Below are 56,472 nucleotides of genomic sequence, written 5' to 3'. Positions count from 1 at the left end.
GTTGGCAGCAAAGTCTGGCCACCACCAAGGAATTTGCCATCATCGGCATTGGCCATTAGTGAAGCAGCTTCCGCTACCGATCCGGCCTTGTGATACGTCGTTTCATACATGCTGGGTCTCCCCGGATTTCGAACTGTGCAATGGCGGGCGGGTTGCCCCGCCCGAAAATCCCGTTGTGGCGTTATTCGGCCGCCTGCTTCACACCTGCATGGTAAAGCGCCCAGACCTTTTCAGGAGAGGCCGGCATCGACAGGCTGTTGTCCCCGATCGCATCCGTGATCGCATTGATAACTGCCGGCGGAGATCCGATAGCCCCGGCTTCGCCGCAACCTTTCATGCCAAGCGGGTTGCCTGGGCAGGCCGTGACATGCGTCGACAGATTGTAGGACGGCACATCATCGGCACGCGGCATGCAGTAATCCATGTAGGACGCCGTCAGCAGCTGGCCGTTTTCGTCGTAGGACGCATTTTCCAGAAGTGCCTGGCCAATGCCCTGCGTAATACCGCCATGCACCTGACCTTCCACGATCATCGGGTTGATGATGTTGCCGAAGTCGTCAGCCGCAACGAAGTTGACCACTTCTGTCTTGCCTGTATCCGGATCCACCTCGACTTCGCAGACATAGGTACCTGCCGGGAAGGTGAAATTGGTCGGATCGTAGAAGGCACCTTCCTTCAGACCCGGCTCCATGCCTTCAGGCAGGTTGTGCGCCGTGTAGGCAGCGAGAGCCACCTCGGTGAAGGTCAGCTTCTTGTCGGTACCGGCTACTTTCAATTCGCCACCTTCGATCTGGATGTCTCCTTCGGAGGCTTCCATCAGGTGAGCAGCAATCTTCTTCGCCTTGGCTTCGACCTTGTCGAGCGCCTTGACGATTGCCGACATGCCGACCGCACCGGAGCGCGAGCCGTAGGTTCCCATACCGAACTGAACCTTGTCGGTATCGCCATGAACAATGGACACCGCATTGGTATCCAGACCAAAACGTTCACTGATCAGCTGGGCAAAGGTTGTCTCGTGTCCCTGACCATGGCTGTGCGATCCCGTCAGCACCTCGATCGATCCGACAGGGTTTACCCTCACTTCGGCAGATTCCCAAAGACCGACACCGGCACCAAGTGAACCGACCGCAGCGGACGGTGCAATACCGCAGGCCTCGATGTAGCAGGACAGACCAATACCGCGCAGCTTGCCGCGAGAGGCTGCTTCCGCCTTGCGGGCGGCAAAGCCGTCGTAGTCAGCGGCCTTCAGGGCTGCATCCAGCGTCGCATCATAATCACCTGCGTCGTAGCACATGATCACCGGTGTCTGATGCGGGAACGTGCGGATGAAGTTCTTGCGACGAAACTCTGCCGGCGACAGGCCCACTTCACGGGCTGCCGTTTCCATGATCCGCTCCAGAAGATAGGTCGCCTCCGGCCGGCCTGCGCCCCGATAGGCGTCCACCGGTGTGGTATTGGTGTAGACCGTCTTCACGTTGGCGTGGATAGCCGGAATGTCGTACTGACCCGAAAGAAGCGTAGCGTAGAGATACGTCGGCACGGAAGACGAGAACAACGACATGTAGGCGCCGAGATTGGCGATCGTCTTGACCCTGAGGCCCAGGATCTTGTTGTCCGCGTCAAGCGCGAGTTCCGCTTCAGAGCGATGGTCGCGGCCATGTGCATCCGTCAGGAAGGCCTCGGTCCGGTCAGACACCCACTTGACCGGACGACCGACACGTTTGGACGCCCATAGGCAGACCATTTCTTCCGGGTAGATGTAGATCTTGGAACCAAAGCCACCGCCGACATCAGGCGCAATCACACGCAACTTGTTTTCAGGAGCAACGTTGTAGAAGGCCGACAACACCAGGCGAGCCACATGTGGATTCTGCGAAGTGGTGTAAAGCGTATAGTGCTCCTCGGCCGCATCGTAACCTGCAAGAGCTGCGCGCGGCTCCATCGCGTTCGGAACGAGGCGGTTGTTGTGGATCTCCATGCGCGTGACATGAGCAGCCTTTTCGAAGGCCGCGTTTGTGGCTCCTTCGTCGCCAATTTCCCAATCGTAGATCAGGTTGCCTTCGGCTTCCGGGTGAATCTGCGGGGCACCTGCTTCGAGTGCCGCAAGCGGATCGATAACGGCTGGCAATTCCTCATAATCAACCACAACCGCGTCGGCGGCATCACGTGCCTGAGCCTGCGTATCGGCCACAACCACGGCAACGGCCTGCCCGACATGGCGGACAATTTCCGGTTCCAGTGCGCGCCAACCGCCCATCTTCATCGGCGAACCATCCTTGGAATGGATCATCCATCCACAGATCAGGTTGCCGATACCATCACCCACCAGTTGGTCGCCGGTGAGAACCGCATCCACACCAGGCATTGCCAGAGCAGCGCTCGCGTCAATCCCCTTGACCTTTGCATGCGCGTGCGGCGAGCGAACGAAAGCAGCGTACCCCATGCCCGGCATGGTCATATCGTCGGTGTATTTGCCCTTGCCGGTAATGAAGCGCTTGTCTTCCTTGCGCAAGGCACGGGCGCCAATCCCTTCAACTGCCATTTCTTCTCTCCCGAATATCTGCCGGCTCCGCCAGTACCGGACATCCTCCACTCGCCGGACAATCCGGCTGCTGCCATCAAGGCAACTGTCTCTCAAGACCTGGCGGTCAATACGAAGATGCCTGTTCCTCCCGGCATCTCATTCGATTGATCGGTCTTGCTGTCCTGCTGCGCGAACGTGTTCGCGCATCAATTTTGGGAGTTCAGGCCAACGCCGTTATTCGGCGGCCTGAGCCATACCGGCCATTTGATCGGAGGCGGCTTTGATCGCCTTGACGATATTGTGGTACCCGGTGCAGCGGCAGATATTGCCTTCCAGCTCGTGGCGAATGGTTGCCTCGTCGAGATTTCCAGCACCATGACGCTTGATCATGTCCACGGCGGTCATGATCATGCCGGGGGTACAGAAGCCGCACTGAAGCCCGTGATGTTCACGGAAAGCTGCCTGTACGGGGTGCAGGCTGTCGGCTGTGCCGATCCCCTCAAGTGTTACAACTTCTGCGCCGTCGGCCTGGGCTGCGAGCATGGTGCAAGACTTTACGGCCTTGCCGTCGACATGCACAACGCAGGCACCGCATTGCGAGGTGTCGCAGCCAACGTGCGTACCAGTCAATCCGCGCACGTCCCGGATAAACGATACGAGCAGCGTCCGGTCTTCGACATCAGCCGAAACCGTCTTGCCGTTCAATACCATCGATACTTTCGACATGAATTCCTCTCCCTCATGAAATTCCCTGAACCGGAGCGATCAAACCGGCCACCTGCATGAAATGACAGGCAAGACCTCTGATGTCCGATCCAGACCAGCGTACGAATAAACAATCGAATTCGATTGCGTGTCACTGACCCAATTTCCCGGCTTGTCACCGTGTTTTGTGCTGGGGCCCTGGCGCGTCCTAAATTGTCAGAGCCCGATCATTTCAAGATTTGTCCTACCCGGTCAACTTGCAAGTGCAAGCACGACAATCACGGCGGCGAGCAACACGAGACCCCAGACCATGGGGCCGCCGAACACGTTGCGTCCCGCAGCGGCTTCGATATTTTGTTCCGCCTGGTGGATCTTTTCCTCGACTGCATGCTCCGCATCCTCAATTGCGTGCATGACTTCGCCAGGGGAATCTTCAATCGCGATCCGCTTGGCTTCCTCGGCCACACCGGGATCCAGATCGTCATCGGCACCAGCTGCGGTCGCAGTTTCGTCCTGCCCTGCCGGTGAACCAACCATCTCGGAGAACTTCGTGAAAAAGTCTTCCGCCATTTTCTTGGCGGTAGAATCGATCAGCCGGCTGCCGAGCTGGGCAAGTTTGCCCCCGACCTGCGCCTTGGCTTCGTAGGAAAGTATGGTTTCGTCACCTTCCTCCGTAAGCTTCACATCCGCAGACCCCTTGGCAAACCCGGCGACGCCGCCCTTGCCTTCTCCCGAGATCGTGTAGCTTTCCGGAGGATTGATGTTCTCAAGGGTCACTTCCCCTTTGAACTTGGCTTTGACAGGCCCGATTTTCGATGTGACCGCGGCGGTCATTTCGGTGTCCGAGGTCTTCTCGAGGCTTTCGCAGCCCGGGATGCAGGCCCGCAAGACATCCGGATCGTTCAAGGCTTGCCATACGGTTTCCCGTTTGGCCGGAATCCGGTGGGAGCCGCTCATGTCCATATGTTTTCTCCCCAAGTTGCGCTTTAGCGCATATTTACAAAGGTTCAGTCGACATTCAACGCGATTGACGCGTCCGCCGCAAACACGTTTTCCCGCATGAGAGCGTGTTTCGTACAAATTTTCAATCGCTTATGTGAACAGAATTGCAGAACGCAATCCTTGACAGGCTGTCCGATGTCTTCAATTCAACGTATGACCTAGCTGTCGCAGTATGCGCCAAAAAGGCACTTCTGTCCTGACAGTTCCGGCCAGAATTTGATAAACGGACGGATAAACTGTTTTATCCGAAGGCAACGCCTGGTTCGACAGCCTTCTGGATGAAACCGGACAGGTCATTGGTCGCCAGAGGCTTGGCGTAGAAATATCCTTGCAGGTAGTCGCAATGCAGCTCCTGCATGATGTTTCTCTGGGCGACAGTCTCGACACCTTCTGCTGTAACGTTCAGATCCAGCGCCTGCGCAACGGCGATGATGGACTTCACGACAGCAAGCGCATCCGCATCCTGATCCATATTCATGATAAAGCTTCGGTCGATCTTGATACCGTCAACCGGCAGCTTGCGCAGATAACTGAACGAGGAATACCCGGTGCCGAAATCGTCAATAACGACGCGCGCCCCCTTGTCACGCAGCCACGTCAGGAACGCCAGGGTCACCTGATCGTTGCTGAGGAACAGCCCTTCGGTCACCTCGAAGACCAGGCGATCCAGCGGCAATTCCGCGGCTGTCACAGCATCTTCGATGTCCTTGTAGATCCGGTTTGCCTGAACCTGCCTGGGAGACAGGTTCACATTCAACCGAACGTCATCGGAAATTCCGGTCAAGCTGCTGAACTCGGTAAAGGACGTCTTGAACATCCATGCGCCGATTTCGGTAATAAGACCACTGGCTTCGGCAGCTTCGATCATCCGAGCGGTATTCAGGAACGTTCCACTGGGGGTACGGAACCGCATCAGGGCCTCGAAGGACGCAAGGCTCTCGTCCCGGGCGTGCATGATCGGCTGATAATTCAGCGAAAACTTCGTCTGGTTGGAACTACCGGTAAGCAGCGAAGCAAGCCGCAGGCGCTCAAAGGCTGCCTCCTGCATCAGCGGATGAAAAACCGCGTGGTTGGTCACCCCTTTCTGACGCACATCGTTAAGAGCGATGGAAGCAAAACGCACGAGTTCTTCCGCGCCCTGCGTCTCGGTGCCGGTGGATGCAAACCCCAGCCGCAGTCGAAGGGTGATCTGGTTGTCTTCGAGCGTTATCGGTTGCTGGAAAGCATCTTCGATCCGCGCAACCACATCCTGAATCGTATTCTCTTCACCGCCCTTCAGAAGGATAAGAAATTCATCCTTTTCCTTCCTGGCAATGGTGAGCGCATCGGGGAAGGTCTGCGACAGGCGGTGGCCGGTCCGTTTCAAGACCGCGCCCGCCTTTTCGTCGCCGATCCCGTCGACAATGACACGGAACCTTTGGATGTCGGAATGAACGACCAGCAATTTGGCACCGTTGGCGGCGTGACGCTGAAAGGTTTCGATGAAACCGGAGAATGTCGACAGTCCGGTCACGCGATCGACATAAGCAAGATTGCGAATATGCTCCAAAAGGCCGGTCTTCTCGTAGCCAAGCGCGACGTTGGAAACAAACAACTGCACGACTTCCGACCCGACAAGCTCCTCCAGCAACTCCTCGGAAATACCGAGATAAAGCGCGCCTGTCATGCCGTTACGGGTGACAAGCGGAAGAGCAAGTCCTTTGGGCGACGCGCATGTTGCCTGCGTCTCGACACATCTTGCCACGGCATTGCGGATCGCATCGTCACTGATGACGTCCACCGGCAGGTCAATCTTGTCCTCGAAATTTCCCGTTGCCGCGAGCACACGGACGTTGGACTTGTCGAAGGAACCGTAGTCGGGAAGCGTCTCAAGACCACACAACAGGCTGTCGACAGGTTGCCCGACAAGAACCGTGAAATGCTTCAGGACTGCCGCAGCAAATTCACTCAGGGCGTTCTTTTCGACAATAGCTGCAAAATGCTCGTTTAACTGTTTGAGCTTCTTGCGGTTAGTCTCAAGCGACATGACAAGCTTGTAACCGCGCAGACCTGTAACGATGGCTGTAATCAGCTTGGTCCGCGACAATTCGGCTTTTTCGGTGTAACCGTCGATGTCGAATTTCATGATCACGTCGGTCTGCGGTGCATACCCGGGTTGACCTGTGCGCAGGATCAACCTCGTGAAATGATTGCCGAGTTCGGAACGGATCCAGCTCACAAGCCCGAGACCTGCCGTATCGCTTTCCATGACGACATCGACAAGCGCCACCGCGATATCGGGGTGTTTCAACAGGATCTGACGGGCTTCCTGAGCCGACAGAGCATGCAAAAGTTCAAACGGACGATTTTCGAAGATGCATCCACCAACGGCGATCTTGGTGACTTCATGTACGTCGGGATCGTCATCGACAATCAGGATTTTCCAGGGCGCCTTCGTGATCTTCTTCACTTCCGGCTCGGACGGGGCAAGAAAGTCCATCACCATCTCAATGCACCTTCTGTCCGAGAGGCTTCCTGGTGTCCTGAGCGGCCAAGGCGGGGAATTCGATAATGAATTCCGTTCCCGACCCGACGCTGGAAGTCACCGAGATGGTTCCGTTCAGGGCTTCGGTGACCAGCTGGTAACAAATCGCCATCCCTAAACCGGATCCTCCTTTGCCGAACTTCGTCGTGAAGAACGGCTCGAATACTTTTTTCAGATTCTTCTCCGGAATGCCTACACCGAAATCCTGACATTTGAAGATAATCTTGCGTTCGTTCGAATTGTTTCGGTTCTTGTCCTTCGGATGAACCACCTGGGAAGACAGCTTGATCAGACCTTCGCTGCGCCCCTCGTATCCGTGCTTGATGGCGTTTTCGACAAAATTCGAGACAAGCTGACTGACCGCGCCAGGATAGCTGTCGATGATTTCGTTCGCATGGAGATCAAGCTCGACCTTGAAAGGCGTTTTCTTGAGCGTCGGCTGCAGTGTTGCAAGAGTTTCACGAATGATGTGGTCGAAATTGAAAGACCGCTTCTTCTCGCTCTGCCTGTCGACAGCCACCTGACGAAAGTTCCCGACGAGCTCGCGGGCCCGGCCGAGTGTCTTCTCGATGATATGCGCGGTATCGGAAATACGTTCGACTTCGTTTTCCAGGGCTTCCTTGCTCAGTTTCTGCTCTTCAAGTTCGGTACGCAAGTAACCGGTTGAATCCTTGATGGTCGTGGCCGCCATCAACGCGTTTCCAAGAGGCGTGTTCAGCTCGTGCGAAACCCCGGCAACCAGCGCGCCAAGCGCGGCCAGATTATCTGCCTGGATAAGCTCTTCCTGCACCAACTTAAGCTGCTCCGTCCGGTGGGCGACCAAGTCCTCGAGATTAGTCTGGTATTCTTGAATTTTCTGCAAATCCAGATGCCGGCGCTGAACCATGGACTGGAGACTGGCGGCGAGAATACCGATTTCGTCCACACGGCCAGGCATCAGTTCGGCCTTGGGTGGATCTTCGATCAGGCGCGGCGTGGAAAGGTATTCCACGATTGCCGAAAGCGGCTGACCGATCAGACGGCGAAAGACTGTTCTGATCACGATGGCGAGCAACAGCAGATAGACGATGATCGCGGTGACAATGAACCCGACAGTCGAAACGATTTCATAGGAAATCGTGTTGCGGTCGATGAGAATGAACACCTGCCCGATTGCATCCTTGTGCAGGATGGTGCTGGGCGAATTGAGTGTATAACTGAGAGCTTCGGCAGCGCGCGGCCCGGTAACAGGTTCACCGAAATTGCCTGTGTCAGGTGTTTCAACCCAGACTTTCTCGACAACTTCGAGACTTTCCAACCCGCGGATGAGCTGCAGGGTCGCGTCCGCATTGACTGTCCAGATGGCGCGTTCAAACGGGCGTTTGGTTGCCTGAAAGAAGGCCTCGGTCACACGAATGGCGCGTGCGTGAGAGGCGTCCCACGTGATCTTCGTGAGAATGCCGATGAATATGACGCCAAGAACAGCGAAAAGACCGAGCGTATAGAGAATGAATGTCCGGGACAGGCTGGAACGACCCATCTCCTTGGGAGTATATGGCAACGACGTACTGCCGTTCAGTGTCAAGACGCCCACCTCAATTCACGGTGTCCGTTCCAGCTCATAAAACTCCGGCAGAACGCCGATTTAAATGGCTTCCGGTCAAGGACGAAAACCGAACCGCCTTTGCGGACCGTCTCTTCAATACTTGATTCACAGACACATCTATATTGCCCCTCGCCCCATCAATGCGCCGCGCAGCGGAGATCATGTGATTAGAGCGTCAGTGTGTCGTATATTCTGGGTAGGTTTTCTAAATTTTCCATAAAAATCAATTGTAAATTGAAAGAGCCTTCTTTCCACAGCAAAACAGATAGTCTTGCATCTACAAAAAACCTGAATTCGACGAATTAGAGCGGCATCGCATCATGCAATTATCTCCGGCAAAACTTTCATACCAGTCCGCTCGATCGTTGCCATTGCAAATTATTGTTCCTTGCAAGGTCTTCATATTCTGAGCTTATTCCGATCAGGCATTGACCACTGACAAAAACGGCTTGTTGGTGGTGGTGCGGGTGTCAACCGGAACCTCTACAGCGTGTGCGGTTGCTGGCGAGGCCTGAACCTGACGCCGGGTGTCTGCAACCTTCTGCTTGGTGGCCGTGGCGTCTTTCAGCATGTAGCCGATGTAGCGCGTCGACTCGATTGCATCGTAGCCAAGCTTTTTCCGCAATTTCTTGCGCAGCTTGGAGATGTGGCTTTCCACGACACATTCATCCACGCCGTCGTTCATGACGCCGTAAACAGCATTGAAGATCTGTGTCTTGGTGACACGCCGTCCCTTGTTCTTGACGAGATATTCAAGAATGCGGCGTTCCCGACGCGGCAGTTCCATGACGTCCCCACCGACGACTGGATCACGACCGTCGAAGAAGACTTCGATGGCACCGGTACCGGCAGAATTGTTCCGGGAAGTGATCCGGCGGCGGAAAGCTCCGACGCGGGCAATGATTTCCCGAACATGAACCGGCTTCTTCAGAACATCGTCCATACCTGCGGAAAACAGGTCGAGCGTGCTCTCAAGGTTGGCGGTATCTTCCAGAGCCACGATCTGGGCTTCCGGACACCGGCTTCGGATCGATGCAACGTAGCCGCATCTTTCTTCACACTCTCCCAGAAGGATGGCGTCAACCGAGCCCAGATCCTGGGCACAGGTGATTTCCAGCCAGTCAAGAAGTTCCGATGGATGAAGTTCCAGGGAGGCATAGCCTTCCCGGTCGAATGCCGAGGCATAGCCTGCGGTCACTATCTCTCTTGAGTCTACGATTATGAACATATCAGCCCCTTGGATTTTACCAATGTAGAATCCGTAATTTTGGAGCTTCACAAGGTCAACGTTTCTTCCCTAACTCGACAACTATTTCAGAATTTATAGTGGGGGAAGTTCTTATATCCACATAGAAAACTAAATAAAAAATCACGGACATTACCAATAAACTGAGAGAAAAATTTATTAAAATGCCGGGGACCGCGTTTTTCCGCAATCCTTAATAAGATGTAACACTGATATATACAAAAATCGCCGCCAGACAAGGCGGCAATTTCGTATTTATACTAGAGATGTGGAAAATGGTTTACGTATCGGCAGCTAAAGCCTGGGCCAGGTCTGCAAAGGGATCGGACGGTGCCACCTGGTCTGCGCGCTGTCTCAGCGCTTCGTAAATCTTGGGCACAAGTCTGCAGGCCTTTTCCAGTTTTTCGTCGCCCGCAGTCTGGAAACCGCCCATCAGGCGGAGATCCTTTGTATCTTCATAGTAGGATATCAGCCCCTTGATCCGATGGATAAGTTCCTGCTGATCCTGTGTCCAGGCCCGGTCGGCAAGCCGCGAGGTGGATTTCAATACGCTGACCGGCGGATAGTGGCCGGCCTCGGCAATCTGACGATCCAGTACGATGTGCCCATCCAGAAGACCACGAATTGCATCGGAAACCGGATCGTTGTGGTCGTCACCGTCAACAAGAACGGAAAAGATCCCTGTGATTGAGCCCTCGCCGCTGCTTCCAGGTCCGGCGCGTTCGATGAGGCGGGCAAGATCAGCAAAGACGCTTGGCGGAAACCCGCGGGCGACAGGAGGTTCCCCAGCCGCCAGCGCCACATCCCGTGCGGCATGGGCAAATCGGGTGGCGGAATCCAGAATGAGCAGCACCTTGTGACCTTGCGCACGAAAGTACTCGGCAACGCTCATGGCCGTCTTGGGGGCAAGCCGGCGCTGCATGGCGCTTTCATCGCCAGTCGAGGCGACAACAACGGAATGCGCCAAGGTCTCGCCCAGGATGTCATCAATGAACTCGCGCACTTCGCGGCCGCGTTCACCAACGAGACCGACCACTACCGTGTCAAAGTCCCCAAAGCCGGCCAGCATGCCCAGAAGTGTGGACTTGCCAACGCCGGATCCCGCAAAAACGCCGACACGCTGACCGACGCACAGCGGCGTGAAGAGATCGATCACCCGCACACCGGTTCGAACGCCTTCGGAAATCTTGCTTCGGTTCATCGCCGGTGGCGGTGCGCGGTCAAGAAGAAACGCTTCCACACCATGGGCAAGCGGCCCTGCCCCATCAATCGGTTCACCAAGCGCATTCACGATCCGGCCGCGCCAGCTCATGTCCGGATGTATGGCAAGTCCGCCCATGACCGAAGCAACGCTGCCGATGCCAATGTCGGTCACGCGCTCCAATGGCTTGATTACCACGTCCTTCTGGTCGAGCCGGATGATCTCGCCCTGCCGGATGCCGGCCCGCCCTTCGAACTGCACCAGATCGCCCAGGCAAACCACGCGGGAAAGACCGGAGACGCGAATGGATTCGGAAGAAACCTGGGTCACACGTCCGCTGAGTTTGACGGGCCCGATCTCAGTTTCCAGGGCCGACAAAGACGCGGAGATTTGATCAAGTGCGTTCAGATACGGAGCGTTCGGCATGGCGTTCCTGAAGAGCTTTCAAGACATCGAGAGGCAGATGGTTGGATTTGTGCGAAGCGAGACGGTCAAGACCCTGCTGGTCAGGCATTACCGGCCCCGATGGCGTGGCACTATCCGGCATGTCGAGATAGGAAACGGATGAGGCATTACCCGAAGAAGACTTGTCGGGTGATGTCATTGTTTCCCCATCTGGCCCGGGAGCCGCACCAGTGCTGTTGATGAGATCGACAAGAGCGGTAGGCGGAGCGCCCTTGCGACCAGCCGATGCCACGGTTTCACCAAGTACGGCTGTGCCAGCAGCCTTATCGGCTTCGGTTGCGGTTGGCTCAACATCAGGCTTGCGCACTGGCACAGGAACTTCGCTTGTGGGCGCCGGTTCGCCGGCAGGAGCCACTTCCGCAACTTCGACGGGCTGTGCCGTGACATTTTCTTGACCGCTGTTCAGGCGATCGCCGACTTCGTTATAGGCGAGCATCGCTCCCAATCCGACCGGCCCGCCGAGTGCGAAGCCGTAAAGAGCATTGCCGGCCTTGCGGGCGTTGTCGGAAATCTCGTCGTTCGTTACCGATCGATAGAGTTCCGCAATCCCCGGAATATGCTGCAAGGGATTGATCACGTCGATGAAATCACCGAAACTGAAGGCAGAGTTTTCAGCCTTGGGCGAAACCCCGGGCCGCGCTGCCTTGACGGGCGAACCATCCATGACAGCATTGAGGTCCATCGGCTTGCCCACCGCCTGTGTTGCATCCACCGCCGTCATGAGGTTGCCCCCAGTTCGCGAATGGCCTTCTCCTGGCTTTCGTTACTGGTATCGATCATCTTCGTCGCGCTCTCAAAGGCGCGCGAGATCATGATCATCTTGGTCATTTCCCGGACGGGATTGATATTCGAGCCTTCGACATATCCCTGGCGAACGCCGTTTGTGTCATAGGTCTGCACGGGAATAACCGGCTTGTCGGGAATGACCGCCGAGTTTTCAGCACGCGTGAGCTGGGCATCGTCGGGGATCAGGAACAGACCGACCTGGCCGACAATTCCAACGTCGCCCTGGGAAATCTCGCCCGACTGCGTGATCAAGGGTGTCCCGGCATCCGGATCAAGTGCAATCGGCTGCCCGCCTGCTCCCAGGATCTGTTGTCCGGTCAAGGTACGCAAGGTTCCGTCATTGCCGATCTGCAAGCGCCCGTCCCGTGTATAGGACAAGTTGCCGTTGACATCGCGGATTGCAAACCAGGCTTCGCCTTCCACTGCGAGATCAAGCGGATTGTCGGTCTTGTTCAGACTGCCGTACTGCCTGGAAATGTATTTCTCGCCACCGGTGGAGAAACTGACCTTGTCCTGAGCTGCCTTTGAGACGAGCTCTGCGAACTTGACCTCGTCTGCCCGGTAGCCGGCTGTGTTCATATTGGCAACGTTTCTGGCAACCGTTTCCAGACGGTTCGAAAGTGCAACCTGCGCAGACAGCGCGACATAAAGAGCGGATTCCATGGATCAAAAGCCTCCGAGGCGGAAATTCTGGATGCTTGCCAAAAGTCCCTCGCCCATCTGGATAACCCCTCGGCCGTTGCCATAAAGAGCAAGTGTTGGCGACATGTTGCCGGACGGGCCGTTGGAAAGGTCATAGAGAGCCGAAAACCGGTTGAGGAATTTCGCCAGGTAGTCCGCATCTCCGAACTTGCTGAAATCCAGACGTTCTTCCAGATAGGCTGCCTGCTTGTCGATGTCGGTCATCGCAAATTCTTGCGGCAGGCCAAGGGAAGTATAAACGGCCTCGGCAAGCGCGCGGTCAGCCAGAACATCGTACGCGTTGGTGATATCGGGCGCACGGCGTTCGAAATAGAGTGCCAGACGGACACCCTGATTTTGTTCACCCTCGCGCACTTCCAGTGTCTGCCGATGATACTTCTGTACAATCGCGTCCTGCGTCCGGGCAAAAGAAGTCGTCGTTTCGCCATACCGCTTGAAATTGAAGGTTTCAGCAAAATTCTTGTACTTGGTGTCGGCCAGCTGATTGGCGAAAGCGCCACGTTCGTCCGTGCCTTCTTCCAGCACTTTCCGAATGAACGCCTTCGCGTAGATCATGTCCTCCAGACCCATGGCAGTCATTGCGTAGTTGAAGATTCGATCATCAGCCAGGAATTCGTCGATGGACTTAATGTTGCGGATGTTCTCGCGATAATATTCGGTCTGACGTTCGACCATAGGGTCCGCGGCGACCGTCTTCAGCGAGCGTTCCATATTGGTTCTGACCAGCTGAACCTGGCTCAATGTATTGATCATGGTTCTATCCCCATTGCGGGCCCATGGCGGGCAGGCTTTCGGGGAACACTCACTCGCAAACCTTACGCCAGGCTGACGGCCGGAGATGATTTTCAAAAGGCTTTCACGCGTCAGCTTCAGGCAAGTCTCGGCCGCTAGCGTCCTCCCAATCAGAGTTGCAATCCACACCAGTTGGGAGCTGTTAGGTGACTATTCTTATCGGCCTGATCATAGCAGGCGCGTCCCTTATAGGCGGCTTCGCCGCACTCGGAGGCAAGGTCTCCGTCCTCTGGCAGCCGTGGGAGCTCGTCATTATTCTTGGCGTCGCTATCGGTGCTTTTGTCGTTGCCAATCCAATGAAAGTAATCAGGGGAACCCTGGTTGCCGTGTCGGATGCGCTGCGCAACGCAGTTCCCAACAAGCGGGAATATCTCGACGTTCTGGCACTTCTTTACGGCCTGATGCGTGAGTTGCGCGCCAAGGGCCGCAACCAGGTCGAGCCGCACATTGAAGACCCGAATACTTCTCCGATTTTCCAGAAGTATCCGTCGGTCCTGCGCAATGCCAGCCTGACAACCTTCATCTGCGACTATTTCCGACTGATCATCGTCGGAAATGCCCGCGCTCACGAAATCGAAGCGCTGGTCGACGAAGAACTTCACACGATCCACCGCGACCAGATGAAGCCGTACCATGCCATGAGCAGCATCGCTGATGCATTGCCTGCCATCGGCATCATCGCCGCCGTACTCGGTGTCATCAAGGCCATGGGCGCAATCGACCAGTCTCCTCAGCTATTGGGCAGCCTGATTGGCGCGGCACTCGTGGGCACGTTTGTCGGCATCTTCTTCTCCTACTCGCTGTTCGGCCCGATCGCCTCCAAGATCCGCAACGTCCGCGAGTCCCGCCTTCGTACCTACATCGTCGTCAAGCAGACCCTGCTTGCCTTCATGAACGGCGCCGATCCGCAGATCGCCCTTGAGCATGGCCGCAAGACCATCTCCGACTACGACCGTCCAACCATCGACGAAGTTGAAAACGAGACGATGAGTGCTGGCGGCGCTGGTGCCGATAACGTCCAGGACCTGCAGGGAGCCGCCTAAGCCATGATCGAAGCAGCGACCGCAAGCTCCAATGCTTCCAGCTCCGAACGCGCGATGATCGCCGACAGACTGCTGGATGCCGCCGGAATTTCCGTTGACCGCCTGCCGATGCTTCCGGTGGTGTTCGACCGCATGGCTCGCCTGATGGCCGACGCCATGCGCCAGAAGTCCCCCTCACCGTCCTACATCTCGGTGAGCTACGTTGAAAACAACCGCATCGGCGACGTACTCGACGAGTTCGAATCCAATGCGCTGGTGGCCGTGCTTTATTCTCCGGAATGGGATGCCCGTGTACTCGTCGGCTTCGACCGGGACTTCATCTTCACACTGGTGGATGTCCTCTTCGGTGCTGACGGGACCGAGCCTCCCATCGACGATGAACGCCCCTTCTCGAATATCGAAACGCGGATCGCGCGCACCATGTTCGAGGTAGCCGCCAAGGCACTTGCCGAGAGCTTTGCCCCGATTGCCGAAACAACGCTGAAGATCGAGCGCATCGAAAGCCGCATGGACTTTGCGGTGGTCGGCCGGCGGAACAACCCGGCCGTGGTGGCCCGACTGCTGCAACAGGCAATCGGGCGCGGCGGCGAAGTGTTCATCGTCATGCCGCACTCAACACTGAACCCACTGCGGCAGCGCCTTTCCCAGGTTCTGTCCGGTGAGATGTCGAGCCGCGACAAACAGTGGACCCAGCATTTCCACAACGAGATCCAGCGCACCGAAGTCAAGCTGGAAGCCATTCTCGAAGAACGTGAAATGTCGCTCGGCGACCTTGCAAACCTCCGGGTCGGACAGGTCATCGAACTTCAGGCGACAGCCCGCTCTCCGGTCACACTCGCCTGCAACGACCAGCCCGTCTTCACCTGCCAGCTTGGACAGTTGAACGGATCCTACACGTTGCAGATCGAAGAGCTCATCCATGAGGAAGAAAAGGATCTGTTCGATGATCTCCGCAATCGTTGATGGCGTTCTCCTGCTCGCGCTTGTCGCGACCACGGTCCGGATGCTTTCCATGCACCGGGAGCTGCGCCGACTGGGCAGCTACCACGATGACTACCAGCGTATCTTCGATCAGACCGCCCTCGCACTCGACGGCATCGAGGTCTCGATCCAGGAGATCAACGTCAAGGGTGCCCAGATCCTCAATGCGCTCGGCAACCGGATGGACGATGCTCGGGAGCTGATCGCGGAAATCGACGGTCTGACCCGTGAGGCAAAGCGCCAGCAGTCCGTGCTGCGCGCGGAGCTGAAGGAGCTCTCCAAGGCGACCGCCGTCCTGCATGACCCGAAACGCTTTGCGCCCGTTCGCGACGACATCGACATCTTCGCCGAAGACACGGCAGGCGAGCAGACTGCTGGCGCCGCCGGTTCCGCTCAGTCCGGCGGGCGCAAGGAAACAACCATTCATCGCGGCCAGGTCCATCAACAGGCGCCCACGCGCGTCCACCGTATCGACAATTCGCTGCAAAGCCCGTTCCGCACGGTCTCCATGAACCAGAAGGATAAGATGTAATGTCCGAAACAATCATCGATCACATCGACGCTGAAAAAGGCCCGAAAACCCGCCCGGCCGATGCCGCGAGTTTCGCCAAGGTGGAATCGCCGGAAAAGAACCAGAATGGCGATACCATCGGTGACGACCGAAATCTCGACACCATCCTCGGCATTCCCGTGAACATCCAGGTGGTTCTCGGATCTGCGACCATGCTGGTTTCCAACCTCCTTAAACTCGGTCGCGGCGCAGTCATTCCACTCAATCATCGTGTCGGCGAACCGATCGACATCGTGGTCAACGGCCGCGTCATCGCCCGCGGAGAAGTGGTGGTTGTGGAAGACGACAACTCGCGCTTCGGCGTTTCGCTGACGGAGATCATGAGCGCCCAGGCCGGCGGTATGGACATCTGAGGTCGAAATTCTCCGGCCTCACATTCTCCGGTTTGCCCAAGGCTGTCTCCTTAGGATTGAAGTGACAAAATGATGAATTCCGCCAACGCCGCTGCAGCAACCGCTGCAAACCTGGCCAAGCCGCCAGCTCCGCCTGCCCGCCGAATGAACGGTACACAGCGCGTGGCCGCTCTGCTGCTGTCGCTGGGCAAGACGAGTTCGCAGAAACTGCTCCGGCATTTCGATCAGGAAGAAATCCGGATGATCACCGTCTCCGCAGCTCAGCTCGGCACGGTGGCATCGGAAGAACTTGATCGGCTGGCCGAAGAATTCATCGAGCAGTTCTCTCATGGCACGACGCTTTATGGTTCGGCCAACGAAGTGGAGAAAATGCTGGAAGGTGTCCTGCCGGACGATCAGCTTGCAGACATCATGTCGGACGTGCTCGGCAACTCCAACCGGTCCATCTGGGACCGGTTGACCACGGTTTCCGAAACGGTGTTCGCAAACTATCTCCTTAAGGAACACCCGCAAACCGCCGCGCTGATCCTGACAAAAATAAAGCCGAGTGCAGCAGCAAAGGTTCTCGGCCAGATCAATAACCAGACGCGCAACTCTCTTGTCCGGCGCATGCTGTCGATCAAGGCGGTTGTGCCGGAAATCATGCGCGACGTCGAAAAGACCATGCATGAGGATTTCATGCTCAACCTGTCGGGCACCCTGGAAGCCGACTCCCATGCTCGCATGGCGGACATTCTCAACAAGATGGACCGCGAGCACATGGAAGACGCTCTGGAGAACCTGAACGAGGTGAAACCGAAAACCGCAGAACTTCTGAAGGGGCTACTCTTTACCTTCGACGACATCACCAATCTCAACGCCCGGACCCGCATGGCGATTTTCGATCAGATCCCGACGGACAGGATCGTGCTGGCACTGAAGGGAACCAATGCCCAGTTCCGGGAAGTGATCCTGTCATCGCTGACATCACGCGCACGTCGTATCGCCGAACACGAACTTGCAGCCGGCGAACCGGCCGCTCAGCGCGACGTTCTGGATGCCCGCAGCGCGATCACCAACCTTGCGCTGGAAATGGCGTCGCGTGGTGAAATCGAGCTGAATCCGAAGCAGGACGAAGGCGCATTCTTTGCGTGATCGTCTTTGCAAGCGGTTCGACGTGATCTGAGCCTGAACACCGGGTGGCTGGATGTCGGAAGAAGACAAGGATTCAAAAACAGAGGAACCGACCGAGAAAAAGATCAGCGATGCCATAGAAAAGGGCAACACCCCGGTCTCACGGGAAGCCCCCGTTCTGGCAACATTTATCGCGACGCTCTTGATCGGCAGTTTCGTTGTTACATCGGCATCGAGTCAGCTCGTGCAAACGCTGACGCATCTTCTGGACCTTTCGGGAGGAGTGGATCTTGGAAACAGCGCCGACGCATTGCTGCTCTCCCATGCGGTATCGATCGAGGTCATGGTCTTCCTCGCCCCGATTGTCGCACTGCTTGCCGTGTCCGGTCTTGCGTCCGCCTTTTTGCAGAACACGCCCAGCATCGTTTTTCACCGCATCAAGCCGGATGCCTCCAAGCTCTCGCTGGCGAAGGGCTGGAGCCGCATATTCGGAGCCCAGGGCCTTGTGGAATTCCTCAAGGCAGTCTTCAAGTTCTCCACGGTCAGCGCCATTGTCTATGGCCAGTTCCGGGCGAATGAAGCGGAACTGATCAACGCCATGTTCACAGATCCAAGCGCACTTCCCGAAGCGATCCTTCAGATATCGATGAAGCTGATCGCCGGCGTCTGCATCGTTACCATTCTACTGGTTACAGTCGACATTCTCTGGTCCCGCTCGCACTGGCGCAAGAACCTGCGCATGAGCAAGCAGGAGATCAAGGACGAGCACAAGCAGATGGAAGGCGACCCGATCGTCAAGGCCCGGCAACGCTCGCTCGCACGCGACCGGGCACGAAACCGCATGATGTCAGCCGTGCCGCAAGCAACCCTCATTGTTGCCAATCCGACACACTTCGCCGTTGCCTTGCGCTACGACGGGGACCAAAACCCTGCCCCGGTTGTTGTAGCTAAAGGGCAGGATCTGATTGCGCTGAAGATCAGGGAGATCGCCGAGGCGAACAATATTCCCGTGATCGAGGACCGGCAACTTGCACGGTCCCTCTACGCCGCTACAGAAGTTGAAAGGATGATCCCGCCGGAATTCTACAGAGCAGTTGCGGAAATCATTTGCTACGTGTACTCACGCCAGACCAAAACTGCTGTATAATTTAATGTATTTGGAGGTCCGGGGAATGCACGATATGCCTGAAGGCAACGGCACGAAACCGTCGCCACTGGAATGCGACCGGCAGCGCCAGGAAGCAATTGCCTCTGCTCTGACCGAATTTATCGAAGATCTGAAACTCGTCGATGTGGTCGACTTCGTCGCCTACATACGAACGGACCAGCACGGCAATATCGATGAATTGATCAAGACATCGGCCGAGCTCTTCTTCAAGGAAGGCTCCTTGCGCTATTCCATGGCCGCACAGGCAGATGTCGAGTGGGAAACCACCCCGCGCATTTCCCTGGACCTGGAATTCTTCAACAAGGGTGTCTGGATCTATTTTACCGCCGTCCTCGCCTGGCCGGACAATGCAGTCAACGTTTCCTATGTTGAAGTGCCGGACGCCGGTGGCAACAAGGCGAAAGAAACGGAACTGCTGCTTGAGGCCCTGAAGGACGCCCGGTTGCGGTAGTTGCGTTTCAGGCATCCCAAATAATTTGCAGTTTGTCAGTCAACTCGTCCGCACAGGTGCGCACAGTGTGCCGGCCCGCTATTTCGCCTGATGCATCGGCAACTTACCGAAATTCGCCAACTTGCTTCAATTCTGCCAGCCTAGCACCATATGCTGTTGGCCCTGCCGCGCGTTTCGGGTCTTCCGGACCTGGAAACTACCTGCAACTGAAACCAGAGAAACGGCGCGTATGAAGAAAATCCAGATCCCGGAAGATCCCGCCCACATGGTGACTGCAATCGTCGCCTATGCCGGGATCGCCAAACGCCTGCACGTGGAGCTCTCAAATCGGCCGATGGGTACGCAAGTGGATCTGGAAGCCATCAAGGCCGACTTGATTGCCGAAGCAAAAAGAGCGGTGCCACACGGAGATTTCGCCAAAGACGAAATCGGTGTCTACAAGACCATCTTTCAGGCGATCGACACGATTTTCGATACTGATGGCTGAAATCGGCATTCACTAAATGCCGCGAAACAAGCACCACGAATTTATATTGACCTGCTATCGCTCAAATTCACTCTCCCAGAAGCGTCGACAAGCGCTCCATGATTTCGTGCAGGCTTTTTCCGGTTAGCCGCATTTCCCTCGCCTGCTCACCGTCTTCAACATCGGAATAAAGCAGGATTTCAACTGCGTTTTCCAAAACCTGGATATCATTGGAAGTCAGATCGATTGAGCCACTACTGCTCGATACCGTTATCGTCTTCATGGGCCTATCCTCCAAACCGAACCAGGCAAAGTCACGCACTCTGCGCCCGGTCTATTCCGTAGGTTTTCCGAATAGTACTGTTCCATCAAGCACAACACAGGCCGCGGTGAGGATCAAAAAAAAAGCGCCCAGCCGAAACTGGGCGCCAATTGCCTGGGAGGCGGCAGAAGAAGCTTTTCAGTACAAGACAAGGATCAGCGGCTAGTGCGTGATCACGTCTTCCTTGTCGAAATAGTTGAATTCCTCCACCAGGACGTCGTGCACCACGGGTCGACCGAGACGAGCGTTGGTGGTTTTCTTGAGACGTTCGGTGAAAGCCTCCAGGTCGTAACGTTCCAGGCTACGGAAATCGAGGGTTTCATCCGAATAGAGTACCCGGAAGGCTTCATCCACCAGGAAAGGGTGTGGCGGCACAGGCAGGCGGCGCAATGTATCGCCATCCGCTGTGAAGACCATCTTGATCACCACATATCCCTGCAGCGTGCCATCAAACAGGATCGGCACGTTGACCGGGTTCACTGTCTCATAATCCAGCCCTACAAACGCCGGCTCATCGTCGCCGACCCTTTTCTGGGCTGCCAGATACTGCGTGGTGCCGTAACCGGACGCCAGCATGGTGGCAGACATCCAGAGGCCGGCAACGAGGGTCTTTATCATCGAGCCCTCTCCGGAAACGGTGCCTGATACGTGCCGTCGGATTCATAGTCGATCATGGTTCTGGACATCATGCCGACAACTTCCGTCACCGCATTCATATGCAGTTGCAACAGGCCGACATTCTCATCGAGCACTTCCTTGAATTCGGCGATGTCTTCGCGCAGCTCTTCAGAATAGAACGCCGGCGGCACGAGTGTCCGAGCCCTGGACAGGTCAAGCAAAGCCTGGCTCTTGCCGTATTCGAAGATCTTCAGGTCCGCTGTCGGGTTTGCACGAAGCGCTCGGGTTTCCTCGCGCACAGCGCCTATTGCTCGGCGAACGGCGACAACCAGCGGCATGGATCGCACCGGATCGGGGGTGAATTCCTGAAGTGCGAGATCGGTCACGGCAACGTCCTGAAAGTCAACATCGTTGGCAGCGTCCATCAGGCTTTAACTCCCTTTTCAAGCGTATCTGAAATCAGGCCGGCGATACCGACACCGCCACTGGCGGCAAGCTGGTTTGCGACCTGTTCGGCAAGCATCGATTTCCAGATTTCCCCGGCGGTTCCGGACCCGAAGACCGCTTCGGAGTCATCCGGAAGCATTGTTTCGACGAACTGGCTGAGGATCATCGCCTCGAATTTCTCCGCAGGAGACTTTTGGGACGGTCCTTCGTAATTGGCGGTTCGAAAACTGCCTTCAGTGGCTCCTGCCCGGTTCGTCGCACCGGCATAGGCAAGTGCAAAGCCATCTCCCGAACCACCAGCGGAAATGGACCTGAGACGGTTCGTGGCGTCAGCAAGGTTCACCGGATCGGCAGCCTTGGACACATCCAGGATCAGATCTGAAGGAGGCGAAATCGCCATGCTGGGCTCCTCGAAAAACATAAGGTGCAAACAAGGCCCGGCAGGCGACAGGGCAAGGCAAGCAATACACTTGAACCGAACCTTGTTTGCATCCTCAGGAATAGCCTGCGCAGCTTGCGGGAGGCTTGCGTCTTCTTGCTGGACGGCGACGAATATGCCCCGTTCACGCCAAGCGGCTTTCACCCGTATCTGCGGTCGAGCAGATCCATCAGGTCCCGTTCTTCTTCAGCACGCTGTTCCTCCCCACGCATCCTGGCGAGACGTTCAGTCATGAGTTTCAGCATCAACCGCTGGCGATCATATTCGGAGTTCACCTTTGCGCGTGCTTCGCTGAGCCGTGACATCTCCTCGATGATGCGTCTCAGCCGCTCGGCAGCGTTGGCGATGAACCTGTCGTGCTGTGCCAGGTCGCCATTCGAAAGGGCCAGCAGAATGCGTCTTTCCTTTTCGTTCAGCTGATAGACCTGAGCGTCAAGCTTCTGAAGTAGCCAGGATGAAAACAGGAAAATCTGCTTCTGCATCCGGAACAAACGTTCAATATCCTGACTTTTTCTTGCCATGGAACAGGAACCTTTCACGGTCAGGTTTGCCTAACCTATCTGGAGCCAAGTGAAGTAGCCGTCGAGGAAGATCATGATGGCCTCCGCGATGACGAGATAAAGAAAGTAGAGACCACCCGCGATCACGAACGGCATGGAGATGAAGTAGACCGGGATCTGCGGTGTCAGCTTGTTGACGAGGCCGACGGCAAAGTTCACAACGACCGTGTAGACGATGAACGGGCTGCAAACCCGCAATGCCAGGATGAAGGTTCGGCCCAACTGCTCGGCAAACTGCTCAAGGCTTGTCACGGCGGCCAGCGGCTGCCCGACCGGGATCGCTTCATAGGAGGCTGCCAGTCCGCGCAGAATTTCCCAATGCTGGTTGGTGATGAAGACCATCGCCGTTGCCGTCACCGTGAAAAGGTTTGCGACAGGCGGCAGGGAATCCACGCCATCGATCGGCATGCCCGGCATGTTCGACAGGCCGATTGCCATGGACACCAGCGTCGTCAGCGTCTCCAGGGCCGCCAGAAAGATGCGTCCCAGAAAACCGATGAAGGCTCCGGTCAGCAACTCCGCCCCGATGAAGCCGGCAACAGTGCCGAGCTGCTCATCCGGTAGGGACGCCTGTACGCCTGGCGCCAACAGGGGTGACAAGGCCAACGCCACGGAAAGCGCGATGAACAGGCGAACATGCACCGGCACACGGTTGCTACCGAACCCCGGGATCACCATCAGGCACGCTCCTATTCGGCAAAACAACAGGAAGACCGCCAGAAGCAGCGAGGAGCTGAAGGTGCTGAAAAAGAGGCCGCCGGAAATCACGAGACGCTTCCGAGCGCGGAAACATCCACTCCGCGTGCGATTTCAAGATGCGACAGGACCGGCAAGGTCGGGAACATGCGCTCCACGATCATGCGTACGTATGGCCGGGCATCAGGTGCCGCTACCACCGCGAAGCGGCTGCCGTCCTTCATGTGTTTCTTTACCGCGTCGGACATTTGCGTGCCGAATTCCTCCACCAGTTGCGGCTCGATGTCGAACTCGATGACGTCGCCCTTCCCGTCCCGTTTCAGGGCATTGTGGAAGGCTAGATCCCATCGGTTTCCGAGACGCAGCACTTTCAGAGGGCCGCCTTCTGCAAGGTCGCCGCAAATCTGCTGGGCGATGCGCATTCGAACGTGCTCCACCACCTGCTCCGATCTGCGGACGTGTGGAACGATCTCGGCAACGGCTTCCAGGATCAGGTTGAGATTCCGGATCGAAACCCGTTCCGCCAGCAGAAGTTTGAGCACCGCTTGCAGACCGGAGAAAGACGTGTGCGCCGGACAGATATCGTCGAGAAGCTTCTGGTACTCCGGGTCCAGCCTGTCGAACAGCTTGCGCATATCCTTGTAGGACAAGAGCTGCGGCAGGTTGTTGCGGATCACTTCACTCAGATGCGTGAGGATGACCGTGATGTTCTCGGCCGGCGTCATGCCGCGGCGCTTGAGTTCGTCCTTGTACGCAGGCGGCACCCAGTAGGCTGGCATCCCGAATGCAGGCTCACGCGTCTGGTCAGCCGGTACCGGCAGTGCCTCGTCATTGTTCGGAATGACCAGCAGTTCACCCACTTTCAGATGCTGCGAGGCAATGATGGTGCCGTGGATCTTGATCTGGTAGCTCTTCGGATCAAGCGTCAGACTGTCGGTGACCCGAATATCGGGCACGACAAAACCATACTGCTCGGCAAACTTCCGGCGCATCTTGGCAACGCGGCGAGACAGTTCACCGGTTCGCGTCAGCAGCTCGGCGGAAAGCTGCTTGCCAAGCACCAGTTCGACCTCAGCCGACTTGAGCGTTTCCTTGACGGAGTCCTTTTCCTCAAGCTTTGCCTGTTCCTCCGCTGCGCGTATCTTGTCGTCCTCGACCTTTTTCGCCGCAGCCAAACGCCTCGGAATGGCATAGCCAATAAAGCCCATCAGGATCGCCAGCAGCAGAAACGGCAACATGGGCAGACCAGGCATCAACGCGAAGATGGCCATCAGGATAGCTGCGACGAACAGGGCACGCGGATAGCCGCCAAGCTGGCCGAGAACCGCCTTGTCGGTCGACCCTCTGGTGCCGCCCTTGGACACCAGCAGACCAGCCGCCAGCGAAACGATCAGCGCCGGGATCTGGGAGACGAGGCCATCGCCGACGGAGAGCTTGGTGAAAACGTCTGCCGCGTTGGAAACCGTCATGTCATAGCGGGTCACGCCAATGACGATGCCGCCAAGGATGTTCACAGCCGTGATGATCAGGCCGGCAATCGCGTCGCCGCGAACGAATTTGGAGGCACCATCCATGGCGCCGAAAAAGGAGCTTTCCTCCTCCAGTTCCTTGCGCCGACGCTGTGCTTCCTTGTCATCGATAAGGCCTGCGGAAAGATCCGCATCGATCGCCATCTGCTTGCCCGGGATCGCGTCCAGAGTGAAGCGTGCGCCGACTTCCGCAATACGGGTTGCGCCCTTGGTGATGACCATGAAGTTGACGATGACCAGGATCGCAAAAACAATCAGACCGATGACAAAGTCACCGCTCATCACGAATTGCGAAAAGCCGTTGATCACATAGCCTGCCGCATTCAGCCCCTCGTGGCCATTGGCAAGGATCATGCGCGTTGTCGAGATATTGAGCGACAGCCGCAGCATGGTGGCGATCAGCAGGATCGTCGGGAAAGACGAGAAATCGAGCGGGCGCTGGATCCAGAGCGAAACCATCAGGATCAACACCGACAGTGCGATCGACATGGCCAGGCCGATATCGATCAGGAATGTCGGGATTGGCAGAAAAAGAACGGCCAGGATTAGGACGATGCCTATGGCAAAGCCGACGTCGCGGCGGCTGTCCGGCGCATTGCCGGCAGTCGGCGAAAGGGAGGTGTCTGTCATGCCTTCTCTCTGCTGCAGGTCTGATACCTGGCAACCTCGCCCTTGAAGCTTGCGCGAGGCTTTTTTGAAGAAGGATTTCAGGAGGGAAGTTCGGGAAAGGGTGAGCGCTCTGACCGAAGATGGTCGCTCCAGGCTCTGAAGGGAGCGGCCTTCGCGCTTGAAGCAAGCCGTGGTTCAAGGAGAAATGGATGCAAGAAACGCATCTACCTTGTCATCGCGGCAAAGGCCTGGATCCATTAGCGACATGCGCCAAGGTGAAAGGTTTCGCCGACAACGCAAAGGACCTGATCCTGGCTTACAGCTATCGCTGCAAACCAGGACGACAGATAAATTCAGGAGCACGACGGCACCTGAAACCATGCAAGAATAGTCCTGCAGACCGTCGCTAGAACCCCGTTTCGATCCGATTGTAGATCAGGGTCGTCAACGAGTATATCTGGCCGCCGATGAAAGGTCCGGCGACCACGATCATGACCAGGATCGCCACGATCTTCGGAATGAAGGTAAGAGTGATTTCCTGAACCTGGGTCAGGGCCTGCAGCAATGCAATTCCGATACCGACAATCATCGCCGGTACGATCGCGGGGGCAGATCCGACGAGGATCGTCCAGATTGCAGTCCGGACTAGGTCCAGGGCATCAACTTCATTCATGTCATTCCATCCGCTCAGGAAATGGTTACACCCGGTCCAAGCAGAACACCCTGACCGTTGTCGAGCGCGAGCACGGTGCCGTCGGAATAGACTTCAACCTTTTCCACGACACCCGTCGTGCCGTTGGCGTCGGTCACGGTCCGCCCGATCAGATCATCTACCTGACCGAACGAAAGGTTGGTCAGAAGCGTTTCCAGCTTGGCGTTCGTCTGAATAGACTGCTCAACTTGGCTGAAGCTTGCGAGCTGCGCGAGCTGTTCGGACGCGTCCATGGGATTGGTCGGATCCTGGTTCTGCATCTGAGCCATCATCAGATGCAGGAAGGTGTCGTAGTCGACAGTCAGCTGCTTCTGAGCGGATGCAGTCGAGGCAGCACCCTGGGTGGCGCTGACGCCTTCAACACTGGTCATCTAATCACTCCTTAAACAACGGCCAGCCTGGGGCCGTACTGAAAATTTTCTCTTGGCGCCGGCCGGGGGGCGGTCTGCCGGGTTTCCTGCGCGCGCCGGTTCTTTTCGGCCAGCATCAGGCTTGCCTCCAGCGGATAGAGCGCACGCACAACCTTCATTGCCTCGAACCACCGATCCGTTTTTGCCAGCTCCTCAACCTTGTCGAGATGCATCAGCACCTCCTTGTTCGAGAACGCCGACTTCACGGAACCGAGCACGAGATGGAACATGTCCTGAACCGCACCAGCGGCTGCCGGATCGATGATCATGGTCTGGAGAATGAAGTAGAGCTGGCGAAGCGGCGTCGTCGCCTCTTCTGGCTGAAGCACATGGGCTTCCAGCAGGAAAACGGCATCATTCAGCAGCTCGATGTTGGTTTTCCGTTCGGCCCGGATCACCGCACCGTTGATGAACAGGCGTTCGCCCGCTTTCAAACCGATTTTCATGAGTTTAACCGTCCAGGCTGTCGCGGATGATGGAATTGATCTGGATGATGTCGGAGAAGTCCTCCTGCTCCCACTGGCGCAAGGATTCGACCTCTTTCAGGACCCAGATGCCGACAGAGATCAGATTGGCTCTCGTTTCGATCGGCAGTTCGTTGGCGTCGTCCGCCAGGTGTTCCAGGAAGTAGCTCCACAGGCGCCGTGTGTAGAACAGCGCGTCGACGGCTTCGGGAGACTTGACGCCGCGCTCCTGGGCGACGTTGAGCTTGCCGATCACGATCGACATTGCCTCATGTTCGTTGAGCCGCTGGTCAGAGCAAAGATCGTCCATAACCTCAGCGTAAGACAGATTGTACATGGGCCCTCTCAAGGTTGGGTTTGATACGAAAAATCAGACATTCGGCCACGATCACAGGTAGTTGAGAATGCTCAGACCCTGCATGCGGGCCGTGACCGCATAGGTGGTCTCAAGCTGTGTCAGAGCCGTGTTGAGACGCACCGACGTTTCCTCCAGATTGACGTTTTCAAGGTCGTTGATGCGCCGGTTCAGGATGTCGGTTTGAACCTTCAACCGTTCACTCGCCAGTTTGACCTGCTCCTGCACATTGCCGAGCTTGCCCATCTGGCTGGTGACATCGGCAATACCGGTGCCGAGCTTCTCAATCGCCTTGTTGACCACCACCTTCCAGGTTTCGGGATCAAGGTCTTCGTTACCGAGGTCGGACATCATCGTGTAGGCCGCGGCCAGGTCTCTGAAGGCCTGCTCGTTTGCGCTGACGGAACTGGACACCGTTTCACTCGCCGAAATACGGCTGACCATCACGTTGCTGGACGCACTCGACCAGGACGTGCCCCAGGCCGGGTTCTGGAACATCGTCTCGAAGGCACCGTTCAGATAAGTGGACATGGCCGCAGGTGTGATGCCCGAAACGCCCGGGTTGGATTGCGCCATCCCGAACTCGGTCATGAACGCTGCATCGGCGGCCAATTTGTTCGGAGACGTCGGATCGGAATAATCCGCGAAAGGTTCCTGGTCCGTATTGATGCCGGCAAAGACGAAATTGCCGTTGAGCTGGGTGTTCAGACGGGACGTCAGAAGCTCCAGATTGCCGACGGCATCTGCCTTGACGATGTCCGAACTGCCGTTGTTCTCACGCAGGGCCACGAGAGTCGCCAGAAAGTCCTGCGCATCCGTCAGAATGTCGCCCATTGCCGCCTGGCTGACATCGAGCCGCGACGCGGTGAGCGCGTTGGTATCCATGATGCCATTGAGAAAATGAAACTCGGACCGAAGCGACACGCTTTCGCCGGTCTTGGTCCCGAGATCCAGGCCGACGTCGTATTTGCGGCCGGAGGACAGCTCGATGCTGAGCTTCTGCACGAGGCTGGACTGGTTCTGGATCTGCCGGCGAGACGCATCGGCGAGAGTGATCGTGGAGATATAGGTGGTTTTCATAACTGTTACCTCGCCGCGGCCAGAAGGTCTTCCAGCATGCCGTCGACGGCGCTGATGAGCCGTGTCGCCGCTGAGTAGGATCGCTCGATTTCCAGTAGCAGCGTCATTTCTTCGTCGATGTTGACGCCTGTCTTGTTGTTGAGGTTTTCAGCCGTCCGACTGAGAATGACGGTCTGCACCTCGACATTGCTCGTCATGGTCTTTCGGCCGGCTTCCAGCCAGCTGACGGACGAAGCGGCAAAGCCGGACAACGTGTCGGTCGGATCGAGTTCCACGCCGCTGTCGAAAACGGTGTCCTTGTCAAACGCGGAAACCAGTTCCTGCAGACGGTCGGAGAACCCGGCAGCGCCGGACGGGTTGTAGTTGTAATTGGGATCGAACGGATCGGAGATGCCGCCATCGCGCAACCTGTCCAGGTCGCCGCCCTGATCCGGATCGGCGTTGGCATTGACGACGATTTCCGCAGCAAGCCCGGTGATATGGGTGCCGGATGCCGGCACCGCCGGTGCACCAGACCACGTGAACAGGCCAGCCTGATCCGGGTTGCCGCCACCGCTCTGATCGCTTTCGGCGAAGGCTTCGATCAGACCACGCGCGATTTCGTCGAGCTGGCTCTGGTAGGTCACCGCGACTTCGTCGCGCAGTTCGGCAAGACCTTGCAGCCTGCCGGACTTGATCTCCATGAGAGCGCCCGGTCCTGCCACGGGAACGCCGTCCACCATCACGGAATTACCCGTGGTAGCAGCACCATAAACAATGGTCGGCTCGAAGGTGACCGCTCTGGCCTTGGTTTCAAACAGCGTCACGCCGCTGTCCGTGTAGACCACAATATCGCCATTGCTGCGGTTCAGCGTGGTAATGCCGATTTCCTCGGACAGCTTGAGCAGAACCTGGTCGCGGCTGTCGTGGGCATCGGTGACATCAGCCCCCGATTGCGTTCCCCGCACGATAACCGAGTTGAGATCTTCGAGTTGTTTCAACAGCGTGTTGATCTCACGCACAGAGGTCGCCATGTCCGCATCCGCGTTGGTGCGCACATCCTGCACCAGTGCCGTTCCTGACTGGAGCGTTTGCACCATGTCCTTGGAGGCCTGCAGAACGTCCTGCGCCTGGATCGCGTTGCTGGGGTCGGAAGCATAGTTTTGAAGCGACAGCTTCAGCGCCCCGAGTTTTGCCGCAGCGGACATGTGGTTCTGGGTATCGCCTGTGGTTTCAGCGAGACGGGTGAGGCCTGCCAGGACCGCTTCCTGGGAGGATCCAGTGGAGGTGGAGGACAGGAGCGACGAATACAGCGCGCTGTCCGTCACCCGGCCGATACCGTCGACCTTGAGGCCGCCGGCCTGACCGGTGTCGGTGTAGGTCTGGCTCAACAGAACGGATTTGCGCGAGTAGCCGGGGTCTTGAGCCCCGGCAATGTTTCGCGAAACCACGGAGGATTCTGTCTGCCTTGCGGCCAGCGCGGACTGGGCGACTTTGAGGGCTACAGACAAACTCATGACAATAACTTTCCGATTGGCGGGTGAGCCTTGTTAGCGGACCAGGTTGACGAGCTGCTCGAGCAGGTCGGAACCGGCCTTGAACACCTGGGAATTGGCCGTGTAGGTGCGCTGGGATTCGATCATTGAGGTGAGCTCGTTGCCGAGATCGACGTTGGAGTCCTCAAGACCACCAACCTTGATGCTGCCCAGGCCGCCCTCCCCCGCGAAACCGACCCGGACATCACCGGAATCGAAGGACGTGCTGTAGACGTTGCCGGATTTGTTGGAGAGCCTGTCCGGGCTCGGTACATCCGCCAGCGGGATCTTGTAGATCGCCCGGCGGTCACCGTTGGTGTAGATGGCAAACAGAGTGCCGTCGTCGGAGAATTCGACGTTCTTCACCGCACTCGGTGCGTTCCCGTCCGCATCAACGTTGGTGACCGTGAAATCGGCATTCAGGTAGGTCGACTGATCAAGGTCCAGGTCGAAGGTGCCACCATTGGGAACCGCGATATTGATTGCGGTCGCACTGGCACCGGTGAGATTGCCTGTGGTGACGTCGAAGGTCAGCGTCTGGGTATTCAATGCCGGAGCAGTATAGGGAAACCCGCCGCCGGGTGCGGCATCTGCCGCGTTGTAGATCGAGACTTCCCAGTCACTGTCTGCAGCCGTTTCCGTGACCTTGGAGTAATAGACATCCAATTTCACCTCGTTGCCGAGGTTGTCGTACACGATCATGGACGTCTTGTGGGAATAGCTCGCGGTTGCTGCGTTGGCGGAGGGCAGATCCGCCGCCGGTACAATCGCCGCGTCTTCACTCACGTTCACGCGCAGAAACGCTTCGCTGGTGGGAGTGGCTTCCAGCTGGTTCTGGGTGATGTTGATCCGCTCCAGACCACCAAGACCGTTGGCAACGGTTGTTGGCGCGGTGTTGCCCGTGATCGGATAGCCCTGGAGATAATAGCCGGCCGTATTCAGGAGATAGCCATCTCCATCCGGAACGAAGTGACCGGCGCGGGTCAGAAAGCTTTCACCTGCCTCGTTGCCGACAACGAAGAAGCCGTTGCCATCCACCGCAAGATCAAGCTTCGACGTGGTGAAGCTGATGTTTCCCTGCTTGGAAACCTGGTACTGGGTGTGTGCTTCGACGCCGCCGGAGTTGAACGAGCCAGCCCCTTGCGAAACAACCAGTGAGGAAAATTCCGACTGGGCCCGCTTATAGCCTGTCGTGCTCGAGTTCATAATGTTTTCGGCAACTGTGCCGAGCTTGCTCGACTGTGCGTTCATGCCGGAAACGCCGGTTCGCATAACTCCGAAAAGGCCCATGACAGGTCTCCTGTGTCCAAATCAACTGGAGACAGTCAAACCGACCTAACTTGCGCGAAGCTGTTGCGAGAAAATAATTATTCCTTCCATTCAGATACTTAATTATATAAAAATTTATCTATCAAACAAAACGAAAGCACCGGGCAAGCTGTCCGGTGCTTTTCAGAGATCAGGCGCCGCAGAATTGCTTTGACTGCTGTGTCCAGTTTCCAAAACCGGAAGCAACCATGTTGCGGATCACCGTGCAGACATACCGTTTTTGTGCGGGATCATTGTTCGGACCCGCATGATAGCGGGCAACAGCCATCGTCCAGGATCCCTGGCGCCGCCTCAGGTCCTTCAGGAACCTTGCCGCATATTGCACATTTGCACGTGGTTCCAGCATCTGCTCCACCGAACGGAACTGGTCACCGTGATAGTGATGGTTGATCTGCATGCAGCCGATATCGATCAGCTTCTTGCCGTGCTGTTGTGCATCAATCACGTCCTGCTTCGCGGCTTGCCGGCTGGGAGGAAACACGGACTTTCCCTCGATATTGAGGGCATAGGGGTACAGCGAATTGCGCCGCCCGGTTTCCGTCAGCCCGACCGCATAAAGCACGCCGAGCGGCACGTTGTACTTTCGCGCTGCCGAGATCATCTCGCGTTCGCAAACGTTCTGGGTCTCGGCAGCCGCAGGCACGCTAACGGCGAGAGCACTAAAGATAGATGCCGTCAGAAAGGCTAATGTCAGAACCTTCCTCATGACCTGTTCCTCTTGTTGTTTCAGAAGCCTGATACGCGTCTTCTCTGGAGTTTTGACCCGGACGCCCATTCTGCTGTCCGGCACCGTTGCCGGAACTCTGCGGTTGGCCGTCAAACGGGTTACCGCCACCAGCGCCACTCTGGTTCTGGTTCTGGGCCTGAGGGCCTGAAGCGTTGCTTCCCGCCTGGACCTGGATCCGGTCGTCTCCGGCCTGGATCGTGATGGCATCAGCCTTGACCCCGGTCGCCCTGAGCATCTGATCGAGCAGTTGCCGGTCTTGCTTCAGGAGTTCCGCAGTTTGCGCCCTGCTCGTTACAAGCGACACTTCCACTGTATCACCGACCATCCTGAGAGACACTTTCACGGTGCCGAGCTCATGAGGCGTGAGCTGGATATCCAGTGTTTTCAGAACAGGGCCTTCCGCCTTGGCAGTTATGCCACCGTCAAGTGATGCGGAGCTGGAAGCCATATCCTTTACCGCAGCGGCGATCTGGTCACCCACCTGTTGCGCGGGGGAGAGTCGCATATTCGGTGCAAAGTGGGTTTCCTGGCGTAGAACCTTGACGGTGCCCGCCGCTTCGTCCGGCAACATGGACCGGCCAATAGCCCCACGTCCCTCGCCGTCGGAAATTGCCTCCGGTTCGACGCCGAACTGCGCGAAGAGCGAAGACGTTCCGGTCTGTGCAGGTCCATCGGGATCGCCAACCGGCATGCCGTTGGCCTGCCCTTGCAGGAGCGTAGGCATAGGGGCCGCGCCAGACTGGGCTTGAGACGAGGGAACCTGACCGGTTTTTCCAGCCAGCACCGCATTTAGCGACAATCCCACATGCGCTGCCGAACTCTGCAACATGGTTTCTGCCTTCGGGTCCGTTTGTCCCTCGGCCGCACCATCCACGCCTTCGCCATCCTTCGCCTTGCGTGACAGTGCGTTCTGGGAAGCCTGACGCAGGGCGTCGACAAGATTGCTGGTCGAAAACGCCGCTGAACCTGCCGCCTGTTCCTTGCCGAAACCGGTCTTGCCGTTCCCATCGCTCGTAGGCCCGTCTGCCTGATCAGATGTTTCAGACCCGGGTTTTCCTGCCGCATCTTCGGCAGCATCGCCTTTTTTCATGTTCTGCATGACGGCCTGGAATGCAGCCGCAGCTTCCTTGGAAGAGGTTTGCCCGCGCTCGCCCGTTCCAGCGTCCGTCGACTTGCCGGACTTCGGCGCAGTCGGAACGAATGCCTGAGTGTTAACGCTCATCCTGTTCTCCCAATTGAGCGAGGGACTTTCCCGTCCGGCGCAACAGAACATTCGCAAGTTCCATGTCCGCGCTGACCCAGCTTTGATCTTCAGGAGCGTCCATATTGGTCGCGACGTTGAATTCGCCGATCACGTTGGGTGGCGGCTCCGGAAAATGCCGGACCGAGTTGAGCACGGTGTAGACGCCGTCAAGCATCGCCAGGTCCTGCGCTGTCAGGATCGACTTGTCGATCGACCACAACAGGTCTCGGTTGGCTGTGATGAACTCCGGGTCGAGACGGGTCGCTGCAAGGTATATCTTCAGGATTTCGTTTTCCTTGGTGCCATCGACAGTCAGTGTCAGCGCTTCTCCTGTTGCCTTTCGCGCGACATTCAGATGGCCTGCCAGCAGGGCGGAACGGGCCAGCCGAAGATAAAGACCGCGCCTGCTGTCGGCATCGAATTCGTGCAGCACGTCATCCAGGAGCGCGAACTTGTCCTCGCTTTTGACAAATCCGAGCGTGTCGAGTGACAGGGCAAATCGCCTGCGGAAATCACCGGCGTAAACCGACGTGCGGAACCGGCGAAGATACCGGATGCTGAGAACTCGAAAGCGATCGACATTGCCGGTCATCCCAGCGACGAAGACTTCCCGGCGAAGAGCAGCTTCCTCGACGAGCGTTCCAGGCATCAGTAGGCTGGCGACCTGAAGCAGTTCCATCGCCTTTTCCGGATCCGTGCGGATGTAGGGTGCAGCCTTTACCAGTGCGACATGCCCCCCCAGGCTTGCCGGCAGTTCCAGCGGATCGATCTCCGCCAGAAGAACGATCATGTCCTCTTCCCTGCCTTCGACATAGGCAAGCGACGCTTCCATGAGTTTGCGGTCGACAGCGGGTGCCGGATCGAGGGACAAGAGATACCGCATTACGTCTGGGTGTCCGCCACTCAGAAGATGGATGACGGCCGCCCGCGCGTTGCGTGGTTCCTGCCACGCATCGGCTGGCAACACGACGAAACTTGCGTCCATCTTAGTCAGCAAGGCTCGCTGCGCCTGCATCGCATGGCTGTTGCCCTGTGCGATCTGCTCCTGCAAGGACTGCAGCGACCGGATCATTTCAAATGGTTCCGGATCCGAAGTCTGCTTGCCAACCTGCTGCGCCCAGCCTGCCGACACTGAGAAGACGGCCGCCATCAAGCCAAGGAGCAGACCTTTGAAGCAAGGGACCCTGATGGAGAGGCAGCGCATTACCGAGCTCCTTCCAGCAAGTAGATCTCTATCCGCCTGTTGGAGGCAGCAAGAGGATCGGACGGAACTTTCAGATCCTGATCGGCGTAGCCTTCGACCCGGTTGAACCTGTCCTTGCCGACACCTCCGCGAGTGAGCATGTAGAGAGCCATGTGAGCGCGTGCCGACGACAAGCGCCAGTTGTCATAGGTCTTGCTTTTGAAAGGGCGCGCGTCCGTATGACCCTTGATGACAATCTGTCCCGGAGTTTCGGCAACCACCTTGCCAATCCGTTCAAGCAGTTTGACGAGTTCCGGGCGTGGCTCGGCAGACCCGATGGCGAACATACCGAAGTTCTGGTCGTCGGTAAGGCTGATCAAGGCTCCCTCACCTTCTCTCGTCACCGTAATCTGACTGGCGGTTTCCTCAAGAGCTGTCCCTTCAGTCTGGGCGAGGACTTCCGAAAGACGGGCGACCAGTACCTCGGCGCTGCTTTCCGTAAAGTCTTCTTCATAGGTACCCTCACCGTCTCCGGTACCAATGACCGTTTCTGTCTGGACTTCAGCGATCACCTCGGTTGAAGACGCCTGAAGCGACTTCCCAAGTACATGAGCGACGACCTGATCCGTCGTATCCCCGTTGTCGGGAAGTGCGCCGTTGCCGACAAATTCAAAGGACGTCGTTCCGGATTGTTCCGCCATGTAGTCCCCGTTGCTAGGCCCATTTCCAGGGGCAGCGTTTCCGTTTTGCCGGGTAACGCCGGTCTCAGGTTGCGTGCCATCTTCAAACGGCGCAGCAAAGGCGAATTCGCCGGCCAGAGCCTGGGTAGAAGGCGCGGTACCATCGCCCGGCAAACTTACGTCAGGAGCTGCCTCGGCACTGGCGACACCACGGCCAGGACGGAACTGCCAGAACATCGGATCAAAGGGATCCCGATAGGCCTGCCCACCCTGAACGCCTTCGTTTTTCTGAAGACCTGTACCGATACCCTTTGGGTTGTCCTCCCGCACATCAGCGACACGGATTTTCTGCGAAAGGGTGTCGAGTACGGCATAGGGATCCGTGAAAAGGATCGATTCCGAATGGGTCTGGGTAAACTGCCCAGAGGCCGGCGCCCCACCCATCTCCGGTGTCTCGACCACCTCCTCCAGTCTGTGTCCCTTGTCCAGGCCATCACCGAAGTTCTCATCCTGATCGACCGGCGCATCAGACCCACCCAATTTGCCGGTGAAAAGCTTGGTGCCGGCTTCGTTGGTATCGCCGTTGATCTCCGGATCGTTCAGGCCCTTGCGGTTCGGAGCCGTGGAGGCAAGTTTGACCGGGTTGAAATACTGCGCAACGCCGCGACGCACGCTGTCGTCGGTCACGTTAATCAGCCACATGACCAGAAAAAAGGCCATCAATGCGGTCATGAAATCCGCGTAGGCAATCTTCCAGACGCCATGTGGCAGCTGATCGTCTTCCCAGCCGTTCTTGCGCCGGACAATTACGATTTCATTCGGGACGCCGTCCAACATCAGTCTGCCTCCCCTTTCAAGGCTTCAAGCTGGCCGAGCCATTGTCCGAGCCGTGTTTCAATGGTTGTCTCGTCAAGCAGAGCCACCAGTTCGACCTGATCAGCATGCTGAGCGTCGATCCGGTCTCTCAAGGCCGGCAACTGCTCCAGCACTCGGCTGACCAGAGTTTCCGGTCCGCGCAGCCTGATCATTTTGCCCTCCGTTTCCTCGGTCAGTTGCCGAAGATTGCCGGCAAAGGCATCGACCAGCTGGTCGACGATCTGCTCTGTCAGGAAAGGTTGAAGAAGCTTGGAAAGCGAATAGGAGATCCGCTGCTCCATCACATTGAGGAAGCCTTCGATGGAGGCGCTGACGTTGGCCGATTCACGCATGTCGAACCGGTCACGCTCGTCTTTGAGCTGCCTTGCGTGCTCCTCGCGCTCCTGTTCCAGGATGGCCTGAAAATGAGCCATCGTGCGGTCACTGCCTTCCGCCAGGCCGCGCTCGTATTCGGCCTGGAGCTGTTCTTCCAGGCTAGGTTCGGGCACAGCTTCCTCGCAAGGCTCCAGAACGTCCACGAGAGCGGGGTCGAATGCACCGAAGGACTTGAACCTGGAGGCGGACAGGACGGGAATATGGGAAGCAATTGAGGTGGTCATTAGATGCGCTCCGATTCATAGAGCCACTGGCGCAGGATCGCGGCAGACTGTTCCTCGTTGAACTCCAGCAAGGATTCCAGCTTCCGGAGCGCGGACTTGTTGCGCCGGCTGTTGAGGTCCTGCAGCATGTCGGAATGATCCGGCGGCATCAGGAAGGTCTGATCCCCGTCGACTGCTTCTGCAGTCCCTTCCGCAGCTTCCGGCAGCATTCCGAGTTCGGCCATTTCGACCTGCGGCTTGGCCATTTGCGGCACCAGGGCAGCCACGGCAGGCCGCAGACCAAACCAGATCACCAGCATCGACACGGTCAGGATTGCGAGCGCATTGATGATGTTGCCGGACTGGCGCATCAGATACTCGGTGATGCTGATCGGCGGGATCGGCTCCATGGCCCGGCCGCCGTCAATGAAGTCGACGACAGCAACCTTGACCAGGTCTCCCCGTTCTTTTTCAATCCCCGCAGAAGAGGCAACCAGAGCTTCGATTTCCGTCAGCTGTTCATCCAGTTGAGCCTGGGTCGGTTCGCCGCCAAGAGACTGTGCAAGACGGGACTTATCAACCAGAACCGCAATGGACAGACGGTCGACACGATAGCCATCCTGAGACGTCTCGATGCGTTTGGAGGAGATCTCGTAATTGACGGTTTCCTCGCGCCGCTCGTTTTCTTCGCTGGAACGCTCACCGTTGTCCGCGGACACATCCTCTTCCGGAAGGTTCTGCTCGACCGTTGTCGGTGCCGAGACGCTGGAGTTCTGAGCGTTCTCGTTTTCGCGAATGGTCCGGATGGATCGCTCGGTCCGCGAGTCCGGATCGAAAATCGTCTCGGCAATCGTCTTGCGGTCCGTGTTCAGCTCTGCGGCGACACTGACCTCGAAGTTGTCCAGGCCAAGATATGGCGTCAGGGTCTTGCGAATGTTTTCCTGGATCCGGCTGCTTACAGCCGTCTCAAGGCTGGCAAGCTGGCCTGCGGAGGCCTTGGTCGGATCCTGGCCGGCCGCCAGGATACCACCGGACGTGTCGAGCACTGTAACCTTGTCGGCTTGCATGCCGGGAACACCGGCAGCAACCAGGTGGCGGATGGCATCAGCGGTTCGCACATCGTCTGGCACGTCGGAACGGATAACGACAGATGCCGACGGCGGCTGCTGATCGCGCCTGAAAGATCCTTTCTCTGGCAACACGATATGAACGCGCGCTGCCCGGATCCCCTTCATGAGCTGGATGGTTCGGGCAAGCTCACCTTCAAGCGCTCGCACCCGTGTCACTTCCTGCATGAAGGAGGTCAACCCAAGCGACCCCAACTCGTCGAAGAGCTCGTAGCCGGAGTTGGCTCCACGCGGGAGCCCCTTTTCGGCCAGAAGCATGCGCGCCTTGGCTGTCTGCGCATGGCTCACCATGACGGCGGTGCCTTCCGAATTGATGTCGAAAGGAATGCCGGCGTCCCGCAGCGCGGAACCGATGCGAGTGACGTCTTCACCGTCGAGACCCGTATAGAGGACGGTCTGTTCCGGTCGGCTCAAGTAATATGCTCCCGCGCCGACGGTCGCGATTGTGGCGAGCCCGATCAAGGCGAGCGCGATAAGTCTGCGCACTCCCAGTTCCATCAGGTTTGCCCATAGTTTTTCGGCGTGTTCACGGCCCGGCATGCATAACCCCTTCATGCACGTAACGTTCTGTTTGACCCACTATCGGAACTGGACCTTGCGCGAGCCTGTCACCCGGGCCTGAAGACGGAAATTCTGGACACAAAAAAACCGCGCCCCGAAGGGCGCGGTCCTCTTGCCTGGAAATCCGGTCAGATAAACTGGTTGGATTAACGGAACAGGGACAGAATGTTCTGCGAACCCTGGTTGGCGATCGACAGAGCCTGGATACCGAGCTGCTGCTGAGTCTGCAGAGCCTGGAGGCGGGTCGATTCTTTGTTCATGTCAGCATCCACGAGCTGGCCGACACCACGGTCGATCGAGTCGATCAGAGCGGACACGAAGTCCTTCTGCAGATCAACGCGCTTCTTGGTGGAACCGAGCAGGGTTGCGGAGTCTGTGATGAGGCCCAGAGCTTCGTCGACATCCGAGATCATGCCTTCCAGAGTGGTCAGGTCGGCAGCGCTGTCCGTCAGAGCGGAGATGTCGATGGTGTCGACAACGTTACCGTTCGTCAGAGCACGATCGAGGATACCGGTACCACCACCAGTGGTGTCATAGAGCTGGGTAGCGGTGATATCAACCGTGGTCGTCAGAACGGAAACCGCACCACCGACGCGGGTGAAGGAGCTGACGATTTCTTTCGACGTAACGGTGGTCACGTCGGAAGACAGCCAGTTTTCACCGTTGAAAACAGCGGATTCGGCAGTCGACTTAAGCTGGTTCTGCAGTTCGTTGATGTCGGACTGGATCTTGCCGCGGTCGACACCCGGAGTACGGGCAGCAACAAGCTTGGCTTTGATTTCGTTCATGACATCAACAGTGCTGTCCATAGCAGTGTACATGACGTCGACGGTCGCAGCACCCAGACCCAGAGAGTCTTCAACGGCGCTAAGAGCCATGTTGTCAGAACGCATGGTGGTTGCGATGGACCAGTAGGCAGCGTTGTCTTCCGCGCCGGCAACGCGATAACCGGTGGAGATGCGGTTCTGCGTCTCTGCCAGGTTGGCGCTGGTGTTCCGCAGAGTCTGCAGAGCGGTCATTGCGGAAGCGTTCGTCATCAAGCTAGACATGATATGTCCCTTCAATGTGTCAGTGTGTACTGGATTGGATTGGGACATGCCGGGTTTGCACCGGCACAACAGGAGCAGCGTCATGCTTTTGAACCGTGGGTAGTTTGGGGTTCAACCTGCTGTGAAAATGACCCTAGCGGCTCAATCTTGCGTGAAGCTTACGTCGATACCGGCAATTTGATCTTTTTCGAATTTCTCCAAGATCTAATCTTGGACCAAAAGATATAGTCGCGCACGATCTTATCGACAAAAACAAAAAAGCGGAGCCTTTCGGCCCCGCCCTTTTGCGCCCCGACGCCCCCGTCGGTTACAAGAATGATCGCACAAGACTACCGACCAGAAGGTTCCATCCGTCGATCAAAACAAAGAACAACGCCTTGAAAGGCAACGATATGACTGTTGGTGGCAACATCATCATACCCATGGACATGGTGATCGTTGCAACGATCATATCGATCACGAGAAAAGGCAACGCGATCAAAAATCCGATTTCGAAACCCCGGCGCAACTCGGAAATCATGAAAGCCGGGATCAAGACACGCAGTTCAACTTCCTCTGCAGAGGCCGCTTCGTTTTCTGTCACGCGGCCGGCCGCAAGGTCATCAAATAGAACGAGATCTTCTTCGCGCACCTGGCTGAGCATGAAGTCCCGGAAGGGCGTTGTGATCCGCACATAGGCCTCTTCCTCGGAGATCTCGTTGTTCATCAGAGGCTGAACACCCTGCTCCCAGGCTTTGTCGAAGGTTGGAGCCATGACGTAAAAAGTCATGAAGAGGGCCAGCGAAATGAGGATCAGGTTACCCGGTGTTGTTTGAAGACCGATACCGGACCTCAGGAACGAGAAAGCGATCACGAAACGGGTGAAGCTTGTCACCATGATCAGGATGCCCGGAGCCAGAGAAAGCACAGTCAAGAGTGCAATCATCTGGATGATACGGCCGCTGGCACTGCCCTCTCCTGCAGGTAGCAACGCAGAAAGATCCGGCACCTGGGCAGCCGCAGCCCCCGTCATCGCGACCAGTACAAGGCCGGCAACAAGAAGACGGCTCATTGAATAACCACCGATTCCAGAATGACTTCGTTCACCTGACCTTTGGTGCGTGTCTGAGCGCGCTCGGTGAGATCTTCGCGAAGATGCTGCAAACCGATACCACCTTCCAGATGAGAGAGCGTAAGCGTGCGCATGTAGCCTAGAAAATCGTCCTCGACCTTTTTCTTGAGCACACCGACATCACCGTCCGGATCGTCTTCCAGAAGAATTGAAGCCTGCAACCTGATCCAGGCGTCTTGCGGCGACGCCAGGTTTGTCACGAGCGGTTCAAGCGTCTGCAGACGTGTCGAAGGCGAAAACGGCAGCGTTTCGGTGAAGCTCTGTTGCTGGCGAAGCCGGCCATGAACTTCCTCTTCCGTGTAGTCAGCAACATATTTTGCAAGGCCCGCTCCAGCGCCACCGCCAATCAGCGTCAGGAGCACCAACGCCGCGACGAAACCGGAGCTGCGCTGATTTTCCTGCGCCCCCTCAAAAGGAACTTCAATGATATTAGGCATTTGGGTCTTTCCGGTACTTTCAGGAAGGGCTCAGAAGGGCGTCACGATGTCGTAGATCTGCTGCCCCCAGGCCGGTTGCTGAACCTCGGTGATCCTGCCGCGGCCACCATAGGAGACCCGCGCTTCGGCAATCTTGTCGTAAGGAATGGTGTTGTTGGCCTGGATGTCCCGCGGACGCACGATCCCGGCGATTTGCAGGATGCGCATCTCGAAGTTGACGCGCATTTCCTGCGAGCCGGAGATCACCAGGTTGCCGTTCGGCAGGCGGTCCGTGACCACGGCCGCAACGGACAGCTGGATTTCTTCCGACCGATCGATGGAGCCGGAACCCGCGGAACCGGAGCCGGAATCAACGCCAAGATTGCCGCTGCCACCATGCCCGATGCCATCCCAGTCGTAATCCATGGTGCCACCCCAACCGATATCGGAAGTGCGGCGGCGATCCGAACTGTTGTCCATGTTCGCGCGGTCATTGATCTGGATGGTCACGGTCAGCACATCACCGACTTTCTTTGCACGCGGGTCTGCAAAGAAATTGTCGCGACCGCTGGCCCACAAGGAGTTGTAGTCCTTGACCGTGCCCTGCCCGAAAGTACTCAGCGGATAAGCTGCCGGCTGTTGAACGGCAAGGCCGTACCCGACCGGAGACATCTCCGGTGCGCGACCAACGTCTTCCAGCTGCCCGGCACAGCCGGTCAGCATCGCAGCTCCTAGGGAGATCACAAAAGCGCGCATCAGAAACTCCGTTGTATTTCGGGATGGGTCAGGCCCATCATCGATTGGGTCAGCTGGGCAGCACGGGAAGGCTCCATCTCGTCGAGAATGCTGCTGGCAACACGGGCCTTCAGTTTCAGGAGAACGCCAACAGCGGCTTCCTCGTCGGTCGTCTGCAGCTGCGCCGCAGCTGCTTCCGGACGCATGCGCCCGATGATTGAGACGACCTGATCCTCGACTTCGTTGAGAAGGTCTTCGCGCCGCTCGACCCATTTTTCGAATTCGCGCTCTTTGCGCTGCAATTCTTCAATCCTGTCCCGGAGACTTGCCTCCAGGCTGATCAGTTTCCAGGTCTGCCACTTGATGCGCGCATCCGAAGCCGCTTCGGCGATGTTCTTGCAATAGAGCTCGCTGTCCTGTGGCGGTACGGGCGCAATCGCGCTTTCACGTGCCTGGGGCTTCTGGCGCGGCGCCTGGGCAATAGCCTGGCCGCCGAATGTGAGCGAAACTGCCGCAAGCACCAGAAGCGTGAATGTGCAGCCGCGGTCCAAATGTCGTAGCATAAGGCCTTCCCTTGTGCAGAACCTCTTTGACCGCACAATCGGAGATCGAGCTTGCGTGAGGCTGTCGCAAAAAAACGCCGCTTCGAAAAGCGGCGTTTCAGAATTGCTCTCATGAGGAGACGTCATCCCGCCCTTCAGGGTTTCAACCCAAATAAGTGCTGGTTTCCCTGTCGGAATAGGAGCAGGTCTGACTTATTGCACCACGAGTTCCGCCTGCAGCGCGCCGGCTGTCTTGATCGCCTGAAGGATGGCGATGATACCGGTTGGTCGCAGACCGATCCGGTTGAGACCCCGCACCAGTGTGGGCAGGTCCGTTCCACCGACAACAGCCAGTTGACCACCGCTTTCCTGAGCATCGACATATGTTCGTGGCACGACCACTGTCTGGCCATTCAGCGAAAACGGCGACGGCTGCGAAACCTCGGGTGCTTCCGATATACGAACCGTCAGATTGCCATGGGTAATCGCAACGGTCGAAATCTGCACATCCTTGCCAATAACCACAGTCCCTGTTCGCTCATCGATCACGACCTTCGCAATCTGGTCAGGCGTCACCCGAATAGCCTCGATTTCCGCAATGAACCGCGTGACACTGATGTTTTGCGGAGGCGTGAGTACCACGGTGCGATAGTCGCGCTCCTTGGCCACCTTGATGCCGTATCGCTCCCTGGTGAACTGATTGATCGCATCGGCAATACGCACTGCAGTGCGGAAATCCGGATTGGAAAGTTCGAGAACCAGATTGGGTATTTGCGAAAATTTAGCCGGCAAATCTCTTTCGATGAGACCACCGTTTGGAACCCGACCCACGGTCGGTATCCCCTGGGTCAGGCTTTCCGCCTGCCCCAGCTCCGAGAAACCGGATACTGCAACGGGGCCCTGCGCAACCGCGTAGATTTGCCCGTCAGCTCCCAGCAAAGGGGTAGCGATGAGGGTACCCCCGGCAAGTGACGTCGCATCGCCAAGCGAGGACACACTTACGTCGATCGTCGATCCCTGACCGATAAAAGACGGCATTTCGGCGGTCACGACAACGGCTGCTACGTTACGCGTCCGCAGCCGCGCATCGCGTACGTTCACCCCCAGACTGTCGAGCATCGATTGCAGCGATTGCTCCGTGAATGGGGAATTGCGTAACGTGTCGCCGGATCCTTTCAGACCGATAACGAGGCCATAGCCGACAAGCTGGTTGTCGCGCACCCCTTGCAGACTGGCGATGTCCTTGATCCGCACCATGGACATTGCCGACACCGGCAAGGCCAACAGTGCAGCCAGAACAAAAACGAGAAACCGGGTCATAAAATCAGTTCTCCACACGTATGGTGCCGTCTTCTTGAACCCGCCCGGAAACAACCAGACCGCTATCGACATTGCGTACGCGTACGAAGTTGCCGGCTCCGCCGTTCTGAAGAGCTTCCACCTGCATGATGATCACCAGCCCCTGCTCACGGAAAACCAGTCGCGCCGGCTCACCACGACGAACAAGGACCGGCTTTTCGACCGAATTGATCGGTACCGGCTGTCCTGGAAGCAACGTACGTCGTGCAACCATGCCAACCAGTTGGCCCCTGTTGGTAGACACCGCGAATTGCTGCGCTGTCCGCGTTGGAAACAATCGTTCGATCAGATCCTGGTGAGTGATTTCGGTTCCAGCCGGTATGGTCTGGCGCGGAACCGGCAGATCTATGCCTCCGGCTGCTTTCGCTGCCCCGGTGCTGAAGATCATGACCAGCACCAGGAAAAGGGATCGGATCGTCATCACCTTCTCCCTGTTAGCGAATGCCATTGGTGACGGTGCCGGCCATCTCGTCGGCGGCTTTCATGACCTTGGAGTTCATTTCATAGCCGCGCTGAGCGCTGATCAAGGCAGTGATTTCCTTTACCGGATCAACGTTGGAGCTTTCCAGATACCCCTGGCGAACCACGCCGAAACCCGGATCACCCGCAACACCGGTAACAGGCGTGCCAGAGGCCTCGGTTTCACGGAAAAGGTTGCCACCCACTGGTTCCAGACCGACATCGTTGGCAAAATTGGAAAGCGTCAGCTGTCCAAGTTCACGAGGCGTCATCTCGCCATCGACCTTGGCATAGACCTGACCCGATTCATTGACGACAACTTCAATGGTTTCTTGCGGAATGATGATCGCCGGTTCGACGGCATAGCCGTCAATGGTCACCAGTCTGCCGTCTGCATTCTTGTTGAACGAACCGGCTCGGGTAAACAGTGTTTCGTCATCAGGACCGGTAATTTCGAACCATCCCCGCCCGTCGAGCGCAACATCGAACTGGTTGCCGGTGTTGGTCAGCGAGCCTTGGGCATGGAGTTTGCGGATCCCGGCGGTACGAACGCCCAGACCAAGCTGAGCACCTTCCGGTACAGGATCTTCACCACCCCGGTTCGGCACGCCCTGCAGGCGCTCGGCCTGATAGAGAAGGTCTGAGAATTCCGCCTGCGAACGTTTGAAGGACGTGGTGTTCATGTTGGCGATGTTGTTGGCGACCACTTCGACATTCGTCTGCTGGGCGCTCATGCCGGTCGCGGCGATAGCAAGGGCTTTCATGGATTTTCTCCTGGTAATTACAATCGCTTATCGAGGCCAAGCCTTCGATCAGATCGACATGCGGCTGATTTCCTGATAGGCGCTCACGACCTTGTCGCGGATGGCAATTGCGGTCTGGAGGGTCGATTCAGCAGCCATTACGGCCTCGACCACCTGCTGAACCGAAGCCTGTCCGTCGACACCTGCAATCGATACCGCTTCGCCTTGTTTGATCTTGTCGATCGCATCGGTCGAAACTTTCGCCATCGCATCGGAGAAACTGGTTTCGCCCACGGCGCCCGTGCCGCCAAGATCCGGCGTGCTCGCCGTGTACCTGGTGGTGGAGGCTGCTTTCAGGACGCCGTCGGTCGACGATGTCAGCGCGGAGATTTCATTGATCATGATCAGTTCCTCAACAGGTCAATGTTGCGCATGACCATCTCGCGGGCCTGCGTCATGACTTTCAGATTGGCTTCGTAAGAACGGTTGGTTTCGCGCATATCGGCCAGTTCAAGCAGCGTGTTGACATTCGGCATTTTGACGTAGCCGTTCTCGTCCGCCGCCGGATGGCCGGGGTCGTATTCCACCGCGAACTCGGCTTTGTCCTTGCCGATGTCCTTCACGGACACCAGGTTGGCCTGGACGGCGCGGTTGAATTCACTTTCGAACGTGATGGTCTTGCGCCGATAGGGATCATCGCCGGCTGCTTCGCCGGTAGAGCGGGCGTTGGCGAGGTTTTCAGACACAACTCTCAACCGCTCCGACTGCGCTCTGAGACCGGCGCCGGAAATCTGCAAGGTTGCGGAAAGCGGATCAGACATGATTGTTTTCCTTTAGGATTTCACTGTGGAGAGGTACATGCGGTGAAAGGACTTCGCGATACTGGCGTTCAACGAATGATCGCGCGCGACCTCTCCTGCCTTCATGAGTTCCTGTTCCAGGCTGACGGAGTTACCGGAATGCGTGACCGTCCAGCTGTCCGCCTTTTCGACATCGGACTTGCGCGCGGCTTCCATGGTCTGACCAAGATGGCCGTCATGGGTTGCGGTCATGGCAAGCTGGGTTTTGCTGATCACGGTTGTGAACGGTTCCAGGTCCTTTGAGCGGAAGCCTGGCGTATTGGCGTTGGCAATGTTTTCGGCAATGGTCGCCTGGCGGACGGACAGCCAGTCATTGCTATTCGAAACGAGTTTGGTCAGGAACACAGGTTCCATAGAAGACCTCCTATCAGCTCAGGTTGCCCCAAGGGATAGTCAGCCAAGCTTGCCCGAAACTGTTCGACCGTGATGATTTGGCAGGGTTCCTTCCCGGACGCCTGCGACGCAAGTTTCACGCAATCTTCGGTGTGCATGCATTACCGGTGCGGGCGCCCCTGCCCTTTCAGTATTCGGTATTTGGGAGAAGCGTATGAAACGTCTGCAGCCGCCGACCTGCGCAAGGAAAGCAGCCAGACCCTCGGTCCAACCATTCATATGTCGCACCTTCACGATGCACCGTGTCCAGCTCGCGAAGGCCGGGCTCCTGCAGGCTGCAATCGCTGCTTCAGTTGCCTGCCTGGCTCCAGAAGCCTCAGCCCAGACCACGAACTGCGACGCCTACGCAAGAGCCTACGCAGATGCGCATATCAACCCGGATCAATCGGACATGCCGATCGTCGACGGCGCGATGGAGGGAGCCGTTGCAGGTGGCGCCTGGGAAGGCCCAAGTGGAGCACGCAGGGGTGCATTGACGGGCGGTGCACTTGCCGTGCTGGACAACCTTGGCAGTACACCGGCTGGATGGCGCGGTTTGTATGATCTTGCATATCGCCTTTGCCGGAACGCACAATCACCAGTAACACACCGCCCCTCGACGCTGGGAGATCCCAGCTATCGGCCCGCACTCCCCGGTTCCAGCAGACCAGAGCCGTTAAGGCCAACGGGACCGCTCGCCCCATCAAGACCCAACAACTGAGGTTGTGCCATGTTTTCATTTCTGTCTTCGAAACGGGACTCCATTGCCGCAGCAATTCAGCGTCGCCTGCATCCGCGCCAACGCACAAGATTGCGCCCCGCGAAACTTGCGAGTCTGGACAATGAATTTATTTGCGATTGCACGATCAGGGACATTTCCGATGGAGGTGTCCGTCTCGTGCTGAACGAGGTTACCGACCTGCCGGAAGAGTTCTATGTCTTCGACGCCGTCCCCAAAACCGTTGCCGAAGTGCAGCTGCGCTGGCGCGACGGACTGGCCGCCGGAGTTGTCTATTTAGTTCCACCTGCAAGTATCCGGCACTTCAAGAACACCGGCGTCAGAAAACTTGCACAAAGGCTTTATGCTCTGGATGGCTAGGCCCCGAGTAATTGTCCTACAAATTTCAAAGCAGCGAATTCATTTCCTTGCCTGAATGGTCAATAATTCAAACAGCAGCGACATAAAGAGAATCCAGAAGCGACGTATTAGCTTTGCAAAACGTCGTGGCAACTCATTAAATCTAGTATTTTATAAAATTCGCTTGTAAAACATGCGCAGGACACAACGCCGGTCTCGCCGATCAAATACGATTGGAAAGACCCGACTGCCTGAGTCTGTTGAATGGATAATAAAAAGCGTAATTTCTTCGAACTTCCGGACAAGGTCCTTACATCCCTGCCGACGGGGGCAGTCAAAGATACGGTCGAACATCTCGGTAGAAAGATTGCGCGGGGAGAATATCCGACAGGCGCGATCCTTCCGCGTGAGGACGAACTTGTCGACAGCCTCGGTGTTTCGCGAACTGTTGTCCGAGAAGCCATCAAGGTGCTTTGCGGCAAAGGGCTCGTTCGAACGGCACGCAGATATGGGTCTCGGGTCTGCCCCTTTGACGACTGGAACCTTCTCGATCCGGACGTCATTCGCTGGCATGACCCAAGAAGTCCGCAGACTGCGAGAATTTATGCAGAAGCAACCGACCTCAGACTGATTTTCGAGCCGGAGGCCGCCGCCCTGGCAGCCGTCAACGCAAGCCGGGAGCAACGCGACACCATTCTTGCGGCCGCGCGTGCCATCCATCCTCTGGATGGTCAGGAAAGCATGATCGGCGCCGACTACATGTTCCATGCCACGATCCTGCAGGCCAGTGGCAATCAGATGCTTTCCCAGCTCCAGAATCTGATCTACGCGGTCATGCTCTTTTCCTATGCCGCCTCACAACGAACCCCTCCGGAAGAAAAGATTGCGCGTCGCAATCACGTCGGCGTTGCTGAAGCGATCGATTCCGGAGACGCAGAACTGGCACGTGGACGCATGAAAGACATGCTGGTGCAAAACAAGGCCATGGCGGACAAGCTGGTCGCTTCGACCCTCCAGGAGTGACCTGGTTGCCGGTAAACCTGTTGGTCTGTCTGGCAAACTGAGAGAGACACCGGTAATTTCCTGACCAGATACCCACTCTCTCTAGCGCGCCTATGGAATGGCGCCTGCGTTTCCACATTTGTTGGACAACTGAGAATTTTCCCAGCAGACTAGGGAAAACCAACAATGATGGCCTAACGGCCAACCTGGGAACGCCATGAAATTCTATTCAGAAACCGAATTGTCCTCCGGCACATTTTTGGGCCGTGTCTGGCGACCCGATGTCAAGGGGCCCGCCGTCGTCACGCTGCGCGAAAACCGCGTTTTCGACATCACGTCCGCAGCCGCCCCCACCGTTCGGGATATTTGCGAACTAGCGGAACCGGCTGCCTATGTTGCCGCAGCTAAAGGAGAATATCTTGGCACTCTGGATGAAATCGCGGCTGGTACCTGCAGCGATCTCGCCAACCTGCATTTTCTGGCTCCCTGCGACTTACAGGCAGTGAAGGCATGTGGTGTGACCTTCGCAAATTCCATGGTCGAACGCGTGATCGAGGAGAAAGCGGCAGGAGATCCTCAAAAGGCCGAAGCCATACGGGCACGGGTAGGTGCAACCATCGGCGACAGCCTGCGTAACCTGCGAGCCGGATCCGAAGAAGCTGCCAAGGTCAAACAAGCGCTTATCTCCGAGGGCCTCTGGAGCCAATACCTGGAAGTCGGCATCGGCCCGGATGCCGAGGTCTTTTCCAAGGCGCAGGTTCTTTCCTCCGTCGGCACCGGAGCCGACGTCGGACTTCACCCGGTGTCCAGCTGGAACAACCCAGAGCCGGAAGTGGTTCTGACAGTCTCCTCAAAGGGTGTGATTGTTGGCGCAACGCTTGGAAACGACGTCAATCTGCGTGATGTCGAGGGCCGTTCGGCTCTGCTCTTGTCCAAGGCAAAGGACAACAATGCATCCTGTGCCATCGGACCGATGATCCGACTATTCGACCAGGGATATTCATTGGATGACGTTCGACTGGCAGAACTGGACCTGACGGTGGAGGGAACGGACGGCTTCATCCTGAAGGGGAGATCTTCGATGAAGGAAATCAGTCGGGACCCTGTGGATCTGGTCCGGCAAACCCTGGGCCGTCACCATCAGTATCCCGACGGGATCATGCTGTTTCTCGGTACCCTCTTCGCACCGACGCAGGACCGGGACGTTGCCGGAGAAGGTTTCACTCACAAACTGGGCGACGTCGTTACAATCGAAAGTCCGGGCCTCGGTCGATTGAGCAACACGGTCCGGCTTTCGACCGAATGTCCGGAATGGACATTCGGCATAAGCTCCCTCATGCGCAATCTCGCGCAAAGGGGTCTCTTGTAGTCGTACGCCGAATTGCCCAGCGCATCACGAAAGCGCTCATCAGGAACCTTTCGGCCGACCTAAAGCGACGGCTGGACCATCTTCGCCGGATCAACAACCCGGTCGAATTCCTCCGCACTGACGAATTCAAGGTCAAGACACGCCTGCTTCAGGGTCAGATCATGCTCAAACGCATGGTGTGCGGCATGACTGGCCTTGTCATATCCGATCACCGGACTTAGCGCTGTCACCAGCATCAGGGATTGATCCAGAAACTCCCTGATGCGCTTCTCGTTCGGCTCCATGCCTTCCACCAGGAAAAGGGAGAAGTTGGTGCAACCGTCGCCCATGATCTTTACCGACTGCAGGATCGCATTGATCATCAGCGGCTTGTAGACATTCATCTCCAGGTAGCCACTGGCGCCACCTATCCCGACGACGACGTCATTGCCCATCACCTGTGCCGCAACCATCGCCAGTGCCTCGCACTGCGTCGGGTTGACCTTGCCTGGCATGATCGAAGAGCCGGGCTCGTTTGCCGGAATTTTCAGCTCAAAGAAACCGCAGCGGGGCCCGCAGGACAAGAGGCGGATATCGTTTGCGATCTTGAACAAGGACACTGAAAGCGTCTTCAAGGCTCCGCTCAACATGACAAGAGCATCATGCGCCCCCTGAACCGCAAACTTGTTCGGAGCCGTATAGAACGGCAAGTCCGTCAGTTCCGCGATCCGGGTGGCAGACAACTCCGCAAAAAGGGGATGAGCGTTGATGCCCGTCCCGACTGCGGTTCCGCCCAGCGCCAGTCCATAGACATCCTTTAGGGCAAAACTGATGCGCTCAATGTCCTGACGCAGCATTTCCGCATAACCGGAAAACTCCTGACCAAGCGTCAAAGGCGTGGCGTCCTGCATATGCGTTCTGCCGATCTTTATGATGTCGTCCCAGGCGTCGGCTTTGTCTTGCAGGCTCTTGTGGAGCATCTGCACGCCGGGCAAAAGGCGATGTGTCACCTGGAGAGCAGCGGCCATGTGCATGGCTGCGGGAAAGCTGTCATTGGACGACTGAGACAGGTTCACGTGATCGTTCGGATGAACCGGATCCTTTGACCCCAGCACACCACCGGCAAGGGCAATGGCGCGATTGGAGATCACTTCGTTCACGTTCATGTTGGTTTGTGTTCCGCTGCCGGTCATCCACACGTGCAACGGAAAATGGTCGTCAAGTTTTCCATCAATAACTTCGTCGGCTGCCTGGACAATCAACCGCGCAAGATCCGCATCCAGCAACCCCAGCTCTTCGTTTGCAAGGGCCGCTGCCTTCTTCAAAACGCCATAAGCGTGGACAAGCTCTATCGGCATCAGGTCGCTACCGATGGAAAAATACTTCAAGGAGCGCTGTGTCTGTGCCCCCCAGTATTTGTCCTCCGGCACGTCTATTTCGCCGATGCTGTCGCTTTCAGTACGCATATGCGCCTCCTCGTGAGTGGCTCAAGGGGCCAGCATGGTTTCCGTCAGTTCACTATCGGGATCCTTCAAACCGTCTATGACATCGAAATGATGGCGGCCGGGATCCTCCTTGTAGGTGGCCATTGGCCAGGCATCCGCAAGGAGTTTCGATTGCCTTAGAAACTCCGGACGCTCCGCTCCACCGACCCAGGCGACAACCGGACAGTCGACGGCGGGCACCATCAATGCCGCACTTTCGGCCATGGCATCGTCTTCGTTCATCTGGAAGGACTTGTTCATCACCGTGTTTCTGAGCGGGCGAAGGTCGTGCAAACCGCTGATGGAAACAACACGCTCGATTCGATCCAGAACGTCTTTCGGCAACCGGCTGTCTTCGCATATCATGCGTGTGACCAGATGCCCACCAGCGGAATGCCCGGCAAGACGGATCGGGCCACCGACGCGAGCAGCCGCCTTCGTAATCGCGACAGAGATTTGCCGCGTGATATCTGCGATCCGCGCATCAGGAGCCAGCTCATACGACGGCATGCATACCGTCCAGCCTCTTGCCAGGCAGCCGCTAGAAAAATGCGACCAGGAACTTTTATCGAATCTCAGCCAGTAGCCCCCGTGCACGAACACGACGAGCCCCTTGGACTTCCTCTGTGGCCGAAACACATCGAACCGCTGACGATCCCCTTCCCCGTAAACGACATCCAGATCCTTTTCGACCCAGCTTTTCCGGAAGGTTTCCGCTTCCTGCGCCCAGCGCACGATGAAATCGTCAGCGCCTGGAATATAGGCAGCATTTGAATAGGCATCGTCCCAATCAATAATCGTCATCTCACTCATTCGAAATCCTCAGGCAAACGTCGAAACCGATCGGCGGCATACTTGCACGATTTACCTAGAAAGCGGAACGGTCTGAATGCCAATCTCAACTTGTCAAACGGACTGCCATCAACCTAACGTCTGAAAAAACCAGTAGTCGGGAGGCAAACTTAGATGGTGGAGCGCTGTTCCAATCGCGTGGCCAATCTTGCGCATTTTCTGTCCAGGAACGCTGCCCGGTGGCCCTCAGGTCCCGCAGTTGTCGAGGATGGGGTCACCTTGAGCTGGTCAGAAATCGATTCGCGCGTCTCCGCACTTGCCAAGGGTCTCCAATCGGAATTCGGCGTTTCCAAGGGCGACGGCTTGCTGGTCCAGGCCCAGAACTCGCATCAGATGATCGAGATCATGTTGGCCGCATTTCGTCTGGGAGCCATCTGGGTTCCCTGCAATTTCAGACAGGCTCCGGGCGAAACGGCCTATGCTGCGGTAAAAGCGAAGGCGAAGGTTTTCCTGTGTGACGCGGATTTTGGTGCTCAGGCCGATGCAGTGCGAAACGCCAGAGATCAGCAGACAGGATGCATTACAATTGGAGCCAGCGACTTTGGCACAAACTATGAGGATCTCCTCTCCCGTTACCAGGGACAGGTCCTGCAGAACGAGGCAGTGGACTATAACGATCCCTGTTGGCTGTTCTTCACCTCAGGCTCAACCGGCCGCCCGAAGGCGGTTGTCCTCAGTCACGGGCAGATCGGATTCGTTTGCGTCAACTACATGGCAGACCTGTTGCCCGGGACGACGGAGCGCGATGCGTCGCTGGTCATAGCTCCATTGTCACACGGTGCAGGGTTGCAACTGATTGCCCAGCTATCAGTTGGTTCCACACATGTTCTCCTGCCCGGAGGTGGCTTCAATCCGTCGACTGCATTCGAGTTGATCGAAAAACACAAGGTCAGCAATCTCTTCACTGTTCCCACAATCGTCAAACGCCTGGTGGAAGACCCTTCTGTTGATCAGTACGATCACTCGAGCCTTCGTCACGTCATTTATGCGGGGGCTCCCATGTACAGGGAGGACCAGAAGCTGGCACTCCAGAAATTGGGGCACGTTCTGGTTCAATACTACGGACTTGGCGAGGTCACCGGAAACATCACCGTGCTGCGGCCACAGGATCATTTTCTGGAGGATGGACCTGAGACACGCAGCGGCACCTGCGGTACGGAGCGCACAGGTATAGAGGTTTCGATCCAGGACGAGGATGGCAATCACCTGCCCCCCAATGAAACGGGTGAAGTCTGCGTCATCGGTACGGCAGTCTGTGCTGGCTATCTGGAAGACGAAGACGCCAACCAGAAGTCTTTCCGGAACGGCTGGTTCCGCACCGGAGACATCGGTCACATGGATGAACAGCGCTACCTCTTTCTGACAGGCCGAGCGTCGGACATGTACATTTCTGGTGGCTCCAACGTCTACCCGAAGGAAGTCGAGGAAGTGCTGCTTACACATCCGGATATTTCCGAGGTCGCAATTCTCGGCATTCCGGACAGGCAATGGGGCGAAGTTGGCCTAGCCGTTTGTGTGGCTGCCCCAGACAAGTCACCCGACCCTCAGGAACTCAGCGACTATCTGAACGGCAAGATCGCCCGCTACAAGATGCCTGCACGTTATCTCTTCATTCCCGCAATGCCGACAAGTGCCTATGGCAAGATCACCAAGAAACTGGTGCGGGAGCATTTGACCGAGAAAGGCCTGTTGTGAGACGGCCCGCCCCCAGGTCTCTGTCCGACATTCGTCATCCCGGCCCTTCTGCCATCAATCGGCTCCCACATGCCAGATGTCTGGCGAAACCATTGGAAATCTCCCTGGCAGAGCAAACTCCCTTGCTGGAGGCGCTGGGCCGCTTCGCCACGCACCAAGGACTGAGCTCCGCCGTTCTCGATCTTTCCGGGCTGATGCTCGAAGCGTTCGACTTTGTGATGCCTGCCTGTGCAATCGATGACCGACATGCAGCCTGGTACAGCGACACGCACTCCTCGAAAGGCGCAACGCTGGAGTCCGCAGTTGCCATTCTCGGGATACGAGATGGTGAATGGTTCGCTCATGTACACGCTTATTGGCACGAGGAAGAAGTCGAGCACCTTGGCCACTTACTGCCGCATACGCTGAAGGTTGCGCATCAGGGGGCCATCAAAGGGTACGGCCTGCAAGGCGCAGCGTTCGTGGCATCGCTGGATCCGGAAACCGAATTCACGCTGTTTCGTGTGCAACAGGATGACGAACAGTCACGGACAACCGACTACAATGCGCTTATCACCACACTCGCTCCGTTTGCCGACCTGACGGACAGCATCCAAGAACTTGCAAAAGAGCTGAAAGCACCCTCCTACGAAGTCTATGGACTGGGCAGTCTGGCCGGAGCAGCGTTCCGCGACGCCCAGCCGATGACAGGTCTGATCTCCGAGATACTCCTGACTGAAAACGCTGGCGCGAAACCGGAGCAAGAGCTTTGCGTCCCAATCCGCGCCGTTGATCTCGAAGGTGGACTACATCGGGGCACTCTCACCGCTGGTGGCGCGCCGACTTTGATCACCTGTGAACTGCTGATCCTGACCGGATCGAAGGACGACCTAAATCCAATATCGGAGACGGATTGAATACGGCAACTTGTTCGAAGCCAAGAACAGTAAGAGAACATTTACCCTTGCAGAACACAATGAGAACAGGTACCATGTTCTTGATTTGTACCAGATGTTTTCTCGGTCAGGGGACGCCTACATGCTGACGCGCAAGCAGTACGAACTGCTCATGTTCATTCACGAAAGACTGAAAGAAACCGGTGTGCCGCCGTCTTTCGACGAAATGAAGGACGCGCTCGACCTGCGCTCCAAGTCCGGCATTCACCGCCTGATCACCGCGCTTGAAGAACGTGGCTTCATCCGGCGCCTGCCGAACCGGGCCAGAGCCATGGAAGTTGTTCGTCTTCCGGACTCCATCGCACCCGGCCTGGGCGCTCCACGGCCAAGAGGCAGCTTCTCACCTGAAGTCATTGAAGGCTCACTCGGCAAACCGGAGCCGGAAAAAGCTGCACCGGTGCCGGTGTCCAGTGTTACGGAAATTCCCGTCATGGGCCGCATTGCAGCCGGTGTGCCCATCGAGGCCATTCAAACACACAGCCATTCCATCACAGTGCCGCAGGACCTGCTTGGTCGCGGGGAACACTACGCGCTGGAGGTTCGTGGCGATTCCATGATTGAGGCGGGCATTCTGGACGGTGATACCGTTCTTATCCGTCGGACCGACAGTGCCGACAGTGGCGACATCGTTGTTGCACTCGTGGACGATGAAGAAGCCACCTTGAAACGGCTGCGCAAGAAAGGCGCTTCCATCGCTCTTGAAGCAGCCAACCCGGCATATGAAACCAGGATCTTCGGTCCCGGCCGCGTTCGTGTTCAGGGCCGCCTCGTTGCCCTGTTTCGTCAGTATTGACCAGTCACTCCTCTGCGCGCGCTTCGGCCACCGAGGCGCGCTCGGCTAGACGCAGGCTGTCTCTCGTTACCGTTCCCTGCTGATGCCAGGGGCGCGGTGGGTCAGGGATGGCAAACTTCAGTTTCTCGATTTTCAGATTTTCGTTTGGCGGATGGCCCGGTCCACTGGCACCGCTCGTAGCATTCGCGGCCTCGCTGAAATCACCGGGCGATAGCCAGATGGAGACGGCACCACGTTCGGTGCGCGTACCGCGATCCAGAACGAGGGCTGCACCGCAGCTCTCCGGAGCGACAAGATCGGTCACGACCAAATCGGCATATCGGCAATCCAGCTGAAACGCTTCAAATGTCTTTGGCTGCGCGATTGCAAGAAACGATTGCCTGCTATCCAGCCGTTCTGCGTCCTCTGAATTGACGTAGGCCCTGATGACACAACCGTCGTCATCGCAATTTCTTTGAGGCGATTTCATCTTGCGCGACAAGATCGCATCATTCCTCACTCCTTCCGACTGCAGCCAGAGATCACTTGCAAACGATCTCCCCCTTGCTGCGTAACGCAAAGTTCCCGTTTCATCGCGGGCAGCTATTCGAGAGCCGCTTGCAGCAATCTGGATATCCGGAGGCCGGCTGGTGAGAACAATCAATATTCCTGCGACGAGAGGCACTCCTGCGAGCACACGCTTTCTGCCAGGCACCAACAATCCGGCAAATAATGCTGATAGCAACAGCAATGCTGCAGCCCCGTCGAGCCTTCCGGAAGTTCCGCTGCCGGCATCAAGGGCTGCGGTAAAGGAAGCAACCTTCAACAGAAGTGAAACTCCGAAAGACATGACAGCCAGAGGGAGAGCTGCAAGGCCGAAGGGCATCAGAACGAATGCAAGTACTCCCATCGGCATCACAACAAGTGAAAACACCGGCATTCCCAGCAAGTTGCCGACAAGGCCATAGGGCGCGATGCGGCTGAAGTGATGAGCGCCTATTATGCCGGTCGCCAGCCCTGCGACCAATGCGGTGACGAACAGCCCTGCAACCCACTTGCCGAGGTAAAGACAAGTCGCCATGCCCCATCCGGACACTCTTTCACCAGACAGGGAACGATCTCGCTGCCGCCACAGGTCATATACGGCGACCAGGCAGATCACGGCAGCGAAGGACATCTGGAAGCCGGGGAAAAACAACCGCTCAGGAGCAATCAGCAAGAGTACGAGGCCAGCCAACGCTACGCTTCGCAGGGTTAGGCCGCGTCGCCCCACCAGAATTCCGACAAAGACAATCGCGATCATCAGGAACGATCGTTGCGTCGCAACCGCACCACCGGACAGAAGCAGATAAATAACGGCAGCACCAAGGGCTGAAAGCGCGGCCCACTTGTGCACTGGCCACCTGAGCGTCAGGACCGGCACCAAGCAAAAGAGCACTAAGACCGCGCCATAGGCGCCGCCGGCAAAGAGCGCCATATGCAGTCCAGAAATTGCAAGAATGTGAGCCAGTCCGGCGGCCCGCAAAATCTCTTCCTGCTCTTCGGTTATTCCGCTGCGGTCTCCAACCAGAAGAGCAACGATCAGTGCGGTTTCCGGCCCTTCCGAAAGATTGCTCCTGATACGCTCCGCGAGGTCTATTCGAAGCTTGGCAACGGCAACGGCAGGGCGAAATTCATTTCCAGCCTCCTCAGTCTCGATGACCTCGGGGGACCCGAAACTGAAACCCGTCGCACCTATCTGCTGAAAGAAGGCCCGGAAGGAATAATCGTATCCTCCTGGAAAGACGGGACCCGCGGGGGGAAACAGCCGCGCACTGACGCTCACGGTGCGCCCCACTTCAATGTCGCCTCCCGCCGGAACGCGCAAGCGCACCTTGGCGGGAAACTCGCCCTCCTCGACAGGGGAATTATATACTTGACGTA

The 56,472-nt window shown here is 57.1% G+C and carries 60 protein-coding genes (1 of these 60 cut by a window edge); 15 read left to right on the top strand and 45 right to left on the bottom strand.

Features of this window, described 5'->3' with window-relative positions:
- From Q666_RS56200 to Q666_RS56155, 11 genes are all read right to left on the bottom strand, one after another.
- Nucleotides 1–110 carry the 5' end (the start) of a xanthine dehydrogenase family protein subunit M gene (locus tag Q666_RS56200; RefSeq protein WP_022998542.1) on the bottom strand. 688 nt of this gene lie to the left of the window's left edge, so 110 of the gene's 798 nt are visible here — the first part of the coding sequence; the start codon lies at nt 108–110; the stop codon falls past the left edge of the window.
- 71 nt (nt 111–181) lie between these two features.
- The gene (locus tag Q666_RS56195) at nt 182–2,542 is read right to left on the bottom strand and encodes a xanthine dehydrogenase family protein molybdopterin-binding subunit (RefSeq protein ID WP_022998541.1); all 2,361 of its coding nucleotides are present in this window, start codon (nt 2,540–2,542) and stop codon (nt 182–184) included.
- Between the two features lie 216 nt (nt 2,543–2,758).
- Nucleotides 2,759–3,250 (bottom strand): (2Fe-2S)-binding protein, encoded by a 492-nt coding sequence (locus Q666_RS56190; RefSeq protein WP_031268448.1) that lies wholly within the window; start codon nt 3,248–3,250, stop codon nt 2,759–2,761.
- Between the two features lie 231 nt (nt 3,251–3,481).
- On the bottom strand, nt 3,482–4,192 hold the full coding sequence (locus tag Q666_RS56185) for a carbon monoxide dehydrogenase subunit G (protein ID WP_022998539.1): 711 nt from the start codon (nt 4,190–4,192) through the stop codon (nt 3,482–3,484).
- Between the two features lie 280 nt (nt 4,193–4,472).
- A complete protein-coding gene (locus tag Q666_RS56180) occupies nt 4,473–6,710 on the bottom strand; it encodes an EAL domain-containing protein (protein ID WP_208993799.1) in 2,238 nt (745 codons plus the stop codon).
- A gap of 7 nt (nt 6,711–6,717) precedes the next feature.
- Nucleotides 6,718–8,319 carry a HAMP domain-containing sensor histidine kinase gene (locus Q666_RS56175; RefSeq protein ID WP_208993798.1) on the bottom strand — a complete coding sequence of 534 codons (1,602 nt, stop codon included), beginning with the start codon at nt 8,317–8,319 and terminating at the stop codon, nt 6,718–6,720.
- A gap of 442 nt (nt 8,320–8,761) precedes the next feature.
- Nucleotides 8,762–9,538, bottom strand: a complete 777-nt coding sequence (locus Q666_RS0133860; RefSeq protein WP_022998536.1) for a winged helix-turn-helix domain-containing protein — start codon at nt 9,536–9,538, stop codon at nt 8,762–8,764.
- Nucleotides 9,539–9,866: 328 nt separating this feature from the next.
- Entirely contained in the window at nt 9,867–11,213 is a 1,347-nt protein-coding gene (locus Q666_RS56170) for a FliI/YscN family ATPase (RefSeq protein ID WP_022998535.1), read from the bottom strand.
- Nucleotides 11,182–11,973, bottom strand: coding sequence for a hypothetical protein (locus tag Q666_RS65150; RefSeq protein WP_022998534.1), 792 nt, complete (start codon nt 11,971–11,973; stop codon nt 11,182–11,184). Before Q666_RS65150 ends, Q666_RS56170 begins: the two co-directional genes overlap by 32 nt.
- Nucleotides 11,970–12,701 (bottom strand): flagellar basal-body rod protein FlgF, encoded by a 732-nt coding sequence (gene flgF, locus Q666_RS56160; protein WP_022998533.1) that lies wholly within the window; start codon nt 12,699–12,701, stop codon nt 11,970–11,972. Before flgF ends, Q666_RS65150 begins: the two co-directional genes overlap by 4 nt.
- Nucleotides 12,702–12,704: 3 nt before the next feature.
- Nucleotides 12,705–13,493, bottom strand: a complete 789-nt coding sequence (locus tag Q666_RS56155) for a DUF1217 domain-containing protein (protein ID WP_022998532.1) — start codon at nt 13,491–13,493, stop codon at nt 12,705–12,707.
- A 185-nt stretch (nt 13,494–13,678) separates the two neighbouring features.
- On the opposite strand from Q666_RS56155, the gene motA reads away from it, so the two are divergent.
- The 8 genes from motA to Q666_RS56115 all read left to right on the top strand — a co-directional run bounded on the left by motA (nt 13,679) and on the right by Q666_RS56115 (nt 19,699).
- Nucleotides 13,679–14,575: a flagellar motor stator protein MotA gene (gene motA / locus Q666_RS56150; RefSeq protein WP_022998531.1), complete on the top strand. Its 897-nt coding sequence runs from the start codon at nt 13,679–13,681 to the stop codon at nt 14,573–14,575.
- A 3-nt stretch (nt 14,576–14,578) separates the two neighbouring features.
- On the top strand, nt 14,579–15,538 hold the full coding sequence (locus tag Q666_RS56145) for a FliM/FliN family flagellar motor switch protein (protein ID WP_022998530.1): 960 nt from the start codon (nt 14,579–14,581) through the stop codon (nt 15,536–15,538).
- Nucleotides 15,519–16,088: a hypothetical protein gene (locus Q666_RS56140; RefSeq protein WP_022998529.1), complete on the top strand. Its 570-nt coding sequence runs from the start codon at nt 15,519–15,521 to the stop codon at nt 16,086–16,088. Before Q666_RS56145 ends, Q666_RS56140 begins: the two co-directional genes overlap by 20 nt.
- Nucleotides 16,088–16,480, top strand: coding sequence for a flagellar motor switch protein FliN (gene fliN, locus Q666_RS56135; protein ID WP_022998528.1), 393 nt, complete (start codon nt 16,088–16,090; stop codon nt 16,478–16,480). The genes Q666_RS56140 and fliN overlap by 1 nt, the downstream gene beginning before the upstream one ends.
- Nucleotides 16,481–16,549: 69 nt before the next feature.
- A complete protein-coding gene (locus Q666_RS56130) occupies nt 16,550–17,614 on the top strand; it encodes a flagellar motor switch protein FliG (RefSeq protein WP_022998527.1) in 1,065 nt (354 codons plus the stop codon).
- A gap of 52 nt (nt 17,615–17,666) precedes the next feature.
- Nucleotides 17,667–18,740, top strand: coding sequence for a flagellar biosynthesis protein FlhB (gene flhB / locus Q666_RS56125; RefSeq protein WP_022998526.1), 1,074 nt, complete (start codon nt 17,667–17,669; stop codon nt 18,738–18,740).
- Nucleotides 18,741–18,765: 25 nt separating this feature from the next.
- The gene (locus Q666_RS56120; RefSeq protein WP_022998525.1) at nt 18,766–19,212 is read left to right on the top strand and encodes a hypothetical protein; all 447 of its coding nucleotides are present in this window, start codon (nt 18,766–18,768) and stop codon (nt 19,210–19,212) included.
- Between the two features lie 229 nt (nt 19,213–19,441).
- Entirely contained in the window at nt 19,442–19,699 is a 258-nt protein-coding gene (locus tag Q666_RS56115; protein WP_022998524.1) for a hypothetical protein, read from the top strand.
- Between the two features lie 67 nt (nt 19,700–19,766).
- Here the strand turns inward: Q666_RS56115 and Q666_RS56110 are convergent, their stop codons facing one another.
- The 31 genes from Q666_RS56110 to flgB form a co-directional block, all read right to left on the bottom strand.
- Entirely contained in the window at nt 19,767–19,961 is a 195-nt protein-coding gene (locus tag Q666_RS56110; protein ID WP_022998523.1) for a hypothetical protein, read from the bottom strand.
- Between the two features lie 201 nt (nt 19,962–20,162).
- The gene (locus tag Q666_RS56105) at nt 20,163–20,618 is read right to left on the bottom strand and encodes a hypothetical protein (RefSeq protein WP_022998522.1); all 456 of its coding nucleotides are present in this window, start codon (nt 20,616–20,618) and stop codon (nt 20,163–20,165) included.
- Complete coding sequence (locus Q666_RS56100) at nt 20,615–21,043, bottom strand: hypothetical protein (RefSeq protein ID WP_022998521.1); 429 nt, start codon at nt 21,041–21,043, stop codon at nt 20,615–20,617. Before Q666_RS56100 ends, Q666_RS56105 begins: the two co-directional genes overlap by 4 nt.
- On the bottom strand, nt 21,043–21,465 hold the full coding sequence (locus tag Q666_RS56095) for a rod-binding protein (protein ID WP_031268441.1): 423 nt from the start codon (nt 21,463–21,465) through the stop codon (nt 21,043–21,045). Before Q666_RS56095 ends, Q666_RS56100 begins: the two co-directional genes overlap by 1 nt.
- Nucleotides 21,466–21,644: 179 nt before the next feature.
- Nucleotides 21,645–22,025: a hypothetical protein gene (locus Q666_RS56090; protein WP_022998519.1), complete on the bottom strand. Its 381-nt coding sequence runs from the start codon at nt 22,023–22,025 to the stop codon at nt 21,645–21,647.
- 30 nt (nt 22,026–22,055) lie between these two features.
- On the bottom strand, nt 22,056–22,742 hold the full coding sequence (locus Q666_RS56085; protein WP_353608465.1) for a flagellar biosynthetic protein FliR: 687 nt from the start codon (nt 22,740–22,742) through the stop codon (nt 22,056–22,058).
- A gap of 86 nt (nt 22,743–22,828) precedes the next feature.
- Nucleotides 22,829–24,919 (bottom strand): flagellar biosynthesis protein FlhA, encoded by a 2,091-nt coding sequence (gene flhA, locus Q666_RS56080; RefSeq protein WP_022998517.1) that lies wholly within the window; start codon nt 24,917–24,919, stop codon nt 22,829–22,831.
- Nucleotides 24,920–25,304: 385 nt separating this feature from the next.
- Complete coding sequence (gene fliQ / locus Q666_RS56075; RefSeq protein WP_022998516.1) at nt 25,305–25,571, bottom strand: flagellar biosynthesis protein FliQ; 267 nt, start codon at nt 25,569–25,571, stop codon at nt 25,305–25,307.
- A gap of 14 nt (nt 25,572–25,585) precedes the next feature.
- A complete protein-coding gene (gene flgD / locus Q666_RS56070) occupies nt 25,586–25,981 on the bottom strand; it encodes a flagellar hook assembly protein FlgD (RefSeq protein ID WP_022998515.1) in 396 nt (131 codons plus the stop codon).
- Between the two features lie 11 nt (nt 25,982–25,992).
- A complete protein-coding gene (gene flbT / locus Q666_RS56065; RefSeq protein WP_022998514.1) occupies nt 25,993–26,466 on the bottom strand; it encodes a flagellar biosynthesis repressor FlbT in 474 nt (157 codons plus the stop codon).
- A gap of 4 nt (nt 26,467–26,470) precedes the next feature.
- Complete coding sequence (gene flaF / locus Q666_RS56060; protein ID WP_022998513.1) at nt 26,471–26,821, bottom strand: flagellar biosynthesis regulator FlaF; 351 nt, start codon at nt 26,819–26,821, stop codon at nt 26,471–26,473.
- 51 nt (nt 26,822–26,872) lie between these two features.
- Nucleotides 26,873–27,919 carry a flagellar hook-associated family protein gene (locus Q666_RS56055; protein WP_022998512.1) on the bottom strand — a complete coding sequence of 349 codons (1,047 nt, stop codon included), beginning with the start codon at nt 27,917–27,919 and terminating at the stop codon, nt 26,873–26,875.
- Between the two features lie 5 nt (nt 27,920–27,924).
- Nucleotides 27,925–29,415 carry a flagellar hook-associated protein FlgK gene (gene flgK, locus Q666_RS56050; protein WP_022998511.1) on the bottom strand — a complete coding sequence of 497 codons (1,491 nt, stop codon included), beginning with the start codon at nt 29,413–29,415 and terminating at the stop codon, nt 27,925–27,927.
- A 33-nt stretch (nt 29,416–29,448) separates the two neighbouring features.
- Nucleotides 29,449–30,723, bottom strand: coding sequence for a flagellar hook protein FlgE (locus tag Q666_RS56045; RefSeq protein ID WP_022998510.1), 1,275 nt, complete (start codon nt 30,721–30,723; stop codon nt 29,449–29,451).
- Between the two features lie 169 nt (nt 30,724–30,892).
- Nucleotides 30,893–31,468 carry a transglycosylase SLT domain-containing protein gene (locus Q666_RS56040; protein ID WP_031268439.1) on the bottom strand — a complete coding sequence of 192 codons (576 nt, stop codon included), beginning with the start codon at nt 31,466–31,468 and terminating at the stop codon, nt 30,893–30,895.
- Entirely contained in the window at nt 31,422–32,711 is a 1,290-nt protein-coding gene (locus Q666_RS56035; RefSeq protein WP_022998508.1) for a flagellar hook-length control protein FliK, read from the bottom strand. Before Q666_RS56035 ends, Q666_RS56040 begins: the two co-directional genes overlap by 47 nt.
- A complete protein-coding gene (locus Q666_RS56030; protein ID WP_022998507.1) occupies nt 32,701–33,936 on the bottom strand; it encodes a chemotaxis protein in 1,236 nt (411 codons plus the stop codon). The genes Q666_RS56035 and Q666_RS56030 overlap by 11 nt, the downstream gene beginning before the upstream one ends.
- Nucleotides 33,936–35,432: a MotB family protein gene (locus Q666_RS56025; RefSeq protein WP_022998506.1), complete on the bottom strand. Its 1,497-nt coding sequence runs from the start codon at nt 35,430–35,432 to the stop codon at nt 33,936–33,938. The genes Q666_RS56030 and Q666_RS56025 overlap by 1 nt, the downstream gene beginning before the upstream one ends.
- A complete protein-coding gene (locus tag Q666_RS56020) occupies nt 35,432–36,070 on the bottom strand; it encodes a hypothetical protein (RefSeq protein ID WP_022998505.1) in 639 nt (212 codons plus the stop codon). Before Q666_RS56020 ends, Q666_RS56025 begins: the two co-directional genes overlap by 1 nt.
- Complete coding sequence (gene fliF, locus Q666_RS56015; RefSeq protein WP_022998504.1) at nt 36,070–37,716, bottom strand: flagellar basal-body MS-ring/collar protein FliF; 1,647 nt, start codon at nt 37,714–37,716, stop codon at nt 36,070–36,072. Before fliF ends, Q666_RS56020 begins: the two co-directional genes overlap by 1 nt.
- 167 nt (nt 37,717–37,883) lie before the next feature.
- Nucleotides 37,884–38,786 (bottom strand): flagellin, encoded by a 903-nt coding sequence (locus tag Q666_RS56010; RefSeq protein WP_031268437.1) that lies wholly within the window; start codon nt 38,784–38,786, stop codon nt 37,884–37,886.
- Nucleotides 38,787–39,093: 307 nt separating this feature from the next.
- Entirely contained in the window at nt 39,094–39,837 is a 744-nt protein-coding gene (gene fliP, locus Q666_RS56005) for a flagellar type III secretion system pore protein FliP (protein WP_022998502.1), read from the bottom strand.
- Nucleotides 39,834–40,334: a flagellar basal body-associated FliL family protein gene (locus Q666_RS56000; RefSeq protein ID WP_022998501.1), complete on the bottom strand. Its 501-nt coding sequence runs from the start codon at nt 40,332–40,334 to the stop codon at nt 39,834–39,836. Before Q666_RS56000 ends, fliP begins: the two co-directional genes overlap by 4 nt.
- Nucleotides 40,335–40,364: 30 nt before the next feature.
- A complete protein-coding gene (gene flgH / locus Q666_RS55995; RefSeq protein WP_022998500.1) occupies nt 40,365–41,069 on the bottom strand; it encodes a flagellar basal body L-ring protein FlgH in 705 nt (234 codons plus the stop codon).
- Complete coding sequence (locus Q666_RS55990; protein WP_031268435.1) at nt 41,069–41,611, bottom strand: MotE family protein; 543 nt, start codon at nt 41,609–41,611, stop codon at nt 41,069–41,071. Before Q666_RS55990 ends, flgH begins: the two co-directional genes overlap by 1 nt.
- Before the next feature lie 192 nt (nt 41,612–41,803).
- Nucleotides 41,804–42,910, bottom strand: coding sequence for a flagellar basal body P-ring protein FlgI (gene flgI, locus Q666_RS55985; RefSeq protein WP_022998498.1), 1,107 nt, complete (start codon nt 42,908–42,910; stop codon nt 41,804–41,806).
- A gap of 4 nt (nt 42,911–42,914) precedes the next feature.
- The gene (gene flgA, locus Q666_RS55980; RefSeq protein ID WP_022998497.1) at nt 42,915–43,370 is read right to left on the bottom strand and encodes a flagellar basal body P-ring formation chaperone FlgA; all 456 of its coding nucleotides are present in this window, start codon (nt 43,368–43,370) and stop codon (nt 42,915–42,917) included.
- 13 nt (nt 43,371–43,383) lie between these two features.
- Nucleotides 43,384–44,172, bottom strand: coding sequence for a flagellar basal-body rod protein FlgG (gene flgG / locus Q666_RS55975; protein ID WP_022998496.1), 789 nt, complete (start codon nt 44,170–44,172; stop codon nt 43,384–43,386).
- A gap of 48 nt (nt 44,173–44,220) precedes the next feature.
- On the bottom strand, nt 44,221–44,553 hold the full coding sequence (locus Q666_RS55970) for a flagellar hook-basal body complex protein FliE (protein ID WP_022998495.1): 333 nt from the start codon (nt 44,551–44,553) through the stop codon (nt 44,221–44,223).
- 2 nt (nt 44,554–44,555) lie between these two features.
- Nucleotides 44,556–44,972, bottom strand: a complete 417-nt coding sequence (gene flgC, locus Q666_RS55965; protein ID WP_022998494.1) for a flagellar basal body rod protein FlgC — start codon at nt 44,970–44,972, stop codon at nt 44,556–44,558.
- Between the two features lie 12 nt (nt 44,973–44,984).
- On the bottom strand, nt 44,985–45,365 hold the full coding sequence (flgB, locus tag Q666_RS55960) for a flagellar basal body rod protein FlgB (RefSeq protein WP_022998493.1): 381 nt from the start codon (nt 45,363–45,365) through the stop codon (nt 44,985–44,987).
- Nucleotides 45,366–45,558: 193 nt separating this feature from the next.
- Here flgB and Q666_RS66040 point away from each other — a divergent pair, with 193 nt between their 5' ends.
- The 4 genes from Q666_RS66040 (at nt 45,559) to Q666_RS55945 (ending at nt 48,832) form a co-directional block, all read left to right on the top strand.
- Nucleotides 45,559–46,104: a hypothetical protein gene (locus Q666_RS66040; RefSeq protein ID WP_152533423.1), complete on the top strand. Its 546-nt coding sequence runs from the start codon at nt 45,559–45,561 to the stop codon at nt 46,102–46,104.
- 9 nt (nt 46,105–46,113) lie between these two features.
- Nucleotides 46,114–46,482, top strand: a complete 369-nt coding sequence (locus Q666_RS55955) for a PilZ domain-containing protein (protein WP_022998492.1) — start codon at nt 46,114–46,116, stop codon at nt 46,480–46,482.
- Nucleotides 46,483–46,725: 243 nt separating this feature from the next.
- Nucleotides 46,726–47,484, top strand: coding sequence for an FCD domain-containing protein (locus tag Q666_RS55950; RefSeq protein WP_022998491.1), 759 nt, complete (start codon nt 46,726–46,728; stop codon nt 47,482–47,484).
- A gap of 196 nt (nt 47,485–47,680) precedes the next feature.
- Nucleotides 47,681–48,832 (top strand): fumarylacetoacetate hydrolase family protein, encoded by a 1,152-nt coding sequence (locus Q666_RS55945; RefSeq protein ID WP_022998490.1) that lies wholly within the window; start codon nt 47,681–47,683, stop codon nt 48,830–48,832.
- Nucleotides 48,833–48,891: 59 nt separating this feature from the next.
- On the opposite strand, the gene fumC is transcribed toward Q666_RS55945, so the two are convergent.
- Both fumC and Q666_RS55935 read right to left on the bottom strand, forming a co-directional pair.
- Nucleotides 48,892–50,277, bottom strand: coding sequence for a class II fumarate hydratase (fumC, locus tag Q666_RS55940; protein WP_022998489.1), 1,386 nt, complete (start codon nt 50,275–50,277; stop codon nt 48,892–48,894).
- 21 nt (nt 50,278–50,298) lie between these two features.
- Nucleotides 50,299–51,108, bottom strand: a complete 810-nt coding sequence (locus Q666_RS55935; protein WP_022998488.1) for an alpha/beta hydrolase — start codon at nt 51,106–51,108, stop codon at nt 50,299–50,301.
- Between the two features lie 153 nt (nt 51,109–51,261).
- On the opposite strand from Q666_RS55935, the gene Q666_RS55930 reads away from it, so the two are divergent.
- The 3 genes from Q666_RS55930 to lexA all read left to right on the top strand — a co-directional run bounded on the left by Q666_RS55930 (nt 51,262) and on the right by lexA (nt 54,570).
- Entirely contained in the window at nt 51,262–52,842 is a 1,581-nt protein-coding gene (locus Q666_RS55930; RefSeq protein WP_022998487.1) for an acyl-CoA synthetase, read from the top strand.
- Between the two features lie 92 nt (nt 52,843–52,934).
- Nucleotides 52,935–53,738: a hypothetical protein gene (locus tag Q666_RS55925; protein ID WP_208993796.1), complete on the top strand. Its 804-nt coding sequence runs from the start codon at nt 52,935–52,937 to the stop codon at nt 53,736–53,738.
- A 121-nt stretch (nt 53,739–53,859) separates the two neighbouring features.
- Nucleotides 53,860–54,570 carry a transcriptional repressor LexA gene (gene lexA / locus Q666_RS55920; protein WP_022998485.1) on the top strand — a complete coding sequence of 237 codons (711 nt, stop codon included), beginning with the start codon at nt 53,860–53,862 and terminating at the stop codon, nt 54,568–54,570.
- Between the two features lie 4 nt (nt 54,571–54,574).
- On the opposite strand, the gene Q666_RS55915 is transcribed toward lexA, so the two are convergent.
- Nucleotides 54,575–56,374 carry a ComEC/Rec2 family competence protein gene (locus Q666_RS55915; protein ID WP_161633203.1) on the bottom strand — a complete coding sequence of 600 codons (1,800 nt, stop codon included), beginning with the start codon at nt 56,372–56,374 and terminating at the stop codon, nt 54,575–54,577.
- Nucleotides 56,375–56,472 lie beyond the last annotated feature (98 nt).

This window comes from Labrenzia sp. C1B70, assembly GCF_000475395.1.
In the GTDB taxonomy this organism is placed as follows: domain Bacteria; phylum Pseudomonadota; class Alphaproteobacteria; order Rhizobiales; family Stappiaceae; genus Roseibium; species Roseibium algicola.
Note: the sequence above shows the minus strand (reverse complement) of the source record. Positions and strands in the feature narration are given on the sequence as shown.

Bases quoted from the DNA above. Each gene is read 5' to 3' on its own strand.
- Q666_RS56195 (WP_022998541.1), bottom strand. From the start codon at position 2,542: ATGGCAGTTGAAGGGATTGGCGCCCGTGCCTTGCGCAAGGAAGACAAG.
- Q666_RS56190 (WP_031268448.1), bottom strand. From the start codon at position 3,250: ATGTCGAAAGTATCGATGGTATTGAACGGCAAGACGGTTTCGGCTGAT.
- Q666_RS56185 (WP_022998539.1), bottom strand. From the start codon at position 4,192: ATGGACATGAGCGGCTCCCACCGGATTCCGGCCAAACGGGAAACCGTA.
- Q666_RS56180 (WP_208993799.1), bottom strand. From the start codon at position 6,710: ATGGACTTTCTTGCCCCGTCCGAGCCGGAAGTGAAGAAGATCACGAAG.
- Q666_RS56170 (WP_022998535.1), bottom strand. From the start codon at position 11,213: ATGCCGAACGCTCCGTATCTGAACGCACTTGATCAAATCTCCGCGTCT.
- Q666_RS65150 (WP_022998534.1), bottom strand. From the start codon at position 11,973: ATGACGGCGGTGGATGCAACACAGGCGGTGGGCAAGCCGATGGACCTC.
- flgF (WP_022998533.1), bottom strand. From the start codon at position 12,701: ATGGAATCCGCTCTTTATGTCGCGCTGTCTGCGCAGGTTGCACTTTCG.
- Q666_RS56155 (WP_022998532.1), bottom strand. From the start codon at position 13,493: ATGATCAATACATTGAGCCAGGTTCAGCTGGTCAGAACCAATATGGAA.
- Q666_RS56145 (WP_022998530.1), top strand. From the start codon at position 14,579: ATGATCGAAGCAGCGACCGCAAGCTCCAATGCTTCCAGCTCCGAACGC.
- Q666_RS56140 (WP_022998529.1), top strand. From the start codon at position 15,519: ATGATCTCCGCAATCGTTGATGGCGTTCTCCTGCTCGCGCTTGTCGCG.
- fliN (WP_022998528.1), top strand. From the start codon at position 16,088: ATGTCCGAAACAATCATCGATCACATCGACGCTGAAAAAGGCCCGAAA.
- Q666_RS56130 (WP_022998527.1), top strand. From the start codon at position 16,550: ATGATGAATTCCGCCAACGCCGCTGCAGCAACCGCTGCAAACCTGGCC.
- flhB (WP_022998526.1), top strand. From the start codon at position 17,667: ATGTCGGAAGAAGACAAGGATTCAAAAACAGAGGAACCGACCGAGAAA.
- Q666_RS56120 (WP_022998525.1), top strand. From the start codon at position 18,766: ATGCACGATATGCCTGAAGGCAACGGCACGAAACCGTCGCCACTGGAA.
- Q666_RS56115 (WP_022998524.1), top strand. From the start codon at position 19,442: ATGAAGAAAATCCAGATCCCGGAAGATCCCGCCCACATGGTGACTGCA.
- Q666_RS56110 (WP_022998523.1), bottom strand. From the start codon at position 19,961: ATGAAGACGATAACGGTATCGAGCAGTAGTGGCTCAATCGATCTGACT.
- Q666_RS56105 (WP_022998522.1), bottom strand. From the start codon at position 20,618: ATGATAAAGACCCTCGTTGCCGGCCTCTGGATGTCTGCCACCATGCTG.
- Q666_RS56100 (WP_022998521.1), bottom strand. From the start codon at position 21,043: ATGGACGCTGCCAACGATGTTGACTTTCAGGACGTTGCCGTGACCGAT.
- Q666_RS56095 (WP_031268441.1), bottom strand. From the start codon at position 21,465: ATGGCGATTTCGCCTCCTTCAGATCTGATCCTGGATGTGTCCAAGGCT.
- Q666_RS56090 (WP_022998519.1), bottom strand. From the start codon at position 22,025: ATGGCAAGAAAAAGTCAGGATATTGAACGTTTGTTCCGGATGCAGAAG.
- Q666_RS56085 (WP_353608465.1), bottom strand. From the start codon at position 22,742: ATGGTGATCCCGGGGTTCGGTAGCAACCGTGTGCCGGTGCATGTTCGC.
- flhA (WP_022998517.1), bottom strand. From the start codon at position 24,919: ATGACAGACACCTCCCTTTCGCCGACTGCCGGCAATGCGCCGGACAGC.
- fliQ (WP_022998516.1), bottom strand. From the start codon at position 25,571: ATGAATGAAGTTGATGCCCTGGACCTAGTCCGGACTGCAATCTGGACG.
- flgD (WP_022998515.1), bottom strand. From the start codon at position 25,981: ATGACCAGTGTTGAAGGCGTCAGCGCCACCCAGGGTGCTGCCTCGACT.
- flbT (WP_022998514.1), bottom strand. From the start codon at position 26,466: ATGAAAATCGGTTTGAAAGCGGGCGAACGCCTGTTCATCAACGGTGCG.
- flaF (WP_022998513.1), bottom strand. From the start codon at position 26,821: ATGTACAATCTGTCTTACGCTGAGGTTATGGACGATCTTTGCTCTGAC.
- Q666_RS56055 (WP_022998512.1), bottom strand. From the start codon at position 27,919: ATGAAAACCACCTATATCTCCACGATCACTCTCGCCGATGCGTCTCGC.
- flgK (WP_022998511.1), bottom strand. From the start codon at position 29,415: ATGAGTTTGTCTGTAGCCCTCAAAGTCGCCCAGTCCGCGCTGGCCGCA.
- Q666_RS56045 (WP_022998510.1), bottom strand. From the start codon at position 30,723: ATGGGCCTTTTCGGAGTTATGCGAACCGGCGTTTCCGGCATGAACGCA.
- Q666_RS56040 (WP_031268439.1), bottom strand. From the start codon at position 31,468: ATGAGGAAGGTTCTGACATTAGCCTTTCTGACGGCATCTATCTTTAGT.
- Q666_RS56035 (WP_022998508.1), bottom strand. From the start codon at position 32,711: ATGAGCGTTAACACTCAGGCATTCGTTCCGACTGCGCCGAAGTCCGGC.
- Q666_RS56030 (WP_022998507.1), bottom strand. From the start codon at position 33,936: ATGCGCTGCCTCTCCATCAGGGTCCCTTGCTTCAAAGGTCTGCTCCTT.
- Q666_RS56025 (WP_022998506.1), bottom strand. From the start codon at position 35,432: ATGTTGGACGGCGTCCCGAATGAAATCGTAATTGTCCGGCGCAAGAAC.
- Q666_RS56020 (WP_022998505.1), bottom strand. From the start codon at position 36,070: ATGACCACCTCAATTGCTTCCCATATTCCCGTCCTGTCCGCCTCCAGG.
- fliF (WP_022998504.1), bottom strand. From the start codon at position 37,716: ATGCCGGGCCGTGAACACGCCGAAAAACTATGGGCAAACCTGATGGAA.
- Q666_RS56010 (WP_031268437.1), bottom strand. From the start codon at position 38,786: ATGTCTAGCTTGATGACGAACGCTTCCGCAATGACCGCTCTGCAGACT.
- fliP (WP_022998502.1), bottom strand. From the start codon at position 39,837: ATGAGCCGTCTTCTTGTTGCCGGCCTTGTACTGGTCGCGATGACGGGG.
- Q666_RS56000 (WP_022998501.1), bottom strand. From the start codon at position 40,334: ATGCCTAATATCATTGAAGTTCCTTTTGAGGGGGCGCAGGAAAATCAG.
- flgH (WP_022998500.1), bottom strand. From the start codon at position 41,069: ATGCGCGCTTTTGTGATCTCCCTAGGAGCTGCGATGCTGACCGGCTGT.
- Q666_RS55990 (WP_031268435.1), bottom strand. From the start codon at position 41,611: ATGCTACGACATTTGGACCGCGGCTGCACATTCACGCTTCTGGTGCTT.
- flgI (WP_022998498.1), bottom strand. From the start codon at position 42,910: ATGACCCGGTTTCTCGTTTTTGTTCTGGCTGCACTGTTGGCCTTGCCG.
- flgA (WP_022998497.1), bottom strand. From the start codon at position 43,370: ATGACGATCCGATCCCTTTTCCTGGTGCTGGTCATGATCTTCAGCACC.
- flgG (WP_022998496.1), bottom strand. From the start codon at position 44,172: ATGAAAGCCCTTGCTATCGCCGCGACCGGCATGAGCGCCCAGCAGACG.
- Q666_RS55970 (WP_022998495.1), bottom strand. From the start codon at position 44,553: ATGATCAATGAAATCTCCGCGCTGACATCGTCGACCGACGGCGTCCTG.
- flgC (WP_022998494.1), bottom strand. From the start codon at position 44,972: ATGTCTGATCCGCTTTCCGCAACCTTGCAGATTTCCGGCGCCGGTCTC.
- flgB (WP_022998493.1), bottom strand. From the start codon at position 45,365: ATGGAACCTGTGTTCCTGACCAAACTCGTTTCGAATAGCAATGACTGG.
- Q666_RS66040 (WP_152533423.1), top strand. From the start codon at position 45,559: ATGAAACGTCTGCAGCCGCCGACCTGCGCAAGGAAAGCAGCCAGACCC.
- Q666_RS55955 (WP_022998492.1), top strand. From the start codon at position 46,114: ATGTTTTCATTTCTGTCTTCGAAACGGGACTCCATTGCCGCAGCAATT.
- Q666_RS55950 (WP_022998491.1), top strand. From the start codon at position 46,726: ATGGATAATAAAAAGCGTAATTTCTTCGAACTTCCGGACAAGGTCCTT.
- Q666_RS55945 (WP_022998490.1), top strand. From the start codon at position 47,681: ATGAAATTCTATTCAGAAACCGAATTGTCCTCCGGCACATTTTTGGGC.
- fumC (WP_022998489.1), bottom strand. From the start codon at position 50,277: ATGCGTACTGAAAGCGACAGCATCGGCGAAATAGACGTGCCGGAGGAC.
- Q666_RS55935 (WP_022998488.1), bottom strand. From the start codon at position 51,108: ATGAGTGAGATGACGATTATTGATTGGGACGATGCCTATTCAAATGCT.
- Q666_RS55930 (WP_022998487.1), top strand. From the start codon at position 51,262: ATGGTGGAGCGCTGTTCCAATCGCGTGGCCAATCTTGCGCATTTTCTG.
- lexA (WP_022998485.1), top strand. From the start codon at position 53,860: ATGCTGACGCGCAAGCAGTACGAACTGCTCATGTTCATTCACGAAAGA.